Source organism: Myxococcus sp. CA051A (genome assembly GCF_013336705.1).
Lineage (GTDB): Bacteria > Myxococcota > Myxococcia > Myxococcales > Myxococcaceae > Myxococcus > Myxococcus llanfairpwllgwyngyllgogerychwyrndrobwllllantysiliogogogochensis.
The window spans coordinates 809,466-866,608 of the sequence record NZ_JABUMS010000001.1; the positions used below are offsets into that span (position 1 = coordinate 809,466).

The 57,143-nt window shown below is 67.7% G+C and carries 45 protein-coding genes and 1 tRNA gene (2 of these 46 cut by a window edge); 23 read left to right on the forward strand and 23 right to left on the reverse strand.

Annotated elements, in window-relative coordinates; all coding sequences use genetic code 11:
- Positions 1-139, reverse strand: partial view of a M57 family metalloprotease gene (locus HUA74_RS46565; RefSeq protein ID WP_174453374.1) — the start only. 1,220 nt of this gene lie to the left of the window's left edge; the window shows 139 of its 1,359 coding nt (coding positions 1-139); the start codon lies at positions 137-139; the stop codon falls past the left edge of the window.
- Between the two features lie 297 nt (positions 140-436).
- Between HUA74_RS46565 and HUA74_RS03255 the strand changes: the two genes are divergently transcribed.
- The gene (locus HUA74_RS03255) at positions 437-1,075 is read left to right on the forward strand and encodes a glutathione S-transferase family protein (protein WP_174453375.1); all 639 of its coding nucleotides are present in this window, start codon (positions 437-439) and stop codon (positions 1,073-1,075) included.
- A 153-nt stretch (positions 1,076-1,228) separates the two neighbouring features.
- On the opposite strand, the gene HUA74_RS03260 is transcribed toward HUA74_RS03255, so the two are convergent.
- Together HUA74_RS03260 and HUA74_RS03265 are read right to left on the reverse strand one after the other, a co-directional pair.
- Positions 1,229-1,714, reverse strand: coding sequence for a hypothetical protein (locus tag HUA74_RS03260; RefSeq protein WP_371817185.1), 486 nt, complete (start codon positions 1,712-1,714; stop codon positions 1,229-1,231).
- A 106-nt stretch (positions 1,715-1,820) separates the two neighbouring features.
- A complete protein-coding gene (locus tag HUA74_RS03265; RefSeq protein WP_174464784.1) occupies positions 1,821-2,474 on the reverse strand; it encodes a TetR/AcrR family transcriptional regulator C-terminal domain-containing protein in 654 nt (217 codons plus the stop codon).
- A 191-nt stretch (positions 2,475-2,665) separates the two neighbouring features.
- Between HUA74_RS03265 and HUA74_RS03270 the strand changes: the two genes are divergently transcribed.
- On the forward strand, positions 2,666-3,409 hold the full coding sequence (locus HUA74_RS03270; RefSeq protein ID WP_174453377.1) for a M28 family peptidase: 744 nt from the start codon (positions 2,666-2,668) through the stop codon (positions 3,407-3,409).
- Positions 3,410-3,469: 60 nt separating this feature from the next.
- On the opposite strand, the gene HUA74_RS03275 is transcribed toward HUA74_RS03270, so the two are convergent.
- From HUA74_RS03275 to HUA74_RS03285, 3 genes are all read right to left on the reverse strand, one after another.
- Positions 3,470-5,302, reverse strand: coding sequence for a 5'-nucleotidase C-terminal domain-containing protein (locus HUA74_RS03275; RefSeq protein ID WP_174453378.1), 1,833 nt, complete (start codon positions 5,300-5,302; stop codon positions 3,470-3,472).
- Positions 5,303-5,396: 94 nt separating this feature from the next.
- On the reverse strand, positions 5,397-8,198 hold the full coding sequence (locus HUA74_RS03280; RefSeq protein WP_174453379.1) for a TonB-dependent receptor: 2,802 nt from the start codon (positions 8,196-8,198) through the stop codon (positions 5,397-5,399).
- 29 nt (positions 8,199-8,227) lie between these two features.
- Positions 8,228-9,196 (reverse strand): hypothetical protein, encoded by a 969-nt coding sequence (locus HUA74_RS03285; RefSeq protein WP_174453380.1) that lies wholly within the window; start codon positions 9,194-9,196, stop codon positions 8,228-8,230.
- Between the two features lie 178 nt (positions 9,197-9,374).
- Between HUA74_RS03285 and HUA74_RS03290 the strand changes: the two genes are divergently transcribed.
- From HUA74_RS03290 to HUA74_RS03310, 5 genes are all read left to right on the forward strand, one after another.
- Positions 9,375-10,103: a PaxA gene (locus HUA74_RS03290; RefSeq protein WP_174453381.1), complete on the forward strand. Its 729-nt coding sequence runs from the start codon at positions 9,375-9,377 to the stop codon at positions 10,101-10,103.
- A 224-nt stretch (positions 10,104-10,327) separates the two neighbouring features.
- Positions 10,328-12,301, forward strand: a complete 1,974-nt coding sequence (locus HUA74_RS03295) for a TonB family protein (protein WP_174453382.1) — start codon at positions 10,328-10,330, stop codon at positions 12,299-12,301.
- Between the two features lie 194 nt (positions 12,302-12,495).
- The gene (locus HUA74_RS03300; protein ID WP_174453383.1) at positions 12,496-14,853 is read left to right on the forward strand and encodes a hypothetical protein; all 2,358 of its coding nucleotides are present in this window, start codon (positions 12,496-12,498) and stop codon (positions 14,851-14,853) included.
- Between the two features lie 145 nt (positions 14,854-14,998).
- Positions 14,999-16,246, forward strand: a complete 1,248-nt coding sequence (locus HUA74_RS03305) for a hypothetical protein (RefSeq protein ID WP_174453384.1) — start codon at positions 14,999-15,001, stop codon at positions 16,244-16,246.
- Positions 16,247-16,557: 311 nt separating this feature from the next.
- The gene (locus HUA74_RS03310) at positions 16,558-17,061 is read left to right on the forward strand and encodes a hypothetical protein (protein ID WP_174453385.1); all 504 of its coding nucleotides are present in this window, start codon (positions 16,558-16,560) and stop codon (positions 17,059-17,061) included.
- Between the two features lie 140 nt (positions 17,062-17,201).
- Here HUA74_RS03310 and HUA74_RS03315 read toward each other — a convergent pair whose 3' ends face one another.
- Positions 17,202-17,618, reverse strand: coding sequence for a hypothetical protein (locus HUA74_RS03315; protein WP_174453386.1), 417 nt, complete (start codon positions 17,616-17,618; stop codon positions 17,202-17,204).
- 167 nt (positions 17,619-17,785) lie between these two features.
- On the opposite strand from HUA74_RS03315, the gene HUA74_RS03320 reads away from it, so the two are divergent.
- Positions 17,786-18,022, forward strand: coding sequence for a DUF6289 family protein (locus HUA74_RS03320; protein WP_174453387.1), 237 nt, complete (start codon positions 17,786-17,788; stop codon positions 18,020-18,022).
- 120 nt (positions 18,023-18,142) lie between these two features.
- On the opposite strand, the gene HUA74_RS03325 is transcribed toward HUA74_RS03320, so the two are convergent.
- Entirely contained in the window at positions 18,143-19,399 is a 1,257-nt protein-coding gene (locus HUA74_RS03325; RefSeq protein WP_174453388.1) for a hypothetical protein, read from the reverse strand.
- Between the two features lie 207 nt (positions 19,400-19,606).
- Here HUA74_RS03325 and HUA74_RS46335 point away from each other — a divergent pair, with 207 nt between their 5' ends.
- Both HUA74_RS46335 and HUA74_RS03330 read left to right on the forward strand, forming a co-directional pair.
- The gene (locus HUA74_RS46335; protein ID WP_256433092.1) at positions 19,607-19,738 is read left to right on the forward strand and encodes a hypothetical protein; all 132 of its coding nucleotides are present in this window, start codon (positions 19,607-19,609) and stop codon (positions 19,736-19,738) included.
- A 215-nt stretch (positions 19,739-19,953) separates the two neighbouring features.
- A complete protein-coding gene (locus HUA74_RS03330; protein WP_174453389.1) occupies positions 19,954-20,322 on the forward strand; it encodes a hypothetical protein in 369 nt (122 codons plus the stop codon).
- Here the strand turns inward: HUA74_RS03330 and HUA74_RS03335 are convergent.
- From HUA74_RS03335 to HUA74_RS03345, 3 genes are all read right to left on the reverse strand, one after another.
- On the reverse strand, positions 20,309-21,958 hold the full coding sequence (locus HUA74_RS03335) for an LVIVD repeat-containing protein (protein WP_174453390.1): 1,650 nt from the start codon (positions 21,956-21,958) through the stop codon (positions 20,309-20,311). The genes HUA74_RS03330 and HUA74_RS03335 overlap by 14 nt on opposite strands.
- Before the next feature lie 337 nt (positions 21,959-22,295).
- Positions 22,296-24,644, reverse strand: a complete 2,349-nt coding sequence (locus HUA74_RS03340; protein WP_174453391.1) for a DUF3857 domain-containing protein — start codon at positions 24,642-24,644, stop codon at positions 22,296-22,298.
- A 124-nt stretch (positions 24,645-24,768) separates the two neighbouring features.
- Positions 24,769-26,967, reverse strand: a complete 2,199-nt coding sequence (locus tag HUA74_RS03345; protein WP_174453392.1) for an RCC1 domain-containing protein — start codon at positions 26,965-26,967, stop codon at positions 24,769-24,771.
- Positions 26,968-27,500: 533 nt separating this feature from the next.
- Between HUA74_RS03345 and HUA74_RS03350 the strand changes: the two genes are divergently transcribed.
- The 3 genes from HUA74_RS03350 to HUA74_RS03360 all read left to right on the forward strand — a co-directional run bounded on the left by HUA74_RS03350 (position 27,501) and on the right by HUA74_RS03360 (position 29,716).
- Positions 27,501-28,730 carry a hypothetical protein gene (locus tag HUA74_RS03350; protein ID WP_174453393.1) on the forward strand — a complete coding sequence of 410 codons (1,230 nt, stop codon included), beginning with the start codon at positions 27,501-27,503 and terminating at the stop codon, positions 28,728-28,730.
- A 192-nt stretch (positions 28,731-28,922) separates the two neighbouring features.
- Positions 28,923-29,138 carry a DUF2892 domain-containing protein gene (locus HUA74_RS03355; protein WP_174453394.1) on the forward strand — a complete coding sequence of 72 codons (216 nt, stop codon included), beginning with the start codon at positions 28,923-28,925 and terminating at the stop codon, positions 29,136-29,138.
- On the forward strand, positions 29,114-29,716 hold the full coding sequence (locus HUA74_RS03360) for an RNA polymerase sigma factor (protein ID WP_371817186.1): 603 nt from the start codon (positions 29,114-29,116) through the stop codon (positions 29,714-29,716). The genes HUA74_RS03355 and HUA74_RS03360 overlap by 25 nt, the downstream gene beginning before the upstream one ends.
- A gap of 60 nt (positions 29,717-29,776) precedes the next feature.
- On the opposite strand, the gene HUA74_RS03365 is transcribed toward HUA74_RS03360, so the two are convergent.
- Positions 29,777-30,526 carry an SDR family oxidoreductase gene (locus HUA74_RS03365; RefSeq protein ID WP_141645271.1) on the reverse strand — a complete coding sequence of 250 codons (750 nt, stop codon included), beginning with the start codon at positions 30,524-30,526 and terminating at the stop codon, positions 29,777-29,779.
- A gap of 43 nt (positions 30,527-30,569) precedes the next feature.
- Here HUA74_RS03365 and HUA74_RS03370 point away from each other — a divergent pair, with 43 nt between their 5' ends.
- The 5 genes from HUA74_RS03370 (at position 30,570) to HUA74_RS03390 (ending at position 35,527) form a co-directional block, all read left to right on the forward strand.
- Positions 30,570-31,586, forward strand: a complete 1,017-nt coding sequence (locus HUA74_RS03370) for a GlxA family transcriptional regulator (protein ID WP_217443326.1) — start codon at positions 30,570-30,572, stop codon at positions 31,584-31,586.
- A gap of 34 nt (positions 31,587-31,620) precedes the next feature.
- Complete coding sequence (locus HUA74_RS03375) at positions 31,621-32,811, forward strand: hypothetical protein (RefSeq protein ID WP_174453395.1); 1,191 nt, start codon at positions 31,621-31,623, stop codon at positions 32,809-32,811.
- Between the two features lie 74 nt (positions 32,812-32,885).
- Positions 32,886-34,151 (forward strand): hypothetical protein, encoded by a 1,266-nt coding sequence (locus tag HUA74_RS03380; RefSeq protein WP_174453396.1) that lies wholly within the window; start codon positions 32,886-32,888, stop codon positions 34,149-34,151.
- A gap of 190 nt (positions 34,152-34,341) precedes the next feature.
- Entirely contained in the window at positions 34,342-34,887 is a 546-nt protein-coding gene (locus tag HUA74_RS03385; RefSeq protein ID WP_174453397.1) for a DUF3060 domain-containing protein, read from the forward strand.
- A 247-nt stretch (positions 34,888-35,134) separates the two neighbouring features.
- Positions 35,135-35,527, forward strand: a complete 393-nt coding sequence (locus HUA74_RS03390; RefSeq protein ID WP_174453398.1) for a hypothetical protein — start codon at positions 35,135-35,137, stop codon at positions 35,525-35,527.
- Positions 35,528-35,836: 309 nt separating this feature from the next.
- On the opposite strand, the gene HUA74_RS03395 is transcribed toward HUA74_RS03390, so the two are convergent.
- From HUA74_RS03395 to HUA74_RS03405, 3 genes are all read right to left on the reverse strand, one after another.
- Positions 35,837-37,051: a methyltransferase gene (locus tag HUA74_RS03395; RefSeq protein WP_174453399.1), complete on the reverse strand. Its 1,215-nt coding sequence runs from the start codon at positions 37,049-37,051 to the stop codon at positions 35,837-35,839.
- A 144-nt stretch (positions 37,052-37,195) separates the two neighbouring features.
- On the reverse strand, positions 37,196-37,567 hold the full coding sequence (locus tag HUA74_RS03400; protein ID WP_141645263.1) for a hypothetical protein: 372 nt from the start codon (positions 37,565-37,567) through the stop codon (positions 37,196-37,198).
- 217 nt (positions 37,568-37,784) lie between these two features.
- A complete protein-coding gene (locus HUA74_RS03405; RefSeq protein ID WP_174453400.1) occupies positions 37,785-39,257 on the reverse strand; it encodes a triacylglycerol lipase in 1,473 nt (490 codons plus the stop codon).
- 421 nt (positions 39,258-39,678) lie between these two features.
- Between HUA74_RS03405 and HUA74_RS03410 the strand changes: the two genes are divergently transcribed.
- Complete coding sequence (locus tag HUA74_RS03410; protein WP_174453401.1) at positions 39,679-42,903, forward strand: Ig-like domain-containing protein; 3,225 nt, start codon at positions 39,679-39,681, stop codon at positions 42,901-42,903.
- 64 nt (positions 42,904-42,967) lie between these two features.
- On the opposite strand, the gene HUA74_RS03415 is transcribed toward HUA74_RS03410, so the two are convergent.
- The gene (locus HUA74_RS03415; protein ID WP_141644129.1) at positions 42,968-43,222 is read right to left on the reverse strand and encodes a hypothetical protein; all 255 of its coding nucleotides are present in this window, start codon (positions 43,220-43,222) and stop codon (positions 42,968-42,970) included.
- Between the two features lie 301 nt (positions 43,223-43,523).
- On the opposite strand from HUA74_RS03415, the gene HUA74_RS03420 reads away from it, so the two are divergent.
- The 3 genes from HUA74_RS03420 to HUA74_RS46340 all read left to right on the forward strand — a co-directional run bounded on the left by HUA74_RS03420 (position 43,524) and on the right by HUA74_RS46340 (position 48,589).
- Positions 43,524-44,156, forward strand: coding sequence for a hypothetical protein (locus HUA74_RS03420; protein WP_174453402.1), 633 nt, complete (start codon positions 43,524-43,526; stop codon positions 44,154-44,156).
- A gap of 229 nt (positions 44,157-44,385) precedes the next feature.
- Complete coding sequence (locus HUA74_RS03425) at positions 44,386-46,215, forward strand: S1C family serine protease (protein WP_174453403.1); 1,830 nt, start codon at positions 44,386-44,388, stop codon at positions 46,213-46,215.
- 484 nt (positions 46,216-46,699) lie between these two features.
- Complete coding sequence (locus tag HUA74_RS46340) at positions 46,700-48,589, forward strand: Ig-like domain-containing protein (protein ID WP_174453404.1); 1,890 nt, start codon at positions 46,700-46,702, stop codon at positions 48,587-48,589.
- A 115-nt stretch (positions 48,590-48,704) separates the two neighbouring features.
- Here the strand turns inward: HUA74_RS46340 and HUA74_RS03435 are convergent.
- From HUA74_RS03435 to rpsU, 6 genes are all read right to left on the reverse strand, one after another.
- Positions 48,705-48,777: transfer RNA gene (locus HUA74_RS03435), tRNA-Ile, on the reverse strand.
- 125 nt (positions 48,778-48,902) lie between these two features.
- On the reverse strand, positions 48,903-49,337 hold the full coding sequence (locus HUA74_RS03440) for an MGMT family protein (protein ID WP_174453405.1): 435 nt from the start codon (positions 49,335-49,337) through the stop codon (positions 48,903-48,905).
- Positions 49,338-49,435: 98 nt separating this feature from the next.
- Positions 49,436-51,553: an RNA polymerase sigma factor RpoD gene (rpoD, locus tag HUA74_RS03445; protein WP_141644122.1), complete on the reverse strand. Its 2,118-nt coding sequence runs from the start codon at positions 51,551-51,553 to the stop codon at positions 49,436-49,438.
- A gap of 92 nt (positions 51,554-51,645) precedes the next feature.
- Positions 51,646-53,454, reverse strand: coding sequence for a DNA primase (dnaG, locus tag HUA74_RS03450; protein WP_174453406.1), 1,809 nt, complete (start codon positions 53,452-53,454; stop codon positions 51,646-51,648).
- Positions 53,455-53,784: 330 nt separating this feature from the next.
- Positions 53,785-54,243, reverse strand: coding sequence for a GatB/YqeY domain-containing protein (locus HUA74_RS03455; protein WP_141644121.1), 459 nt, complete (start codon positions 54,241-54,243; stop codon positions 53,785-53,787).
- Between the two features lie 101 nt (positions 54,244-54,344).
- Positions 54,345-54,539, reverse strand: coding sequence for a 30S ribosomal protein S21 (rpsU, locus tag HUA74_RS03460; RefSeq protein ID WP_002614080.1), 195 nt, complete (start codon positions 54,537-54,539; stop codon positions 54,345-54,347).
- A 153-nt stretch (positions 54,540-54,692) separates the two neighbouring features.
- On the opposite strand from rpsU, the gene HUA74_RS03465 reads away from it, so the two are divergent.
- Positions 54,693-56,261, forward strand: a complete 1,569-nt coding sequence (locus HUA74_RS03465; RefSeq protein ID WP_141644132.1) for a HEAT repeat domain-containing protein — start codon at positions 54,693-54,695, stop codon at positions 56,259-56,261.
- A 7-nt stretch (positions 56,262-56,268) separates the two neighbouring features.
- On the opposite strand, the gene HUA74_RS03470 is transcribed toward HUA74_RS03465, so the two are convergent.
- Positions 56,269-57,143 carry the 3' portion of a GGDEF domain-containing protein gene (locus HUA74_RS03470; protein ID WP_141644120.1) on the reverse strand. The gene runs 37 nt beyond the window's last position, so 875 of the gene's 912 nt are visible here — the last part of the coding sequence; its start codon lies off the right edge, out of view — the gene reads right to left on this strand; its stop codon occupies positions 56,269-56,271.

Genomic DNA, 57,143 nt, shown 5'->3' on the forward strand with positions numbered 1-57,143 from the left:
CGACCAGGATGTCGTCGGCCGGAAAGCCGGCCTCCAGCAGGTTGGAGATGATCTCCTCGTTCTCTGCCTGCGGGTCCGGGCCGCAGCCGACCAGCAACGCGCCACAGCTCACCACGAGGACTGCCGCTTTCTTGAACATGGGGGCTCGTTTCGCGGACAGCGGGGGATGCGCCGTCCGCCTGACAGGCCAGGCGACACGGCCCACCAAGCATTTCCCTGTTCAAGGCCGGCAATGTCGTAAAAGCCTGACTAACTGTTGATGTCTGGATGGATCGCGAGGCGAATGCCTCTCCGCCCTGACGCGGGTCATCCGGACTCGGAGCGCGGAACGTCGGACTCGGGGCTGTCCCTGTCTATCGCAGCCAGAGGCGCATGGATGCGATGGTGAAGCCCAACGAGGCCTGGACGCTCCATCCGCGCGAAGTAGGATTCGCGCATGCTCAAGGTCTACGGCTTCGCCCGAGTGAACAAGATGGCCCGCGGCAAGACCCGCGACCTGCGCGTGCTGTGGGCGCTGGAGGAGATGGGGCTGCCATACGAGGTCGTGGGGATGGATCATCCGAGGCACGACCTCGATGCGCCCGCGTATCGCGCGCTCAATCCGTTCGGACAGATTCCGGTCATCGACGACGACGGCGTGGTCGTCACCGAGTCGGGCGCAATCCTGCTCTACCTCGCGCGCAAGAGCGGCAAGCTGATGCCGCGCGACCTCGCCGGCGAAGCGCAGGTGCTGCGCTGGTGCGTCGCGGCGTTGAACACGATTGAAGTCCCGCTCCTGACCGCGTGGTTCGTCGACTTGAACGGCGGTAAGGGCACCCAGGGAAGCAATGCGCTTCACCAGTGGGGGGCCATGCGCCTGAAGCAGCTCGACGGCTGGCTCGAGGGCAGGGAGTTCGTCGCGACCGACGAGTTCACCGTCGCGGACCTCTTGATGACGCATGTGCTGGGCGCCGGCATCGACGAGAGTGTCGTCAAGGACCATCCCAATGTGCTCGCCTTCCAGCGGCGCTGCATCGCGCGCCCGGCCTGGAAGAAGGCGTTCGACGCCTACTGCGACCGCGTCGAAGCGGGCTGAGAGCGGGCAAGCCAGGGCCCCACGCGTGCCCCCACGGGCAGGTACGCCGGATTCAGGTCGCCCAACGCCATGTCGGTTCTCGCGAGGAGGCGCGGTTCATCCCGCGTGAAGAGAGCCTGGCTCGACAGCTCGGCTCCCGAGGCCTGGGGGCGTTCACGCCTTCACGCGGGTGAACTCCATCACCCAGTTGGTCTCCCAGCTCTGGCCTTCGTCGGGAGAGAAGGCCTGCTCCCAGCGAGCGGTGTCCTGGCCCAGTCGGGTCCAGGTGAAGCGCACACGGATGGCGCGGCCCTCGAACGTGTCGTTCGTCTCGAACACGCCCACGTCACCCGAGAAGCAGCCCAGCACGGGTGGGTCGATGGTGTGGTTCCGGTTGTCCACCCAGGTGATGGACCACTGCTTCGCAGCGGGGTTGTAGACCCGGAGCGCCAGGCCCACGAAGCCGGGCCAGAACTCGCTGCGATAGGTCTCCTGATTGCCGAGTCCGCCAGGAAGGGGATGCTCCTCGGCGGTGGCCTCGAACGCGAACCACTCCGTGCATCCCTTCAACCGCTCCTTGATCCGACGGTTGTGCACCCGCCAGGTCCCCATGAGGAAGTCGAAGTCTCCCGCCCCGTCGTTCTGTCCCTGTGTCCGCACGCGCGCCGCTCCGTTCAGGATATCGAGGCCCCACCTCGGGGCCACTGAACGCGCACGGTAGAGAGCATATAGGGCGAACCCCGCCCTGATTCGGACAGGCCCTGACTTACTCCTTCCGGGACGTCTTGCGCCGCGTGAGCCGCGCCTCGAGCCCGGCGAGCATGGCCTCGAGCCCGAACTCGAATTCCTTCTCGATGTCGTGTCGGGCGAGGACGGCCACGAGCTCATGGACGCGGGGGAAGTCCTGCTTGCTGAGCTGCTCGTAGGCGGGCCGGGACTCCTCCTCGGGCCGGGTCGGCGAGTAGCCCGCGACAGTGTGGCCGACGACGAAGGCCACCATCACCTGCAAGGTGCAGAGGGCCTCATCGGCACTGAAGCCCGCCTTCCGGAGCAGTTCGAGCGCCGCTTCGACGTGGATGATGGACGCAGGCGTGACGGCGGGGCGCGTCGCGAAGAGCGGCAGCGTGTGCGGATGGGCGCGGAGCACGAGCCTCAAGGCCCGCGCGTTGTCTCGAAGGGCGACTTGCCAGGTCGCCGCCTTCGTCGCCGCGGGCATCTCGGCGAGGACGATTTCGAACAGGCCGTCGAGGATGGCCGCCTTGTTGGCGACGTGGTTGTAGAGGGACATCGCCTCCACGCCCAGCTCCTGCCCGACACGCCGCATGGAGATCGCCTCGAGCCCTTCGCTATCAACGACGCCCAGTGCCGCCCGCAGGATGCGCTCTCTCGAAAGGGGTTCGCGTTTGGTGGACTGTCTCATGGCTTCCTTGACAGACTTACGCCATAAGCTTACGTTGTAAGTCAATCATGTGGATTCGAGAGCGAGCGGTCGAGGAAGCCACTCCGTTACCCCACGGCGCCACGCAGTCGGATGAGGTTCGCCTGCGCCAGTGGGTTGAACATCTCGCGGTTCCCCGGCACCTCTTCGCGAACGCCCGGAACAATGCCTGGGTGCGTGACGAGCTCGGGGCGGCCTTCGAGCGCTACGGCCTGTCGGTGCGAATCCAGGGTCGATATCGGAACGTCGTGGCGCTGCCTCGACACGCGAAGGGCAGGCCGGTGACGTTCGTGGCGGCCCACTACGACAGCGTTCCGGATTGCCCCGGTGCCGATGACAATGCGAGCGGCCTGGCGGTGATGCTGGAGTGTGCGCGGGTCCTCGCGCAATCCGACGCGGGCCCGCACGTGGGCTTCATCGGGTTCAACGCGGAGGAGGATGGACTGTTGGGCAGCCGTGACTTCGTCGCCCATGGACTGCCGGCGCTTCCCTGCCAGCTAGGTATGGCGCACGTGCTCGAGATGGTCGGCTTTCGCAAACGCTCAGGCCCGGTCCAGGCGCTGCCGTTTCCGTGGGTCCCCCAGAGTCTCAGGGCGCCCGACTTCCTCGGGCTCGTGGGGAAGGGCCGCTCCAACGCCATCATGGACCGCGCCATCAACTCGACCGAGTCGCCAGGGCTGCGGTTGATGACGGCGAAGACGTGGGGACCGCTCCACGTCCTGCTGCCCGACCTGATGCGCAGTGACCATTTCCCGTTCTGGACCGCCGGGAAGCCCGCTGTGCTCTGGACCGATACCGGGAACTTTCGCAACCCGCACTACCACTGCTCGACGGATACGCCGGACACCCTCGACTACGGGTTCATGCGAGAGGTGTTCGTGCTGCTCAACGCGGTGGTCTCCAAGGGGGCCGTCTGACCTTCGCGCCGCGCGCAAGCAAACCCTTGCGCGCGGGCGTCTCCCTTGGGACTTGCTCCGTCAGGGCTTCCCGGCGGCCTCGGCGGGGCAGCCGGCCGTCGCGGTGACGCGCTGGATGCGTCCGAGCGCGGGAGCCGCCAGCGGCTTGCCCCGGGTCTTCCAGTGCTCCACGAGCGCGTCGCGCAGCGTCAGCGCCTGACGCTCACCCAGGTCGATGCTCCCGGGCGCCAGCGTCTTGAGCACGTCCTCCAGCCCCCCACCGCCGCGCGCCAGGAAGTCCGGCATGGCCACGCGGAATCGCTTGTTGGCCGGGAGCGCCTTCCCGTTCGGCAGGGTGACGGAGGTGAGCCGCGAGGCCCCGTTGCACAGCTCCACCCGCACCTTCAGCCCCGACACCTGGAGGACGCCCTTGCGCCCAAAGCCGGCCTCCAGCAGCTTGCGCAGCTCCGCCGCCGAGACGGTGATGACGGCGAGGGTGTTGTCGAAGGGAAGCACCTCGTAGAACGCGCCGTAGGTGAGCTCGCCCGCCGGCAGGTCCGCGCGCAGTCCACCGCTGTTGATTACCGCCACGTCCGTCGCGGAGACCTCGCGCAGCGCGTCCGCCAGCACGTTGCCGAGCGTGCTCTCCGCGTCATAGTTGCGCGTGAGCGCGGTGGGAACACGCACGCCCAGCGAGCGCTTCTGCTCCTGCTCCACGCGGGCGAACGCCGCGGTGAGCTGTGACTCCATCGCCGCGTCGGCCACCACCGGGCGCCCCCGGAAGGTGGCGGGGACCAGCTCCAGGCTCTTCGCCGCCTTCAGCTTCCGCTCGTCACACGTGCCCAGCGTCGCGTCCATGCGCGCGCACACGGGGATGGAGCCCTGAAGCACGGTCTGCTCGGGGAGCACCTTGCGCGTCACCGGGTCCACGAAGAGCTCCACGAGCCCGAACGCGCGGCCCCGGCCCGACGTCTCGATGACCGGCGTGCCGCGAATGAAGTGGCCCACGGGCTGGTGCGTGTGCCCGGCCACCACCGCGTCCAACGTCCCCTCGGGCAGGTTCTCCAGCAGCTCCACAATCTCGCTGTCTCCGCGGTCGCACGAGGAGGCGTCGCGAGGGTCGTCCTGGCGCTTGCACACCGCCCCCGCGTGCGCCACCGCCACCACTACTTCGGCCCCCCGCGCGCGCAGGGCCTGGGCCGCGGCGAGCGCTGACTGAGCCAGGGGCGCGAAGCGCAGGCTCGCCACATTCACGGGGTTGGTCACCTGCGGCGTGTGGGGCGTGGCCAGGCCGAGGATGCCGATGCGCACCCCGCGCCGCTCCACCAGCCGCATGCCCTCGTTGCCGAGCCAGGTGGGAATCGCGCCCGTCTGGCTGTCGGTGACGTTGACCCCGAGCACCGGGAAGCGCGCCTGGGCGATTCGCGCCTTGAGCGCGCCGAACGGGTCATCCCCGTCGAGCGCCACCGAGCGGGGCCCCACGGGCCCGTAGTCGAACTCGTGGTTGCCGAGCGCCGAGGCGTCATACGCGAGCGTGTTCATCGCGCTGATGACCACCTCGCCCTCGGTGAGGTTGGAGGCGAGGGTGCCCTGGAAGAGGTCGCCTCCGTCCAGCAGCAGCACGCCGTCCGGATTCTCCGCCCGAAGGATGGACACGTAGCCCGCGAGCGTCGCCAGGCCGCCCTGTTCCACCCCGGTGCCATCCGGCAGCGTGGCGCGGGAGGGCATCACCCAGCCGTGCAAGTCGTTGGTCCCCACCACGGTGATGCGCAGGGGGGCCGGCGCGGCTTTCACCTCGCTCGGGGGCGCGGGCGCCACCGGAGCGGCCTCCGGCACGGGCGGAGTGGACGAGGCGCAGGCGGCGAGGAGGGCGGACAGCAGCCCGAGGCGGAAGGGACGGATGGCGGAAGTCACACGCCCGTCTAGAACGGTGTCCCCGCCGGATTCAAGGGCCCTCGCTTCCGAAGCAGGACTTCCGGAAGCGAGGGCCCCAAGTGCGCGGGTGTGGCTAGTTGCGCACGCGCAGCAGCAGCTCGGCCTGCATCGGGCTGCGGCGGCTGGTCGCCGTGCCGAAGCGGTTGTTCGTGGGGCGGTACTGCTCCTGAACGAAGGTGACGTCGCTGTTGTTCAGGACGTTGAACATGATGAGCGTGAGCTCCATCTTGGTCTCCTGCGTCTTCACGATGCGGTTCAGGTCGTAGCGGGCCTGGACATCGAACATGAACTGGCTCGGCTGGCGCAGCTCGGAGATGGCCGCCGGGTCATTGAAGTCCGGCAGGCCGGTGTTGGTGTTGTAGGAGTGGCCGGTCCCGCGCTCCGAACGAGACACGCGCTGCCGGTCGACCGTGCCCTCGGTGAACATCCACATGGGCGCGCCGGTGCGGTAGTTGAACCGCACGCCGAAATCGAGACCGAACCGCGTGGTGTACCCGATGGCGCCCTTGATGGTGTGGCGGATGTCCTCGGGGGACGGACCCTCGAAGAAGCGCTTGAAGCGCGGGTTCACCCCGTAGCCGTCGAAGTAGTCGCCCACCGTGCCGTTGCTGTAGGCGAGGGTGTAGCTGGCGAGCAGATCCCACGGGCCCGTCTTGCCCTGCGCCCACAGGTCCATGCCCTTGTAGTCGCGCCAGGCGTCATCCGGGTTGTGGATCTTCACGATGGTGTGGTTCACGCCGTCCACGTAGTCCACCACGCGCGTGCCGGACGGATCCCAGACGCGGTTCATCTCCTCGTCCACCCACATGTTGGCGTACTTGCGGTAGGTGAGGTCGACGCCGATGACGGAGCCCTCGGTGATGGCGTGGTGCAGGCCGAGCGCGAGCTCGTCCACGTGCGGCGGCGTGTGGCTCGTCTTGTCGAAGTAGCGGCCAGAAGCGCCACCGGACACGCTGCACTGGGGGTTGCCGACGGTGTCCGGCGCACAGTCCGCGAAGGCGCCACCGGCGAAGGTGGACCGCACCGTGGTCAGCTCCGGGTTGGCGTGCTGCGCGATGAAGACGTCGCCCACTTCGTTGGAGCGGCCGTAGTGCACCTTGACCAGCGTGCTGCGGTTGCCGAACAAGTCGTAGGTGGCCGACAGACGCGGGCCCACGCCCACCAGGTTGGTGATGAACTGGTTGTCGTCGCCATACAGGCGGCCCACGTCCGCGCGGAGGCCCGCGACCAGCGTGAGGTAGCGGTTGACGTTCCAGCGGTCCTGGAGGAAGGCGCTGGAGATGAGGGTGCCCGCCTCGGTGGTCAGCGGGGCCTGCGCGCCGTCGGTGTTGTAGAAGTCCAGGCGCTCGTTGCAGAACTGGAAGGTCGACGGGTCCTCGGGGTTGCACTCGCCGTTGCGGTCATTGAAGCGCTGGTTGCCAATCACCTGCGTGGTCTTGTCGCCGCTCAGGTAGCTGAACTGCAGACCCGCCTTCATCTGGTGGTTCTTGAGCTTGAAGAGCAGCGTCGGGTCGAACTGGTAGCGCATGCGCTTCTCAGTGACCAGGTTGCCCACTTCGTTGCGCAGCGCGCCGGCGTTCCGGTACGTGACGCTGTTGTAGGTGTGGGAAATCTCCTGCGAGTCCTCGTCGATGGGGCCCTGCCAGATGTCCTTGAAGGTGGTGCCCGTCTGGAGCTGGAAGAGGACGTTGTCGGAGATGCTGCGGTCGTAGTTGACGATGGCGAAGAAGCCGCCGCGGTCGATCTGCGTCTCCGCCTCCGGGGCGGCGAACGTCGAGGCGACCTGGTTGGTGATGGTGTTGTTGTCGTAGTTGAACGCCAGGGACAGGCGGTCCTTCGGCGTGGGCTGCCAGGTGAGCTTCAGGCGGGCCAGGCGCGTCTGCGTGTCCGTCGTGCGGCTCTCCTCACCCAGCGGCGTGTCGCGCTGGGAGAAGTTCCACTGGCCGGAGACGTAGAACCACAGCTTGTCCTTGATGATGGGGCCGCCCACGCCCACCAGGGGGCTGTAGAAGGCCGTCTCGGACAGCGGCACCTCGTTCTGCGTGTAGTTGGCCACGTTGGGGTTCTGGTTGGCCGCGCCCCGGTACTTCGCGTTGGCCCACGCCGGCGAGAGAATCATCGTCACGTCGTAGGTGAACTTGTTGGAGCCGCTCTTGCTGACGACGTTCTGGATGAGGCCCAGCGAGTTGTACTGGGCGTCCAGACCGCCGGTCATGACCTCGAAGTTCTCCACCGCGTAGAAGCTCATCGGCGAGCTGATGCTGCCGTCCACCACGTCGGACGTGTCCATGCCGTCGATGAAGAACTTGCCGTAGCGCGACAGGCCGGCGCGCAGGCTGGGCGCGTTGCCGTTGCCCACGCCCGCCACCAGCTGGGGCATGGCCTGCACCTGCGTGAAGACGGGCGAGGTGGCCGCCTTCTCCGCGTTCATCACCGCGCCCATCTGCGCGGAGTCCGGGTTGATGATGGGGTTGACCTTCTCGACGATTTCGTAGGTGGCCACCGCCGTCTGCTCGGTGAACACCTCCAGCTTCACGTCCACCTGCGAGGCCTGGCCGAGCAGGACGGTGATGCCCGTCTTCTTGATGGGGGCGAAGCCCGGGACGTTGACCTCCAGGGTGTAGTTCTCGCCCGGGGGCAGGGTGTCGAACTCGAAGCGGCCGTCCTCGCCGCTGGTGCGCGACTGGGGCTGCAGCAGCGCCGGGCCCGTCACGGTGAGGGGCACCTCGGCGAGCGGGGCGCCCGTCGGGTCATAGACGTAGCCGGCCATGCGGCCGTAGTTCTGGCCCGCGGCGAGGGCGGGCACGGGGAGGGCCGCGACGAGCGCGAGCAGCAGCGCGAGCGCGCCGCCGCCCCGGAAGAAAGGCGTCTTCATGGAAGGGCTCTGGGAAGAAAGGGTGGCGCTCACAGGGTGCTCCCCACGACGAAGAGCACGCCGGCGTACCGGGTGACGGTGGAGAGGTTGAGCTCGGTCTCCGCGCAGGTGTCGACGCACAGACCGGTGTAGCTGGAGGCAGGCTTCGCCGCGGTCGCGGTGAAGGTGCGCAGGCGCACCACCGGCGACCAGCCTTCCTCGCCGGGGAGGGCCGAGAACAGGTACACGGGCGTCTCCGTGGTGGGCGCGCCCGTCGGCGGGCTCACCAGGACGCCGTCCATCACCCGCACGTTGCCGGTCTCATCCACCTGCACGGGACCGCCGTCCAGGTAGGCCAGCTGCAGGCCGCGGTACCAGCCGCCCTGGGCGGTGAACTCGGAGCCCGTGCGCAGGGGGTTGAGCTGCGCGGACACGTCGATGATGGCGCGCAGGGCGAGCGTCGTCTCTTCCTCGGCGGCGCCACCGAAGGCACCCTTGGTGAGCGAGGCCACGTCCTTGATGGAGTTGCACTGCTCGGCGCCCGTGCCCGTCCAGCGCGCCACCTTCATCAGGGGCAGCACGGGGGGCGTGGTGTTGCCGGTGACGGTCAGCGGTAGCGCCGCGAAGAGGGGCCACTGCACCGTCTCCGGGTAGCTGTCGAGGCGGAAGTCAAAGTCCGCCTTGCCCGTCTTGCAGCCGTCCGCGAAGTCGTACGAGGTGGCGACCACCCTGCTCGCGGGCAGGAACGGACGTCCGGTCTCGTCCACGGGGACGCCCGAGTTGGTGAGCACGCCGCGGTCATCCTTGCGCTCGGTCGCGACCTGTCCCAGGTTGTAGAAGGGCACGTTGGTGCCCCTCACCCGGGCCGCCGCCGGCCGGTAGATGCCGCTGGTGGGCCTGAACTTGGAGTCGAGGTTCGTGGCGTCGATGACTCCTTGGTACTTGTCACCGACCTCCTCGTTCGACTCACCACACGCCACCGCACTCAGGGCTGCCGCGAGCCCGAGTACGCACTTCATTTTTGTCTGCACGGAAAAAACCTCTGGGGATGGGACGAGGTGGCGGCCCTCTAGCACGAGTCTCAGGTCCTCAGGTATCAGTTGAGTGGCGTCCTCGTGACAGACCCCCCGTTCTGCTGGCGCAGCACGATTACATCCCGAGGACTCTTCCCCAGCTTGTGGTATGCCCTGCCCCGGCATGTTCGCGCAGCAGACCGACCCTCCCTCGCGCATCCTCGGCTTTGCCGCCTTCTCGATTGCCGTGCACGTCGGCATCGTGGCGGTGCTGATGTTGCTGGTGAAGCCCATCGCCCTCGAGGCGGAGCAGCCCATCGAGGTGGTGCTCAACCTCGTCAAGGCCCCGCCTCCGCCGCCTCCGCCGCCCCCACCCGCGCCGAGCAGGACGACGCCCCGTCAGGTGGAGAAGAAGCCCCGGACGGAGCTCCGCACGCCCGTGGAGGTCAAACCCGTCCCCGTGGAGGCGCCCGTTGAGCCGGAGCCCGCGGAGCCGGAGCCCGAGGCGCCCCCCGAAGAGGGCGGTGTCGAGGGAGGTGTGGCCGGCGGGGTAGCGGGTGGGGTTGTTGGAGGAGTGGTGGGAGGCGTCGTGGGCGGGGTGGTGGGTGGAACGGGCCCCGCCGAGCCGGTGAAGCCCAAGAACGTGCCGCCCTTCGTCATCCAGCGTGACGTGGTGCGCCAGACGTCGCCGCGCCTGTCGGAGGTGTTCAAGCAGTCCCACCGCGGTCAGACGCTGCAGGGCATCTACAAGGTGTGCGTCTCCACCAGCGGCAGCGTGTACGAAGTGACGCCGGTGAAGTCCGTGCCTGGCGCGGACGAGGACATCATCCAGGGACTCAAGGCGGGCTGGGAGTACAAGCCCCAGAAGGTCCCGGTGTGCTTCCTCTACAACATCCCTATCACCATCCAGTAGGCGCGCTCCCGCCTCCAGCCCGCCGCGCGAAGCCTCGCGGCGCTGGAGGTGGTGTTCGGGGCGGCTTCAGCGCTTCAGCGCGTAGGCCGCGTCGTGAGCCGATGGACGTCGGTGCCGGTCCGCTCACCGTCCGGAGGGCCGTGACGGGGTGTTGGCCATGACGTGATGTGCACGGCACGCCGCCGTGACGGGTGCATGCGACGGTTCCTGCTCAGGTGATCGCCATGCAGACCGAATCGCACCCCTCGACTTCGCCTCTTTCGCCGGTGGACCCACTCCTCGGCCAGGTGCTCCACGAGCGCTTCCGGGTGCTGGCGCCGCTGGGGGCCGGGGGAATGGGCCGGGTGTATCGCGCCCTCCAGCTCCCGCTCGAACGGATGGTGGCGCTCAAGGTGCTGAGCCCCACGTTCCCCTCCGCGAACGACCCGGAGTTCCAGCGGCGCTTCTTCCTGGAGGCCAGCGTCACGGCGAAGCTTCGCCACCCGAACACCGTCACCCTCATCGACTACGGGAAGACGGATGACGGGACCTTCTACATCGCCATGGAGTACCTGGAGGGGCGCACGCTGGCGGAGCACCTCACCGCCGGGCCGCTGCCCTGGCCGCGCGCGGTGGACATCGCCCAGCAGGTGTGTCGGTCCCTGCGCGAGGCACACCGTCTGGGAGTGGTGCACCGCGACCTGAAGCCCGCCAATGTGATGCTGTTGGCGGAGGAGGGGAGCGCGGAGCGCGACCACGTGAAGGTGCTCGACTTCGGACTGGTGAAGCCCTTCGTCGTGGAGGGTGCCAGCCACCTGTCGGTGCCGGACATCACCCAGGTGGGAACCTTCCTGGGCTCGCCCACGTACATGGCCCCGGAGCAGGCGCGCAACCTGGCGGACGCGCGCAGCGACGTCTACGCGCTCGGGGTGGTGCTGTACCAGATGCTCATGGGGCGGCCGCCCTTCCTGATGCAGGACCCGCTGGAGCTCATCTTCGCGCACCACAAGGAGGTCCCACCGCGCTTCCAGGCGGTGCGCCCGGACGTGGCCATTCCCGCGCCCGTGGAGACCGTCGTGCGCCGCTGTCTGGAGAAACAGCCCGCGCACCGCTACGAGTCGATGGAGGCGCTCCTGGAGGCATTGCGCGGAGCGGCGGGTCCGGGCACGGCCATCTCGCTGGATACCGGCCCTGGAGAGGCGGTGACCGGGCCTGTCGGCATGTCCCTCGCGCCATCGATGCGGTCCACCACGAGCGGTGTCCAGGGCACCCTGGTCCTGGACATCAGCCTGGACGAGTCCTCCGTGCTCCGTCCGGACTCTCCGCGTCCGGACTTCCGCCGAAGGGCGCTCAGAATGGGAGCGGGCCTGGGCGTGTTGCTCGTCTGCGGAGCTGGCGCCTATCTGCTCGGGGCCCGCCGTCCGCGAGCGCCCGTGCAGTCGCCGCCGTTGGTCGCGGTGGCCTCGCCTTCCGAATCGGTACGGCAGGAGCCTCACTCCGTGGCGGCGCCAGTTGCGCCTCGGCCCGTGCGCTTCCACATCTCCAGTCAGCCGGAGGGGGCGCGTGTCTTCTGGAAGGGAGTGGAGCGGGGCACCACGCCGTTCGTGTTGGAGGTGCCACCCGACGCGGGCGGCATGGCCACCGCGGAGGTGACGTTCGTGCGGGAGGGGTATCGCTCGGACCGCGTGCTCGCGGGGGGCTCGGGTGAGGTGCTCTTGAGTCAGCGGCTGCAGCGTGAGCGCGGCGGACGCTCGTCGTCCCCGGGTACGTCCTCTGCCAGCGCGGAGGGCTCGGGGAGCTCCGAGTGGATGTCGGGAGCGTCCCTGAGCGCGCCCATGCCCCTGGATGTCCCCGGGGCCGCGAAGCCCATGGCGGAGCAGCCAGGCGCGGTGGCCGAAGGCACGCTCCAGGTTTCGGCTCCCACGGGGCCCATCCAACTGCCGGAGAACGCGAAGCCCCCCGTGGAACGTGCGGGCAACCTCCAGCCGGAGTTCCCCCAACATGCGCGTGCCGCGGGGCGCGAGGGACTGGTCGTCCTCAAGCTGGTCGTCACGGAGCGCGGCGAGGTGCGCGACGTCTCCGTGATGCGAGGTGAAGAGCCCTTCGTGTCCGCCGCGATGCGCGCGGTGAGCACCTGGCGCTACCAGCCCGCGTTGATCGAGGGTCGGCCTGTCGCCGTCTACCGCGTGGTGAAGGTGCCTTTCCGTCTGCGGCCCTGACGCCCGCGCGAAGGGGACCCGCGCGGGCCCCTCTCTCCACGGAGATGCTGGGAGGTGCCTTTTCGCCCCGCGTGCGCCCAGGCGAGTTGGCGCTTCATCTGGGCCACCTTGATGCAGCCTGACCGCATCTCCAGGCGGGGGACGCGGACACTATGCCGAGGCTCCTACCGCCTCGCTGTAGTAGGTTTCCCTGAATGGTACGTACTTCAGTGCTGATGCTTATCGGGTTCCTTGTCTTCGCCTCCACCGATGCCCCGGCCGCGCCTCCTGCCGCTGGCGCCGCGAAGTCCATCGAGGACGCCTCGAAGCGTTTGGAGAATGCGCGCTCGGCCCTGACGGCGGCCGTTCAGCGTATCGAGCAGGAGCCGCCGCGTGGCGCCGACCTCGACGCCGCCCTCGCGGCGGTGGAAGCGCTGAAAGAGGCGCTCAATGCGGGAGCGAGCTTCGAGACGGAAGACCTCGAATACGCCAAGAGCGTCCTGGCCGCGCGGAAGCAGCTCCGGACCGACCGCGAGTACGTCGATGAGCGGCGGGCGAAGGTCCACATCCACGATTACCGCCGGCGCATCGACAGCGCGCTCGCGCCCCTGAACGAGCGCATGTCGAAGCTCGGTCAGGGCGACCCGGGCTCCAAGGCGATGGACGAGGCGCGTGCCGCGGTGGACGCGCTCGAGAAGCTGACGGAGGAGGGCCGGCCCCTGAAGAGCCAGGACCCGAAGTTCTCCTCGTACCTCACCGACGTCGAAGCGACCGTCGCCCGTCACAGGAAGACGCTCGATGAGCGGTGGCTGCAACTGTCGGCTCAGAAACAGCGCGGCCTCCTGGATGCGAGCCGCAAGTCACTGGCGAGCGCGCTCGCCGACCTGGGAAAGGCCTGGTCGGACGAGAAGTTCACGGCCGCCGACAAGGCGACGGCCGCGCTGCAGAAGCAGCTCGAGGAGGGCAAGCCGCTCGAGGTGCAAGACAAGGCGTACCGCGCGGACGCGGACAAGGCACGCGCCGAGGTCACCCAGGCCCGGCGCCAGATGGATGAGTCCGTGGTGCAGGCGGGTGTCTCGCGGGTGAAGGTGGAGCTGGAGCCCGCCCATGAAGAGCTCCGCGCGTCCGCCAAGGCGCTCCGGGTGAAGCGGCCCACGCCCGAGCAGCTCGCCGAGGCCAAGACGGCGGCGTTCGTCGGCCGGAAGCTGGTGGACAAGTACGAGCCCCAGGCGGCGAGGAGTCAGGCCATCGGTCAGTACCTCGCCGAGGTGAAGAACACGCTCGTCGAGGTGGAGGTGGTGCTCCAGGTCCGCACCCTCGATGCGGCTCGCGCCGAAGTCATGCAGGCCCTGCGCAACATCGAGAAGCGGGCCGCGACCGCCGAGCAGTTCGAGGAGGCGAAGACGGCGCTGGTCGTCCTGGAGAAGACGCTGGAGACGGTCCACGTGAAGAACCCCGCCATCAGCCCAGCCGCCGCCGACGCGCGCCAGCTGCTCAGGGATGGGCGGGCGACGATGGAGCGGCGCCGGTACGAGGTCGACCTGCAGCAGCAGCGCGTGAAGGTCGACGAGGCGCGGAAGAACGCGGCGGCGCTGGTCATCCAGATTCAGAAGGAGACGCCGTCGCCGGCGCAGCTCCAGGAGGCGGAGAACGCGGTCAAGCAGATTGGCGCGGTGCTGGAGGTCGGTGCCCCGTTCGTCAAGAAGGACCGCGACTACGCGCTGTACGCGAAGGAGACCAAGGAGCGCATGGCGGACCTGGGCGAGCGCATCAACCGGCGGAAGATCGTCCTGGCCGCGGCGGATGCTCGCGTCCAGCTTGCTTCCCGGCTGACCACGACGAAGGAGAAGCTCGAAGCCGCGAAGGGCATCTCATCGACCGACGGCGACGTGGAGACCGCCTCGAAGAGCGTGGATGAGGTCATGCAGATGTTCGAGGCGAATGCGGCGTTGGAGCGGCAGGACGCGGGCTACGCGGCGTCCGCGGAGCGGGCTCGCGCCGAGTGGCTGAAGCTGGTCGAGGCCCTCGAGTTCGCGAAGCAGGCGCGGGCGCTGCGTCGGTTGACGGGTGAGGCCCTGGGCGTCGCCAGCAAGGCGTCGGAAGCGGCCGCGTCCTCCACGGACCTGCGCAAGAAGAAGGAGCTGTACGCGAGCGCGCTGGAGAAGCTCACGGCCTGCCAGGACGAGGGGGCCAGGATGGTGAAGGAGAACGCCAGCCTCGCCACGGTCGACGTGCTCGTGGGCGGCACGCCCACCCAGCCCCAGGAGGTGATGGCTCAGTGCGCCCAGAAGGCGGAGGCGCTGCAGGCGCCCCAGAAGAGGGCGGACGTGGAGCTTCGGTTCCAGGATGGCCAGAGGAAGGCCTACGACTCGGCGAAGTCGCTGCTCTCCAAGGGACGCAAGAGCGAGGCGCTCTCGCAGCTCAATGACTGCATCGCGGAGGGGCGAATCCTGGAGAACCGATACCCCGACTTCAAGGAGCAGAAGTTCGACATCGGCGGCGCCAGCATGAGCATGCTCGAGCTGATTCAGGTCTGCGCGAAGGAACGCAAAGCGCTGCAGCCCGCCCCCTGACGCGCCGGTGCATCAGGTGACAGACGTGTGAGGTCCTGGGGTGGCCGAGCCGCGCGTGCCTATGCTCCGCGCGGCTCACCTGGGAGGGCAGGGCGGCGGCGGCGAACAGGGGTGTGCCATTCCCCGTTCCACGAGGCCATCGCCAATGCTCCGTTCCCTCAAGTCGCTCCGATGGGTGTCTGTCTTTCTGCTGGCCGCCTGTGGTTCCTCCGACCTGCCCGCGGGTGAGGCGCCGCCCGCCATCGACACCGTGGAGCAGGGGGTGCTCTTCCCTCCGCCCACGCCGTCGAGTGGCAACGTCCTGGACAGCACCACGTTCCTGGGCAGCGTGGCGCTCCCCGGCGCGGTGCAGACGTCCTTCACCACGCCCCTCCAGTACTACTCCTTCGCCATCAACGTCGCGGCCGGCTCGAGCGCGAAGCTGGAGGTGACGCACCTGGGCAGCAGCATGTCCCTGGACACGGGGCTCTTCGTTTACGGCCCCAGGGATGCCAGCGGCAGCTACGGCACCACCGTGCGGGCCCAGGACGATGACGCGGGTTATGGCCAGCTCAGCAAGGTGGCCTCCGTCACCTTCGCCCAGGGCGGCGAGTATCTCGTCGTGGTCAGCAGCGGTGAGGGCGCGGGCAAGCGCTTCCGCCTCCAGCTCGACTGTCTCAGCGGCAACTGCGAGCCGGTGGACCCGTCCGTCTACGCCACGTGTGACCAGTCCCGGGTGGGTCCCCGCGTCGAGGACTGCATGGCCCACTGGGACGCGGAGGGCCTGCCCGTCAACGAGGCCTTCGCCCTGTGCTTCGGCGCGGATGACGCGCACGCGCTCTACGAGGGCGCATGTGCTCCGTCGGCCTCCTCCAAACCCGTCTGGTGCGCGGGCGGCGAGGCCACGTGGACGCAGCGGATGTGGCCGGTCTGCGTGTCCGACTACACGGTCGCCTATGGGCTGTATTCCGTGTCGCTGGGCTCACGGCCGGTGAGCACGGGCCTGCAGTCCAAGCTGTCGGCGGCCAACGCGGCCTGTGGCACCTCCTCCGCGTGCTACGGCGAACTGCGTGGCTACTCCTTCCCCTGGAGCCACTCGACTCCCGCGAGCCTGGACAAGGTCGCCGAGGCCGTTTCCCTGACGGAGCAGAGCAATGCGCTGTTCGGCGCGCGCCTGGCGAATACGACCTACGCGCAGTTCGCGCAGTCGCGGCTGCTCTCCAGGCTGTCTTCCCTGCATCCGGCCCTGGGCCAGGAGTACAGCAACGGCTCCGAGGCGGTGCAGGTGACGGGCTGGCACTACAGCCGGGAGATGTGGCCGGACGCCTGCATGATCTGGGAGCTGTATGTCATCTACTTCCCGGAGTCGCGCGGCGTCCTGGTGTTCGAGCAGGACTACGCCCGGGACTGCTGACGTCCGTGGTGACAGCCTTCGTCCGGGGTGGCCCTCGTCGCTGGAGGGTCCCCGGCCGAGGATTCTCTGTCGCCGTGGCCGCCGCGCGCGGGCCCGCGAGCGCCCTCATTTGACAATGTACGATTCGGATCGTACTTTGTCGTCGCCATCCTGATGTGGTGGGTGATTGCCTTTGATTCGCCATGGCGTCCCCGAAGGGGGGGCGGTCGGGGTGGTGTGTCGTATTGATGGAGTATCGCGGGCCTGCCGCCTTGCCTGGACTGTTCCGGGGAGGGATGGCAGCGCATTCCTCTCGATCTGGAGTGTCAGCCATGACGAAGTTGATGAGAATCCTGAGCATTGTCCCGATGGTCCTCGCGCTGGCCCTGTTGCCGGCGTGCGAGACGACTGTCTCGGGCTCGACGACCATGACGTACAATCCGAGCACTGGGAAGTTCGAGGGCACGGCGACAGTCACGGTGACCATCAAGAAGAAGTCCCTCAGGGCGGGCGCCGTTGCTGGAGGCGCCTCGGGCCTGGAGATGGCCCTCGTCGGCATTGACGGGGCGGCTCCGACGCTCACGAGTCCTTTCATGAACGTGGCGGTGCTCGGCTCGCGCGGCGAACAGCTGGGCGCGGACCCGTTCGAAGTGGTTCAGACCGAGGCGGGCACGTACGCGTTCAGGGATCCGGAAGCGGTGGATGCGTGGCTGGCTCAGCTCGGGGAAGCCGCGTCCGTTGTGATGGCTTTCGATATGAGCGGCGCCGGCAATCCCTTCCAGGCCACGGTGTACAGTGACGGCGTGAGCCTGGGCTCGGACATCATCGGCGAGTAGCGCGAGTCTTTCCGTTCTCGTGCCATGCGTGGGCCGTGCCGCTCTCTTGGGGGCACGGTCCACCGTGGGTCATTCGCATTCCACTGGAACGTCAGCGGCCGGGCTTGTTCGTCGGAGGAGGGCGGGGCTTCCGCGCGCAATCACTCGCAAGCATAGAGAGGGCCGGTGGCGACGTTGGAGACTTCCTGTGCGGCCGTCACCACGCGGTAGCGGAACCGGATGGAATAGCCCGGCGGGTTCCCAGACGTCGGCGTGACGCAAGACTCACTATACGTGGCGCTGCCATCTCCCCAGGGGGAGTTGAGGACCTCGCCGTCGAAGTACATCGTCCGCGACCACTGGCTCCGGTAAAGCGGGCTGCCACCCGTTGCGCCGCCAATGCACGTGATGTCAGTGGAGGTGCTCGAGCAGGAGATGGAGGCGGTGGGAGCGACCAGAGCGGCGTGACTGTCTTCGAGTGTGGGCAGTCCAGCCCCTTCCTGTTGGGGGGCGCCCTCACCACAGGCCATCAGCAGGCTCGTGGCCATCAGCGAAATGCTGCGCAAGGTGCTCTTCATGGGAGTGCCCTCGTAGAGTGGTGGGTGCATGCAACTCATAACATGCCGCGCTCCTTTCCGGGACGCGCCCAAGGTCTTCCCTGGCGGCCCCGCATGGGGCCCCCTTGCCATTGCAATCCAAGGCAACCTAGGTTCGAGGTCGCGGTTCTTCCCCTTGGAGGCATTCAATGAAAAGGCTGCTCTTGGGCGTTGTGCTTGCGGTTCCCGCGTTCGTGGGCCTCGGAACGTCCACCTATGCCCCGAAGGCCGAGGCGGCTCCAGCCCAGAGCTGTGAGTGGGATTACTTCTCGGATGACACCTATTCGGAGATGGTGGGCAACGAGACCCAGACATGCAGCGGGCGGCGGTACCTCTCGGGCGTCCGGACCTCGTACTCCCGGCTGGTGTACTGCTTCCCCTGTTGAGGGAGCGGGCCCCGCGGTGTCCCACGCGGCGGTTTCATCCCCCGTGAAGCGCGGCCCTGTTCTGGGAGGAAGAGGAGTGTGCCCTCCTCCTCCCAGGTCGTTTCCCGGGGTGTGCGGCGCTCAGCAGCCCACGCCGCCCTGGCAGTACGGGACGACACCCAGCTCGGCCTGCACGCCGCCCAGGGGCGAGAAGCCGAAGTTCCACGGGCTGGCGCCCGCGCCCCACATCAGGCCCGTCAGCGTCACCCCGTTGCCGTTGAGGAAGAACACGGGGGAGCCGCTGTCACCGCCAGCGCCGTTCTGCGTGGCGCTGGTCGCGATGTAGTTGCAGTAGAACGTGTGTGGCGTACCTCCCGAGTTCACCGTGGCGCACGCCCACTGGATGGTGCCGCTGGTGGTGCCCGTGGTGCGGCCCGTCTTGAACACCGTCTGTCCCTGGGAGGGGTACAGCACCTTCCCCGTCACTTCCGGCCAGGCGGAGATGTTCAGGTCGAACGCGCCCGGCGTCTGCACGACGTAGGTGGCGATGGCCGCTTCCCCGCGGAAGAAGGCGCTGTCGCTCGAGCGGCAGATGCGCCCCGCCGGGCAGCTTCCTCCGCTGGCGTAGCCGGGGTCCGTCGTCTCCGTCCCCACCAGCCACGGCGCCACCGCCTGGTACGCGGGCGTTGACTCCACCCCGCCCTGGACCTGGGTGCAGTGCGAGTTGCTCACGAAGCCCAGCGTTCCGCCCTGGAGCGCGGGGAAGCCGAGCGTGCAGTACTTGCCCGGCGTCTCTATCTGCAGTCCGCCCCCCACCGGTGTCCATCCGCTCTGCACGTTGGTGGGGTTGATGGGCCCCCACTCGACGATGTCCACCGCGTCCCGAGCCACCGCCAGGCGCGCGATGGCCCGCTCGACGATGGCCCGCGCCTCGGCCTTCTCGACGCCAATGGCCACCCGGTTCGACTTCTCGTCCACGTCCGTGAAGACGGTGCCCGGCAGCGCGAGGACGTCCGGTGTGAGTCGCTCCTGCAGGGCCTTGAGCTGGGAGAACGTCCGCGTGGCGGGCTGTGTGACGACGCCCGCCTGGGGAATCCTCTCCGCGCCGAACACGGAGGCGATGGCCCGGCGCGCGGCCGGCGCCGCGGTGGCATTCACCAGGCGCACCACGAGCCGCCCCTTCTCATCGTGATACATGCCGCCGAAGCCCGGCACCTCGCGCTCCACCTCAAGCAGCGCTTCATCCAGCGTCCGGGGACGCGCGGCTCCACTGGCGGGCTCCGCGAGCACTCCCACGGGGCCTTGCGCGGGCCCTCCGGCCCACACTGCTTCACTCCAGCCTCCCAGACACAGCGAGGCACTCCCCACCACGACACGAAGAATCGCTTGCTGGCGCATGACGTTCGCCCCCCATGACATCGAGTGATTCCCGGCCAGTCACGGCGGACACATGCCGGGCCCTGCGGACTGGCACTCCATCACTTCATGCGGAGGACTTGAAGTCGTATTGCGGCTTTTTCTTGAATTTCCTGGCGAAGTCGTCAGGTCGTCATCCCAATCCAGGCGCGTGCATCCGGCAGATGCGTGGAGAGACCGAACGCTCGCGTGAAGGTCATCGTGATGCGAGACAGGTCACCGAAGGTGGACTCCAAGCAGGACATCCTCGGTGAGCGAGTTCGCACCCTGGGATTCCACGAGACGCCGCTCCGGGCGGTCATCGCGGACAACCTGCCCTGAGTCGTGGGCTGACCTCGCGCACCGGGTGTTAGCGTGCCGGCATGCCCACGCGCCTTCACCTCTCGCGGCTCGGCCTTGTGACTGCAATGAGCGTGGGCTGTGGCTCTCAGGAATATGCCCGCCCTCCTGGCGGCGACGCCGTCGGACACATCACGGTTGTCCGTCCCGCTGAGCGCTTGACCCTCGCTCCCGGCGTGCCGGTGTCCATCGAGTGGGTGTCGACCGTCGCGGGGGCGACCACGGTGGACCTGCTCGCCGACGCGGATGGCGATCCGGAGACGACTTCGGATCAGATTCCGCTCGTGCTCGGCACCGCGGCGGCCACGGCGCTGACGGTCTTCGACTGGCGGACCGCCGACGTGCCGTTGGGCCAGTATCGCGTGCTCGCGCGCATGCATGACCGGATGGGTACGCACGTCAGCATGGCGCCCGGCGTCGTGGAGATCGTCGAGCCGCTCCTCAAGGTGGAGAACCTCGAGGAAGGCGAACGGCTAGTGAAGGGGGATGCGTGCATCCCCAGGCGCCGACCTCACCTGGGGATGCCTCATTCCTACGAAGCGCCGAGGAAGCTCACAGCTCGTTGAAGATCATGAGCCCTCGGGAGGATTCGGCGGTGTAGACGTAGCCGTCGCCCGGGACGCGCACGCCGAAGAGGCCCTCGAAGAGGCTGTCACCCCGGAGCGGGTCCGTCTCGCGGAAGACGTGGTGGTGTGCCACCTGGCGAAGCTGGGTGGGGTTGGAGACGTCCAGCACGCGCAAGCCCTCCTGGTACCACGCGACGTAGAGCAGGTTGCCGCGCAGGATGAGGTTGTGCATGGAGGTGACACGTCGCATCTTGAAGGTGCCAATCTTCACGATGTTCGCCGGGTCGGTGACGTCGAGCGCGCGCACGTGAGAGGCATTGAACTCACCGCCCTCGAAGGCGATGGTCTTCCCCCCGAAGGTGCCTACCGCGTTGTGGTGGGAGAAGCCATTGGGAATGATGTAGCGGCCCACCTCGCGGATGTCGTCGAGGTTGGCGAGGTCGAAGAGGGCATAGCCGTCGCTGGAGTCGCTGATGTACAGGCGCCCCTCGTAGACGAAGGAGTCGTGGGGACCCCCTGGGATGACGGTGCGCAGCACCGGGTCAAGTGGGTGGGTGAGGTCGTAGATGAAGGTGCCAGAGATGGGGACCATGGCGTAGAGGAAGTTGCCGTCGACGAGCACCGTGTGCGCGCCTCCGTCTCCGCCCGTGGACAGGCTGCGCACGAAGAGGGGCTCGGCGGGCTGGGAGATGTCATAGACGACGACGCCCGAGTCATTGCTCGCGACGTAGAGCGCGTTGTCCTTGGCCCACACGCCATTCCAGAAGTTGTCCCCAGGCAGGCTGATGGATGCGGTGCGCACGGGGTTGCGCGGGTTGCTCACGTCGAAAACGGTGAGTCCACCCAATTGGTCCTGGTGGGGCATGGAGACGACGTAGGCGTGCCCCTTGGTGACGTAGATGTCCACGGCCAGGCCCGTGGAGACGCGGTGCTCGGACAACAGCGCGAGCCCGCCCGAGGACTCGGGCTCGGCCTCCTGTTTGACGACGCGGTGGGCCTCGAAGGTGCCGCCCTGGGTGAACTGGCCTCGGCGGCAAGATGCGAAGCAGCCGGTGAGGATGTTGGGGGCCTTCGTCTCGCAGCCCGTCAGGTTCATGACGGTGCCGGTTCGCGGCACCTGGCCCTGCAGCACAAAGCGGTCTCCCTCCATGTCGAGCTTGAGAATGGGCTGGTCATACAGAGTGCTGGTGCCGCCGTCGTCGCGAAGCAGGAACCCCGTCGAGGAAGGGACGATGCGGGTGCCGCCATCCGGCAGCGCGCGCTCTCCCCGGAGCTCGACCTGGTAGATACCCTCCTGGGCCAGCGCGCCGAGCGACTGCGTCTCACACTGGGACAGGTCGAAAAGGTCGGCGCGGTCGAGTTCGTTGCAGATGGTGGGAGAGACGTTCCGGGGGTCGAACTTGCAGTCGGCCAGGATGCCCTTGTCCTCGACGTCCCCATGCTCCTCGAGCGGTACGTAGGTGCCATCCCAGACATAGGGACCGGCATCCACGCCCGCATCCGGTCCCGCGTCGGGGTTCTCATTGGGGCCCGCGTCCGGTCCAGCGTCCGGGGTCTCATTGGGGCCTGCATCGCTGCCCGCGTCCCGGCCCGCGTCGGGGGTGGATGGGGAGGGTGGGTCCTCGTCGCAACCCATCAGCGGCGAGAGACACAAGGTCGAAAGAATGAGCCCTAGGGTACGAAGGGAGCGTGTCAAGGAGGGACCTCGGAGGTAGGGGGGACTCCACGTGGTGTGTGGAGTCTGCCTGCCAACGGGAGGCTCGGGTCGTCGTACTTCCGGGGCGTGCGGGTCCTTGCTCCACGAGGGGAACTCAGGACTGGTGGCCGTCCAATCCCGGGTTTCCGGTCACCCTGGTCGCCGATTTGCATCGCAACCGTCCCGCCCTCCGGAGCACGGACTCACGGCGCATGGCGGGCACGGCCCCCTGTCCCCGGAAGAACACCCGCGCAGGTGCGCGTCGGCCTGTATGGACTCAGGCCGCGCGCTCCTCGCGCACCGTGAAGTAGGCATGGCGTCCGCGGCCACAGCCGGAGCATGTCCACTTCGCCAGGACGAGGTGCTGCTCTCCGAGGACGACTTCCTCCAGCTTCGGTGCCCCGGCACCGGCCACGCCGCACGCGCAGCGCACTCCGGACAGCCGCGCGTGCAGCTCGCCCACGGTGGCGAGCGAAATGGCCTGAGCGGGGCTGTCCCCTTCGACGGAGGCGAACTTGCGCGAGAACGCCCGCTTGCGCCGCCGCGCCTGCACGTCCCGGAGGAACGCACGCGGCCCATCACCCATGAACATGAGGAGCCCGCCCAGCGCGAGGCCCCCCAGCCCCATGGCCACGCCGACCCAGGTGAACCCTGAATTGCCTCGGCCTCCGTTGCCGTGAGTCGTGCCGAGCGTCACCTGGTAGCCGGTGTGGACGTCCATCCGCTTCAGGGCCTCCAGGTGCGCCATGAGCTGGGCGGGCTCCACCGCGTCCGCGAGGCTGTGGTAGCGGTATTCGAGGAAGAGCACCTTGTCGCCGTCCTCCGTCCAGAACCTGTAGTCGAGCGCGCTGGCGGGTCCTTGGACGGTGTCCCGTTGGTGCCTGATGCGCATGGAGTGGAGCGACTCGAAGCGGATGCGCTGCCGCACGTTCACCGGGTGGATGATGGCCAGGGGCATGGTGCGCTGACCGATGCGCGGCCGGGTGAGGTAGCGGGTGATGGTGGATGCGGTGAATTCGCGCTGCTGCTCCAACCAGAAGGACTCGATGACGTAGCGCTCCACCAGCGTGATGACGTTGTGCTCCGGGTCGTCCTGCACGGAGAGCGGCGCGGTCGAGCGAATCGTCGGGTCATTGCGCGCATAGAAGTTGAGGTACTCACGCTCCACGTCCTTCAGTGACGCGGTGGAGAGGTTTCGGCGCATTTGATTGGCACTCGGGCCCTTCCAGTGCGTCGTCACGGTGAGGGCCACGGGTTGGCCGGCGGCGCTCTCCACGTAGGACTCCTCCAGTTCCATCACGGGCTCCTGACTCCGAGGCTCCGGAATCTCCACCAGTCCCGTGGTGGCTTCGTCAATCGGCAGGGCGCGGCGGAACGGCGGCGGCTCGAAGGACTCCAACGGACCTCGCTCGTGTGAGGCCGTGGGGTCCAGCCAATAGTCACGCCCCTCCAGGCGCGCCTGGACGATGACGTGGTCGAACACGACGGGAGACGGATACATCGACTCCACCGTCTGCTTCCAGGCGGAGTGGACGAGCGCCGACCGGGCCTCGATGCCGAGCGCCCGCAGCAGCGTGACGAGCAGCAGCGTCTTGTCCTTGCAGTCACCAAAGCGCCGCGCGAGCACTTCCTCCGGTGCATGGGGGCGGTGCGAGTTGGGACCCAGCTCCATCCCCAGGTAGCGCACCTCGTCCTGCACGAAGCGCAGCGCCCCGAGCAGGCGCGCGGAGGGGGATGCGTGCGCCGCGCGCAGTCGCTTCACCTCTTCCTGGAGCGTCGGGGGCAACCGCGCGGGCGCCTGGTAGAGGGGCACGGCCCAGCGCGCCACCGCGGCCCAGCTATCGAACTCGCTGAGCTGCAGCCAGGGCCAGGGCTGGTACCAGGAGGGAAGCGAGTCATCGATGCTGAGCGCCGGCACGTCGTGCTGCTCCCAGACGTACTCGCGCACACCGCCCACCTCCTTCACGGAGGGGGACACGTCCGTGCCGTGTTGCTTCACATGCAGCCCGCGCGCGGAGGGCCATAGCAACCGGTAGCGCCAGTGGCCCAGCGGCGTGCCGTAGCGCGTTTCCACGGAGGCGAGGAAGCGGCCGTCGAAGACAGGGTTGTCGCCCTCGACGGTGAAGTCGTACTCGATGACGTCACCCACGCGCACGTCGCGCACGAAGATGAGCGCGGAGAGGGTGCCGTTGTAGAGCCGCTGCTCCAGCTCGCGCTCCTGCTGGATGACCTTCACGGCCTGGGGCTCCAGCACATCCTTGCGTTGCCCGCCGCGGTGCAACCAGACGCCGTGCAGGGTGAGACGCTCGAAGGATGGGTCGAACGTCACGTTGATTTCGGCGGCTTCCTCGATGCCGCCCTCGGTGAGGACGCGTCGCGCGTAGTGGGCATAACGCTCCACCCTCGGGCGCTCCGCGCGCACCTGGATATCGGCGAGCGCGTAGTGAACGCCCCCGGTTTCGCCCAGGGGCCGCGAGTCCCTCGTCTCCAGTGCGACCGGGCGCACCCAGCCTGCGGGAGGTTGGACCCGGAAGGAGCGCTCTGCGTCCTTGGGGGCCGCGCTGGAGGGGAGGGTGAGGCCGAGCAACAGGGCGGTGAGGGGCGCGAGGAAATGAACGGAGCGCATGCGAGGAGGGCGAGAATGGAGGCATGCCCCACGGGCTCGCAAGGGCTCCGAGCTGGAGTCGAGCCACGCGCCAACGGGCGGGCCCGGAGCCATGCTTGCTCCGGGCCCGCGGTGGTCCCAGGGGTTACAGCAGGGAGATGCTGGGAGTGATGCCGTCGGAGGGGGAGCCATGGCCCAACTGGCCATCGGCGTTGTGGCCCCAGGCCCACACGGTGCCGTCATCACGTACGGCCAGCATGTGGTCGCCTCCCGCGGCGGCCGTGACGACCGCGCCGCCCAGCCCCTGCACCTGCCCCGGCGCGAGCGGATTGGACGTGGTGCCATTGCCCAATTGCCCCGATTCGTTGGTGCCGCCGGCCCACAAGGCGCCGGTGGCGCTCAAGGCCAGCGAGGTGTCCCCGCCACCGGCCAGCTCCACCAGGCCCGTCATCCCCACCTGTGCAGGTCGGGTGCGGCTGTACCAGCCAGCGGCGAGCAGCAGCGTGCCCCGCCCGCCGTCGCCCCAGGCCCACCCGGTGCCATCGAAGCGCACCGCCAGCGAGTGCGCACTGCCTCCCGCCACACTCACGACCCCGGTCAGTCCCTGCACCTGCACGGGCGTCAAGCGACGGTTCTTGGAGCCATCCCCCAACTGGCCTTCGTTGTTTTCGCCCCAGGCCCACAGGGTTCCGTCGGAGCGCACCGCCAGCGAGTGTGCGCCACCCGCCGCCACCTTCACGACGTCACCGAGTCCCGCCACCTGCACCGGCGTGGCGCTCTCGTAGCCGGCAGCGGGATTCCCCAACTGCCCGTTGGAGTTGTTGCCCCAGGCCCACACGGTGCCGTCGGAGCGCACCGCCAGGGCGTGGACCCAGCCCGCGGCGATGGACACGACTCCGCTCAGCCCCTGCACCTGCACCGGCACGGCGCCGCCGTTGCCCCACTCCCACACGGTGCCGTCGAAGAGCAACGCCAGCGAGCGGTCGCCACCCGCGGCGACAGCCATGACGCCAACAAGCCCCGGCACCTGCACGGGCGCGGGCCGGCGCGTCGTCGTCCCATCCCCGAGCTGGCCGGCGTAGTTGGCGCCCCAGGCCCACACGGTGCCGTCGTACCGCAGCACCAGGGAGTGGGACAGGGCCGCCGCCACGGAGGACGCCTCGCTCATCCCCTGCACCGCCACCGGCAGGAACCTCCCCGCGGGTGTCCCATCTCCACGCTGCCCCACGTCGTTGTTGCCCCAGGTCCACACGGAACCATCGGAGCGCAGGGCCATGGCGTGGTCCCGCCCCGTGGCGATGGCGGTGACCCCGGTCAGCCCTTGCACCACCGCGGGCGTGGTGCGGCCAGTCTTGGTGGCGTCGCCCAGTTGACCGCTATCGGCGTTGTAGCCCCAGGCCCAGACGGTGCCATCGGAGCGCGCCACCAGGGAGAACAGATTGCCCGCGGCCACGTCCACGGCTCCGGTCAGCCCCTGCACCTGCACGGGCGTGGAGAGCGGCCACGGAGTCATGGGCAGGTACGCGTTGCCCCAGGCCCACACGGTGCCGTCGGACTTCACCGCCAGCGCGTAATCCTCGCTCGCGGCGACAGCCGTGATGCCGGTCAGCCCCTGCACCTGGACGGGCGTGGAAGAGGAGGTGGTGGTGCCATTGCCCAGTTGGCCAGAGCCGTTGTAGCCCCAGGCCCACGCCGTGCCGTCGAAGCGCAGGGCCAGGGACATATTCCTGCCCGCGACCACGGCCACGGCCCCGGTCAGCCCCTGCACCTGGACGGGCGTGGAAGAGGAGGTGGTGGTGCCATTGCCCAGTTGGCCAGAGCCGTTGTAACCCCAGGCCCGCACGGTGCCATCCGCCATCACCGCCAGGGAGTGATCCGTGCCCGCGGCCACCGCCGTCGCCCCCGTCACCCCTTGCACCTGCACGGGCACAGGGCTGGATGTCGTGGAGCCATTTCCCAACTGACCGCTGCCATTGTATCCCCAGGCCCACACGGTGCCGCCAGAGCGGAGCGCCAGCGAGTGAATCGAGCCCGCGGCGACCGCCGTCGCCCCTGTCAGGCCCTGCACCTGGAGGGGCACGGCGCTGTTCGTGGTGGAGCCATTGCCCAATTGCCCGTATTCGTTCGAGCCCGCCGCCCACACGGTGCCGTTCGGACGCACTGACAGGGAATGGTCCCTTCCCGCGGCGATGCGGGCGCGCGGCTTCGTGCGCGTGATGGGCGAGCCCACCGATGCTTCCTCGACAGACTCCCCCGTCGGGGGTTGGCCACAGCCCACCGCGAACCACAGTCCGAGGCAGACTCCCAGCCATCGGCTCATCCGCTGACCTTCGCTCCGTTGCATGTATCGCTCCTGATGTAATTGCCTGGCCGGCTGCACTGGCATGGCTCTGTTTGTCATGATGAGACATCGGGTCTGCCGCGATGACGGCACCCGCCGCACCCGCATCGGGCGCGCCGGACCCTCCGCGGTCATCCACCGCGCGCTCCCAGGGGGACACGAGCGCGCGGCCCCTGACGTGCCCGGGCTTCGGTTTATTCTCGACCTCGTACAAAAAGCGGAACAGGGCGGCCGGTGACTCGCGGTGCTCGGAACGGGGCGGGATGTGCGGGGTGAACCGGTTCCAGGGCCGGCCCCGGGGTCGTCGTCCTCGAGGTTGGGGGGGCTTCGTAGCCCTCCGGCTCGCGGCCATCGAGTCGCCGCTGACGCGTCAAGCACCCTCCTGACGCGTCAGGACCCCTGCTGACGCGTCAACCGCCTGGTGTGAGTCCTGAGATGCGTGTGATTGCCTTGGGGAATCGCGGCAGGGCGTGCTGGCATGCCTTCTGCTTGGGTTTCCGAGCGAATCATCACCACACAAGGGGAGGCTCATTCGTATGAGCATCGTACAGCCAATCTATACCGGCGGAAGCTACAATATCATCCAGACGGTATACCAGCTTTCGAGGTTCTCTGGTCTGGGCGACAGCCTGGAAGACACGGCCTCCAACATCGCTCAGCAGCTTGGGCCTATCATCGATGCTGCGTTGACGAGCAATAGTCAACAATTGGGTGTGTGGACGCGAGTGTGGGGACCTTGCGTCTATCAAACCGACACAGACTGCAGCGGCAAGGGCAGGGTGTCCAAGGTGGCCGACAATGTCATGTACGCGGTCCACAATGCGCAAGCGGACTGCTATGTCGTGGCGATTGCTGGTACCAACGGGAACAGCGACACCGCGCACAATTGGTACGACACGGACTGTCTGGACAATAGCGTCACGAACACGGTGGCCTTCCCGGTGGGAATCACCCCGACGAACAGCACCAGTCCCAGTCAATTCAACGTGGGGAACGTTTCGCAGGGGGCGGCACGGGGGACCACGAATCTGCTGAACATGCTGGATTCGCAGACGAATCAATCGCTTCAGACCTTCCTGGGGGAGAAAGCGTCCTATCAGGCGACGCTGATCTTCGCTGGGCACAGCCTGGGTGGCTCGCTCTGCCCGACCTTGGCCCGCTGGCTCTATCAGAACGTCTTCGATGTGAAGCGGTGGGCCGCGCTCTATGTGCTGCCGACGGCCGCCCCCTCGACCGGAGATCAAGGATTCGTCAACGCCTTTACTGCGCTCTTTCCGCCGACGGCGATCTCCGGCATCGCGAATTATGGCTACTGGAACCAGGTCATCTGGAACCAGTACGATGTGGTGCCGCACGGCTGGACCAACTTGATGAACGTCCAGCCGTACAATGTGCAGAACGACGTGGTGTGGGATTACGTCGAGAACAAGTCGTGCCAGACGCTCTACGGCCCGCTCAGCGGCTTCCTGGGGCTCGATGCCAACCTTGTTTATGGCGCGATCAACCAGATGTACCAATTGCTGCCGAGCCCGAATCCCTACGTCAGACTGCCTTCGCAGAAGTTCACGCCGTCGCCGCTGCCTCCCCATCCGGGTAGCTTCAATGATTTCATGACGACGGTGGGGCAGCAGCACCTCAACGCCTATGATTCCTTCTTCGGGGTGACACCCAACGTGGCGAAATTGAAGGTCAGCCTGATGCCCTCGGTGCCCGGCGACGCATCCGCGACGGAGGAGCGTTCCGCGCCAGTGCGAAGCACCGCCTGATTCACGGCTTCCCGTGGGGCGGAAGTGTCCGGGAGCCACCCAGCACGGAGGATCAGCGCCACCGGTGTCCGCGGGGGCGCGTGTTGGCTCCCGTGGACTCCCCGCGAATCTGGCACGCGGGGCGGCGAAAAAATCCGGGGCCCTGAATCCTTTCTGGCGCGACGTGACTTCTCCTGGTGAATGGAGGGCGTCATGAAGCGAAATGTCGGGAAGGTGGAGCGGCTGTTCAGGGCCCTGGGCGGGTTGGTGCTGGTCACGTGTGCGGCCCTGGCGCCGCTGTCGCTGGCCATCCGGGTCGCGACCTTCGGAGTGCTGGGGGCGTATCTGCTCTTCTCGGCCCTGGCGGGGAGCTGCCTCGGCTATGCCCTGATGGGCCGCTCGACGTGCCCCCTGGGGCCGGGGCGCTGATGGGCGCGGGGCACGGAGGGTTGCTTGCCGCGGCGGCCCGGGGAGATGACGAGGCCCTCGCCGCGCTGGTGCGCACCTACCACGACCGGGTGTACCGGTTCGGCCTGCGCGTGTGCCGGGACGGCTACGACGCGGACGATGCGGTGCAGGAGGCCTTCACGAAGCTCGCGAAGCGCCCCGAGGTGCAGCGGGACGCCAGCGTCCTCTCGTGGTTGATGAGCGTGGTGCGCAACACGTGCCTGCGCATGCTCCGTCCCTTCGTCCGCGAGCGGCAGTCCCTGGGCGAGCAACTGAGGGAGGACGCCGCCCTTGTGTCCGACGCGCTCGACCCGCAGAAGGCGCTGGAGCGATGGGAGCTTATCCAGTCCGTCCATGCGGCCATCGCGGCCTTGGAGCCCATCTATCGCGAGGTGCTCATCATGCGAGACCTCGAGGGGCTCTCCGGCGAGGAGGTTTGTAGAGCCCTGGGGCTTGAGCTGGCCGCCATGAAGACGCGGCTGCACCGTGCGCGGACCCAACTGCGCGAGGAGCTGCTGCGCCGAGGTGAATGGCGTGAGCACGGCAAGCGCATGAACTGACGTTCGCGAGCAGGTGCCTTTCGCGGGCACCTGGTCATCGCCGATGCTCATGCGCGCGGACTATGTCGCGGAACGGCGGAGCCACTCCTCGAACCGCGTCGGCCCGACACGAACTCCGTCGCCCGGCGTGAGCGATTGGTCGTCCAGCTCCACGCCAAAGTAGGGCGCGTGAGCATCGGCGATGACCTTGCGCCCGTCCTGCTTCGCGGTCATGAAGCGTTGGACCACGTCGACGAGTCGCACTCGCTCCGGCCCGGCCACTTCGACGATGCCATTGACCGGCGCGCCCAGCGCCGCTTCGGCCACCGCATCCGCCACGTCGTCCGACGAGATGGGCTGTATGAGCGCCGTGGAAACGCGCACCGTCTCGCCTTCCGTTCCCGCCTTGGCGATGCCGCCCATGAACTCGAAGAACTGCGTCGAGCGCACGAGGGTGTACGGAATCCTGCCGGCAGTGATGAGCTTTTCCTGCGCCATCTTGCCGCGAAAGTAGCCGCTGCCCAGAAGCCGCTCGGTGCCGACCACCGACAGCGCGACGTGGTGCTTCACGCCGGCCTTCTCTTCCGCCGCGAGGAGATTGCGCCCCGAGGTCTCGAAGAACTCCAGCACGGCCTTGTCCTCGAACGACGGCGAGTTCGCCACATCGACGACCACCCGCGCGCCCGCGAGCGCCTCCTCCAGGCCTTCACCCGTGAGGGCGTTGATGCCCGAACTGGGCGCGGCCGCCACCACCTCGTGGCCCTGCCCGCGAAGCCTCGTCACCACCTTCGTTCCGATGAGGCCGGTGCCACCGATGACCACGATCTTCATGTTTGCCTCTCCGTTGACGACGAGAATGTAGGCATGAAAGGGTATGGCAGCCATGACAGATACCCCGGAATTTCTGCCAGTTTCGGGCGGGCAGCGCACCGTGCTCTTCGTCGCCTTTCCCGACATGGGGTTGCTGGACCTGACGGGGCCCCAGACAGTGTTCTGGGCCGCCTCAAAGGCCCTGGCGGAGTGCGGATTGCCGGGGTACCTCCGCCACACGGCGAGCCTTGATGGTGGGCTGGTGCAGTCGGCGGAAGGCGTTGCGTTGCAGACGGTGCCGCTCGCCGCGTTCGCGAGAGTCCCTGTCGACACTGTTGTCGTTCCTGGCTCGCCGAACATCGAGCAGGTGCTGGCCCGCTCCGAGCCGCTGATTGAATGGCTTCGGCTGAAGGCGGCAGCGACCCGCCGCACCGCATCGGTCTGCAGCGGCACCTTCCTGCTGGCCCAGGCCGGGCTCCTTCAGGACAAGCGCGCGGCGACACACTGGGCCATGTGCGACCTGCTGCGCGAGCGCTTCCCTTCAATCAAGATCGACCACGACGCGCTCTTCGTCCGTGAAGGCCCTGTGTGGACCTCGGCCGGCGTCAGTGCGGGAATCGATCTGGCCCTCGCGCTGGTGGAGGCGGACCATGGACATGACCTGGCCATGAAGGTGGCAAGGGAGTTGGTCGTCTTCCTGAAGCGGCCGGGTGGGCAGTCGCAGTTCAGTGAGCTGCTGAAGTCGCAGACGAAGGACGGCGCCGCCTTCGATGAACTGCACCTGTGGATCTCCGACAACCTGGGCAGCGACAACCTCACCGTCGAAGCGCTGGCCGAAAGAGCCCGCATGAGCCCGCGCAACTTCGCGCGTGTCTACAAGCAGAAGACCGGCCGTACTCCGGCGAAGGCCATCGAGGTCCTGCGGCTGGAGGCCGCCCGGCGGATGCTGGAGGATTCGAAGCGCAACGTCGACCAGATCGCCCGCGTGTGCGGCTTCGGGAACGAGGAAAGGATGCGGGTGACCTTCCAGCGCAATCTTTCCATCTCGCCAAGCGACTACCGGAAGCGGTTTGCGACGTGAAGTCTTCATGCTGTAACGGCGACGGGAGGGTCTGGTGAAACGACTGGGGACCGTGGTGTTGGGGCTCGTGCTCGCGGGAGTGACGCTGGCGGCGTCTCCTCGCTCAGAGAATCCGGAAGGCTTCGTCCTCGAGCCCTTCCAACCCTGCGCGCCTTCCGGAGCCAACTACCTGGCCTTCACCCCGGGTGGGCGACACATGCTGCTCGAAGAACCGGAGGATGCTGGAACGAGGCGTATCTGGGCCGTCGAGCCGGGCACCCGGACTCTCCCGGTACTCCTGACGGGCGCCGCGGTCTCCAACGAGCATCTCGCCTGCGGCGGTGATGCGTTGAGCACCTGTGTCGGCTGCCGGGGTCTGACTCCGGATGGCGGGAGCGCTCGGACCCTCGGCGTCGCGTGCCGATGGTACCGGGGTGACGGAGGCTCGGACGAGGTCCGGTTCCAGGGTGACTGGGCCCAGGGACTGGAGGGACCGTACTCCTTCGAGGTCCATCCGGAGTGGCACTCGGTCGCGTTGCGGAGCTCCGACAATGCAATCCGTGTCATCGAGCGTGATGGAGGAGTGTCCCCATCCCTTCGGATACCCGAGCTGCGGTGGGTGACGCCCATGGGCTGGGAGAAACAAGGAGCGCGCTACCTGCTTCGATTCGGGGTCTCCACGCTCCCTGGCGTGCAGTATTTCGCCGGTGACTACAATCCACCCGCCGAGAGGGAGCTCCTCAGCGCGCTGTGGGATCCGAGCACCGGCGTGGTGGGCGCGACGCAGGTGTGGCCGGACGATGGCGAGAGTCGCTCCTTTTCACCCAGCCGTCGGTATGCCCTGGACCTCGACCCGAGGGATGGGCGGGCGCCGGTGCTCGAGGAGGTGTCCTCCGGGGCCATCCGTCGGCCGAAGTTGCCCGAGCGCGTGCGGGATGCGGTCCTGGGGGCATCTGGAGGCATTCCGGCCTCCTGGTCGGGTGGTTCGCGGTGGCTCGGCGAGAGCTGGGTGGCCCTGAGCCTCGACCCGCTTGTCATCCTCGATACCCGGACGCTGAAGCTCTTCTATCCGATGGCCCTGCGGACGCTCGTGACGCTCGAATCCTTCAGTCCGGACCTGCGCTGGGCGGTGGGTCGCGCGCCGGACGGAAGCTGCCAGCTCGCGAGCCTCCGACCGACGAACGGAGCGCAGGTCCCCAGGCGTCCCTACCCGGCATCGTGGTGGCCCGAGGCGGCCACCGAGTAGCGGAGGAATGGCTCAATCCCACGCAGGTGCCGTGCCCCGTGTCACCGTGATGGCGCCGGGGCTATCCTCCCGGCATGTCCCACGTCGACTACGTGAAGATTCGTGGCTGCGAGGCCTCGGAAGAGGTGCGGCCAACGCTCCAGAGGCACGGCATCACCGCGGGCCCGGACCTTCACGAGAAGGAGAAGGTGGAGCAGGTGTTGCTGGCCGCCCTGGATGACTTTCCGGAGGCGCTCATCTGCGTGGTGCTCCAGGACACGTTCTGGGAGTTCGAGCACGGCGTGCTCCTGGCATCTGATGATGAACTCGACGAGGCGGAGGTCTGCTGGTCCTTGAAGGAGGATGAGCGGGTCGGGTTCTCGGTGCCTGAAGGGGAGGAGGCCCAGGTTCCGCTCTCCGTCGGCGCGGACAGCCTGCTCGACCTCTTCGACGGCACGACGAAGGATGCTTCCGCCGAGGAGCACCTGCTGCGCCTGCCCGAGCGCTTTTTCGAACTCCCGAAGGCACTGCGGATGCTGGCGCATATCGCCGCGGTGCTCGAACCCGACCGGTTCCAGGTCCTCGTGGACATCGCCGGGCACTACTACGTGGCCACGCTGGAGCGGAAGAAAGGGGTCGTCCTGGCGCCGCTCTACCCCTGGGTGGAGGACGGCGAGGTGCGGAAGCTCATGCGCTCGGCGGTGGGCACTCCGGCGTCGGAGACCTTCGAGCCCTGTCCGAAGAAGGTGCGGACCCGGGGCGGCTCGAAGCGGGACCCCCAGCAGCCCTTCACCACGGGCTCGCTGAAGGCGCGCATGGACAGCGTCCAGGACGCCCCCGTCATGGTCCGCGCCGCGTATGGCAGCGAGACCTTCGTGGATACTCCCGAGGCCTTCGAGCAGCTCGTGGCCGCGCTGCGGGCCCCGGAGAATGGGGGACCCCGGTTCGCCCCGGTGCGGAGCGCGCTGTACCAGGTGCTCTTCAATCACTGGCCGGAGAAGACTCGGCCGCTGCTCTTCTCCGGGCTGGAAGCGGAGCAGGACGACGCGGTGCGCGGGCGGCTCTACGCCTGCCTGTCGAGGGTGGAGGACCCGGCCGCGTACCACGCCCTGGCGCGAGGCATGAAGGTGGAGCCGCCCGGGGTGCTCGAGCGGCTGTCCCAGGTCATCTGGCGGCAGACGGCCACGGTGGAGCTGCTGGTCCGTGAGTACCTCGTCCCCGCATGGCCGGAGGACCGCGCGCTGGCGGACCGCCTCGTGAAGGTGCTGCGTGACGAATACGTGGAGATTCCGCCCGCTTGGGTGTCCGAGGCGCCCGAGGAGCTGCTGAAGGTGCTCGGCCCCGTCCTCGCGAAGGCCTAGGGACACGGGGCATCACGCCCGCCACTCCGGGTCGAGGTCCGCCAGGTTCGCCATGCCCCTCCGCTGCATGTGCCGAGATGAAGGACCACTGCAATCCACTGGACTGTCGCGCGATATGTCGCGGGGATTTTGAATCTCCGCGACGCCGTTGCGTACATTGCGCATCCAGCCACTCAAGGGGTCCACCGCAATGCACAACCCATTCAAATCGAAGGCCTTCATCGTCATCGCATGTGTCCTGGGGTCCATGACGGCCAGTGCCCAGGATGAGGACGAGGCCGCGTCGGTCAAGGTCGGCAAGGACGGAAGCGTGAAGGTGAAGGCGCAGGGGAATACCGTCGAGACGCGCGGCGGAACGACACGGGTCCGCTCGGGCGGAGGCGTCGACGTCCAGGTCGATGGCGCCATGGCGCATGACGATGACGACGAAGCTGACACGTCGTCGCGGCGCAGCGGCTCGCTCGAACTGGTGGACTCCGAGCGCACTGTGACGCACGACTGTGCCGACGGGGGCAAGGTGGAGATTGTCGGCTCCGACAACAAGGTCACCCTGACGGGGACCTGCGAGCTCGTCGAGGTGACGGGCAGCGACAATCAGGTCGTGGTCCACACCGCGCACCGCATCGAGACGACGGGCAGCGGCAACAAGGTCTCCTGGAAGCAGGGCGCGGAGAAGGGCAAGAAGCCGCGCGTCAGCAACACCGGAACCAACAACCGCATCGCCCAGGCGCGCTGAGCCGGGACGTCGCGAGGAGGTGGGGCCGGCAGACCTTCGCCCCACCTCCCGTTCCCACGGGGATGGCCCGAGGCCGCGCCTGCCTTCATTCAGGCGCGAGGGTGGCGCGGTCTTCGCCCGCCGGACCGGCCTGGCAATCGTCACATTTAATTGTGATTAATCCCGGTTAATCAGCACGACAAGCAGAGTGGCCTCTACCTGCCGCCGAAAGGGTCACGGCAGGGCTGACAATCCAAGAGGTCAATCCATGTTGAAGCAAGTCATGCGGCCGTTGTTCCTGGGGGCGATGTGGTTGGGCGCCTCTGCCTGTGGTGGAGCGCCGATGGACGAGGCGTCCGCCGAGACGGTGGAAGTGGGCGAGGTGGAGCAGAACGTGTGTCAGCCCGGGACGTACCAGGGTGCTTGTCGCGACTACGGCAGCGGTGGGTGGCTGGACTCGAGCTGTCCGAGCGGGACGCCGTACAAGTGGAGCTTCTGGAACTGCTCCCAGTATATGTATGGCTCCGGAGCGTCAGCCCAGTACTACCGCCAGTACTGCTTTGACCTGCAGCTCTACACCTGCCACAGCAGCATCAACACGCCTCCTGCCGGGAGCCCTCCGCCTGTCGGCCCCCCGCCGCCCTGCAGGCAGAACTGCTAGTCCGTGTCTGGCTAAAGCGGGGTCGCGCGAGGGATTCGCGCGGCCCACGCCGCGCGTGACGCCAATCATACGTGCAGTCATGTCATGCGGGGAAAATAGGACAAAGTTGACAGATTGGTAAATACGCTCGCGACAAGTCCGCGCGTCTGCCGTTGAGTCCCGTGCATGGGTGGACCGACCGACCGCACCTACGGCTTCTGCTACCACGACGGACTGTGAGCGGCTCGAGGTGAGCTTGTCCAGGCCCCCGCGGTGCCCCTCGTGGGAGGGCGGCCTGGACAGGCGTTTCCCACGGGGCCCGGCCCGTGCTCAAGCGCTCCGCGACGCGATGAGCGCGAGGTTGCGCGGAGACAGGCGCCGATCGAAGAGCTGGAGGAGTTCGACCTGGAAGCCCAGCTCCTCCAGGAGGATTGCGCGATCAAGCAGGAGCACGACTTCCAACGCCCTCGCGAAGCGGTCCCTCAGCAGATGGCAGAGCAAAAGCTCCCGCGTCTCGGCGCGAACGGACACCTCGAAGGCATTCAGCTCGGCGTCCGTCATGCGGGGGTCGAGGCCCAGGCGCTCCAGACGGTCGAGTGCGTAGACGGCGAAGGGGCCGTCATAGAGCGCTCGGGGCGCGTCCCCGGCCCTCACGAAGCCGCGCTCGGGGAAGTGCCGCTTCGCTAGGAGATCGAACGCGAAGCGCCACGCGTAGACCCGCTTCATCCGCGCGAACTCCACCTCGGTCTTGTGATGCCGTCCCCGCGTCGTCAGCGCCAGGGCGTGCGAGGTGAAGGGCAGTGGGTGCGCGCCCCCGAAGCCGGACACGGGGTAGTCCCGAGGGACCTCCAGCTTGTCGTAGCAGCAGCCGATGTTCAGGACGAAGCCCGCCCCCTGGCTCTTGCGGAGCTGCGTGAGGGCGAGCGGCCCGCAGGTGTGCAGGCCGATAGAAGCCCGGTCCAGGCCGGAGAAGAGCGGGTCGATTCGCGGTTGGAGTCCGTCCTCGACGGAGGCCTGGATGAAAGACAGGGTGTCCCGGACCGGGGTATTGGTTCTCGTCAACCACCGCCGGCCCTTGTCCTGCAGCGCGGCGTCCCGGTCGATGCTGTGGAAGGTCCACCCGAACGTCCGCGCACAGAGGCGGGCGAGATGTCCCATGCCGCCGCCGATATCGACCGCATGGTGGATGAAGCGCGTTCTCGGCGCGAGCAGGGCGAGCACCCGCTCGAGTTCGTGGGTCTTCTTGGCGCTGAGTCCCTGCGTCTGCGCGACTGTCAGCGGATGAATGCCCTCGTGCCAGGGCAGCGCCGTCAGTTCCTGGAGTGCGCCGAGGAGCGCGCCCAGGGACGGAGGAGGGACGCCCACGAGCACCCCCTGGTCCAGCCGCCGCTCGCCCGCTTCATCGAGCGACCGGGCATAGGCAAGCCAGTCCTCGGGATAGGCGGCGCCGGACTCGGGCCAGCCCTGGAGGATGGAGCGGGACCAGAGTGGGGACCAGGGCCTGAGCAGGTGCGTGAGCGCCTCGAGTCGCGCCTGGAAGTCCATGGCGGCGCATCCTATGCGCCGCTGCTCCGCCCGTGGGTGATGACGAGGGCCCTCCCTCGGCAGCCGTGCTCGGCAACGCATGGGCGCACGCTCGCCCCCAGGCGTTGTTCCTCGTCGGAGGCGAGCGCGAAAGCCCGGCCGCCGTCAGTCGCCGCGGTAGGTGGTGTCGAGGATGCCGATGCCCGCGCCTTCCACGTACAGGGTGACCTGCGTGCCCTGGGTGGCGGCCTGGGTGGCGCGCTCGAACAGGCCCAGGCGCTCGGCCTCGCTGTACTGGTAGCCGGCGGACGAGGCACCCGAGCCCAGATAGTAATAGCTGCCGACGAAGCTCCCCGTGCAGTTCGCCCCGGTGTTCACCTGCACGACCACGTAGCCCTGGCCGTAGACGACATTGGGTTGCCGGGTGTACTTCGCCGCGCAGACGTAGCCATTCACGGTGATGGGGGCCGCCAGGGCCGTGCTGGAAAACCCGACCGACATCATCACCGCCGAAACAACGATGGACGCTCGCTTCATGGTGTTGTCCCCTTGTGCTGTGGATTGAGGCCTCCGCACCCAGGCTGGGTGTGGGGCTCCGGAAAGCGTCTCTGCCTTTCCTCGCGAGATAACGTGCGAAGGGGGATTTCTTCCTCACCGCCTGTTCGCGTTCGAGCGTGGGATGAGGTGGGAACTGGCGCGCGCACGCAGGGCGAGGTGGATGGCGCGGCGCGCTCTTGATGTGTCCCAGGTGGGGTCAGAAGGTGACTTCTTCGATGACTTTTGTGTGGTCGCCTGGCAACCGGGGTGCCACCTGCCCGGCGAGCTCCTTGATGCGCGCCGCGGAGCAGCCGCCGCAGCCCAGGGCGTCCTTGAGCTTCTTCCCTCCTGGACCGGCCCGCAGGTTCTTGACGGCGTTCCACGCGTTGATGAGGCCGAACTTCCGGGTGCGCACGGTCTCCCCTCGGATCGCCTTGCAGATCAGCTCGAGGTCCGCGTCATCGAACTCGGTGAGGTCACGGGCTTTGTCATCATTCGGGTGGTTGGCATAGAACACCCTGCGTTGCCTGGAGAACGTGGGCCGGGTGTTCAGCGTCTGCATGAGCGCGCTGCCCGCGGTGAGGTCTCCCGGCCCGGGCACGCAGTCGGAGACAATCAGCGGAGCATCCGTGAACCCCTGGAAGACGGGGTCGATCAGCGTCATCCGGAGGTCGAGCTGACTCGGGCTGGGCGCCGGTTCGAGCACGAAGCCCTTGCGATGCCGGCCGCGCACCTTCTTCATGAACCCGCAGGTGGTGGGGACCTCCGTCGGCATCCATTCTTCGTCCGCGAGCGAGTGGTCCGCGCCCGTCGCGATGATTGCGCCGAGTGAATGCGCCACCACCTGCACGGTCGTCCCCGAGTGCGCTCCCCGCGCCTGAACGATGGCGTTGCGCAGACAGTCCGCCGTCTCCATGGGGTGCCGGTTGTCCGGGTAGAAGAAGTCGTAGACCTGCGCATTGGACGGGAAGTTGTTGATGGCCGGGTCCATCACCTCGGGCCCGGCACCGATGCCATGCACGGAGATGTAGGGCACCTTGTTCGGATCGATGGGCCCTCTGGGTCGCAGCTCGCACATGCCACAGCGCGCGCGCATCCGTGACCGCTCCGCGCCATTCGTCCGGTCACCCGCCGTGGTCGGCGTGGGATTCAAGACGGGGGTTGGAGCAGGCGCGGCCTGGGGCGCGAAGGAGGCTTGCACTGGCGGCCCCTCGGCCAGGGTGGCGCCCGCGTCGGTCCCTGCGTCGGCGCCCGCGTCCACGACAGGCCCCGTCCCCGCATCCCGCCCTGCGTCCGAGCCCGCGTCGGCGCCTCCGTCCGAACCCGCGTCTGAACCACCACCGCCACCGCCGTCCGAACCTGTGTTGGAACCCGCATCGGTGCCTGCGTCGTCGTCACAGGTGGCTGTCTCAGTGAACTCCTGCTCAGGAGGAGGACAGCCGGCGTCTCCGGCGTCACCCGCATCTCCAGCGTCCCCGGCGTCAGCGCCTCCGTCACACTCGTCGCAGACCTCGGGCTCCTCCTCGTCTTCGGTCGACATCCCTTCGCGCCACTGCTCCGTGCTCCCTGTGCCCTTGTCCTCCGAGAGGCAGGCCGACATGCCGACGGCAAGCACGAGCATCGCCAGGAAGAGCGCGCGGGCAGCGAGGGGACTGGTGGTCGGGGGTGGCGGTGGCTGGGAAACCAGCATGGGATGTCCTGGATTGAGAAGGAGTTGCGAGCCCTCCCCGCGAGCATAGGACAAACAGCGGGGCCTGAACAGGTTTACCTGGAAATCCACGAGAATCGGAATGGGCCGCCAGACGCTGATGCTGGGGCTGACGGCGCGCGGTATCGGAACCTGTGTCCAGGCTGACGATGTATCCCGAAGTCATCCGACGTGAGCTTTCAATCCCAGATGAGTTCATCCATCCGCTCGGGCGGGAGTGGAGTTGACGGGACGAGGAGGGCGGCTAACGAGAACACATGTTCACGATTTGCGGGGGCACTGTTTTCATGTAAGCAAACCAAGACAGAGGGGGATGTCCATGCAGCGGTTCTTGAGAGTGCTGGCTGGCGCGGTGTTACTTGTTTCGTGCGGAGAGTCCGCGAGCGAATCAGTGAAGACTCCGGTGCGTCTCGAGGTCGAGCGCGAGTTGACGGCACGCGGCTTTGATTTGCGCGAGATGTCCGTGGTGCCCCGGAAGGAAGGGGACGACACGTACCACCAGCTTCGTGTCGACGAGCTGCCCGTGTGGGGCGTGGGCGCGAAGACCGCGAACGGGAAGACCCGCGTCACCCCGGTTCGCGTCGAGCCCACGGCGAAGGTCGAAACCCAGGCGCGCGTCACCCGGGGCGAGGCCGAGGCGGCGGCCCTCTCGGCGCTGGGCGACCCCACTGGGACGGTGTTGCGCGGCGGAGAGCTGATGCTGCGTCCGCACGAGGAGCGGCGGCTCAAGCCGGGTGTGCCGGTGGTGGGCTCTCACGATGCGACGCAGTATGAGCGTGTCATCACCGAGCTGACGCCCATCTACCGACTGACGCTCTCCACCGGTGGCCCGGGCTCTCTCTGGGCCTTTCCGCGTGAGTGGGTGGGCGAGGTAGACGCGCTTTCGGGCAAGGTCCTGCGGGTGGCTCCGGCGGAGGTACACGTCACCTACGCCAACGCGTCCTTGAAGGGGCGCTACTCCGGCACCAACACCTTCTCGGTCGTCGTCAACACGGCGAAGGCGCTGTACAAGCTCGAGGACAAGCGGGGCAACACATTCCTCGCCACGCGCCCGAACGGCGACGGCACCATTTCCTATCTCGACTACTCGAGCCCCGATGCGTCCTTCGGAGATGGCGCGCTGTTCAACGTCACCTCCGAGGCTCGGAGCACGAACGGAGAGACCGCCGCGGTCGACGCCTTCTTCGCCTCGAACATGACGTCGACGATGTTCGAGTACTTCCTCGGCCGGACGGGGTCCAAGGCGCTCCCCCCGATGGAATTCAAGATGCACTATCCATGGGACAACGCGGGCTACATCGCGAGCAGCAATGACCCAAGGGTCTTGATTGGCTATGAGACCTATCCGGCGCCGACGGGGGTGACGACGCTCGTCCACCTCGCGACCACCGACATCGTCGCCCACGAAATCACCCACGATTTCTTCATGCGTGAGGTGTGGGGGGATCCGAGCCTGGGCTCCGGGGCGTCCGGGGAGATTGCTGCCCTCAATGAGGGCACCGGCGACATCATGGGCTTCTTCACCGAGTTGGGGCGCGACACCCTCAAACGGCGCCCCCTGAATGAGATTGACCAGGTGCTCCTGCGCCCCGCCAATCTGACGATAGGCGAGGACACCGGAGTTGCAGGACGCAGCCTCCTGACGCCCTCCAATCCGGAGTGGACCCCGGACCTCGTCAACTGGGATGAGCACGAGAGCTGTGGGCCCATCGACCGGATGTTCCTGCTCCTGGCCTATGGCTGTCAGCCGCTGGCGCAGGGCCAGTCTCCGGGGCCCTGGAACTGCCCGAGGGTCTCCGAGGGCTTCACGGGCATCGGGCCGTCCACCGCGGCGGTCATCTGGACCCGCACGGTGGAGGCGCTCCCGGTCGGGGCGGACTACGCCCAGGCCCGAGACGCCGCGCTCATGGCGGCCGGGGTGATTGACGGCGCCTCCTCCTCGACGAAGATGCGCGCGGTCGCCTCTGCCTTCGCGGCGATCAACGTCGGCGCGGTGCCGGACAACCAGCCGCCGCAGGCGACGCTGTCCTGCCGGCAGCGCGGCTCGGACATCGAGTGCACTGGGACGATCACCGACGCGGAGGCTCCCAATCAGGCCCGCCAGGCTCCGCGCCTCGTGGTCGACGGCGGCGTGCAAACGGTCGTGCTCCCAAGCTTTCAGTTCACCCAGCTCATCCCCGCGGGCGCGCTCTCCACGGGGCCCCATACGATTGTTCTCGAAGCATGGGACCTCTGGAACAATCAGGTGACCAAAAGCGTGACAGTGACGCTGGACCGGACGCCGCCCACCGCGTCGCTCACCGTCACGGGCTCGCTGAAGCAGCCGTGGTTCTTGATCACCGCGAACGATGCTTCGGGAATTGACTCGGTCGACTTCATCCGGAACGGACAGTTGATTGTCTCGCTCATGGCGCCGCCGTTCGAGCACCAGTTCGACACCACCACCTGGGCCGATGGTACCTACCCGCTGAGCATCAAGGTCTCCGACCCGGCCGGTAACGTGACGACGCTCACGCACACGCTGAGGGTCGACAACACACCGCCGTCGGTGTCGATGGCCGTGAGCTCCTCCGGGCCGCCGTTCACCGTCAACGCTTCCGTGAGTGATGCATCCGTGATTACCCGGGTGGACTTCAAGGTGGACGGAGTGGTGTTCGCCACGAGGACGAACTCCGCGACGACCTACTCCGCCAGCTACTCACCGACCGACGGGCTGGCGCACAACCTGATTGTCGAGGTCACTGACGCGTTCGGGAACAAGGGTGTCGCGACCCGGGCCGCGCCGCTCGACAGCACTCCGCCCGCCGTGACGTTCAGCGCGTCCCAGTTGGGCACCACGATGACGCTCAGCGCGAACGTCACTGATACGTGTGGCATCCAGTACCCATACTCGCTCTTCGTGGACGGCACCCTGGTCGCCCAGCCCACCACGCCGGGCTACGTGCTGACGTTCGGCTCGGAGATGGCGTCTGGAACGCACGTGTTCCAGGCGCTGGCGCAGGACCGTTGCAGCAACACGGCCAACTTCGTGGCCTCGTTCGTCAAGTCGAACTCCGTGCCGGTGATTGTCTCCATCACGCGCAACGACACCCAACCCAAGAAGCCGAAGTTCACCGTGGCGTGCAACGACCCGGAGGGAGTCCACCACGTGGAGATGCGCGAGAATGGCGTCATCCTCCAGTCCGACACCACCGCGCCGTACGAGTTCGTCGTCGACACCACCTCGCGCACGGACGGCGATTACATCGTGCTGTTTCAGTGCTCGGACAACGCGGGCTTCGCCAGCAGCCCGGAGACCCGGACGGTGATCGCGGACAACACGGGCCCGACGTTCAACTTCAGCGTCCAGGGCTCACGTCGCGCGTATCTGGTGTCGGCGGGTGCGGTGAGCGACTCGCACGGTGTGCAGTCGGTGACCCTGAGCGGAGGCCTGATTGGAGGCTTCACCGTGACGCTGCCTGTAGCCCCCTACGCATACGTGTGGAACATCGCTGGCACAGCCCCGGTCCAGAGTGACCTCCCATTCTCTATCTCGGCGCGAGACACCTGGGGCAACGAGTCTTCGCTCAGCCGCATCTGCTATGTGGACACCGCCTCGACGCAGGACGTCGTCCTGAATTGTCATTAGGTGTCCTGAACCCCAGGCAGGCGGCCGGGCCCGGAGAGTTTTTTCCAGGCCCGGCCGTAAATTCTCAGTCGGTCAGACAGACCCACCTGTTGTGCGGAATGGCCTGGCAGAGACAATAACCCGGGGTGCCGTTGGCGAAGGTACAGCCAATCTCCCGGTCCGGGCTGCAGACCTTGCCCTGGAGGGACTCGCAGGTGGCGGCCTGCGCGGACACTTCCTGCTCGGGAAGGGCGCCAGTCTCAGTGCCCTCCGGGACTTCTGCTCCGCCACAGCCAACGATGGAAACGAGCGCTGCGAGTGCCAGTACACGAAGAATCATGTTGGAAACCCCGTTGCAGTTGTAGCCCTCGAATCCAACTGCGGGCCCTGGGCTTGGGTCAAGCGCCACCCTTCTGACGCGTTGCGCCCATTGTCCACCCCACGTCAGTGGATGTGTGGGAACTGGCGGCGCCGGAGGTCCCTCGGCCCGAGTGGCTTCCAAGAAGTGCCTGGCTTCAAGTGAGGGATGGCTCAGCTGTCCATGGGGATGCGGCTCCTGCCTTTCCCGCGAACCCTCTCCAGGGAGCGAAACACCTCGTGGAGACGAATGTGTCGGTGCTCGGCCATGCTATGGAAGAGACATGAGTGATTCGACCACGCTTCTGGGGGCCCGCAACGTGCGCATCAGCGCGGACTTCTGGAAGAAGTGCGCGCCCCTGCTGGGCAATAACGTGTTCCTCGACCTCGCCCTGGTGAGGCGCACGGCCTGGGGAGACCTCGACTTGTCGCTGCCGGAGGGGACGCGGCTGATTGGCTATGTGAAGCAGGAGAAAGACTATCTGGTCTTCTTGAAGACGCTGGAGTCGTTCCTGCCGAAGTCACCCACCACTGGCCTCAAGTCCTGGGGCGAGGCTGTCTTTGAATCCACAGGAGGGGGCCGCTGGCGCGTGCTGTTCCGGTATGGCCCGAAGCCGGAGATTCGCGTTCGCTACCAGGTGTGGGCCGTCAAGCCTGTCTCGTCCATCCGGCCACTGTCGCGCGCGAAGGCGACGCGGGCCGCGCGCCCCGACAAGGAGCGGCTCTTCGTGGACACGGAGACGGACTTTCGAGGCGTGGCGCTGGTGGGCAGCGAGCTCTGGGTGCGTGCGGGCAGCCTGGGCGAGCCGGGGCGCGGCAAGCGCACTGCGTTCAAGGACGCGAAGCAGGCCCGCGCCGCGGCGGACGCGCTCATCGCGAAGCTGCGTAAAAAGGGCTTCGTCGAGAGCAACGTCTGACAGGAGGCCGCCGGACCCGTTCCTCGGATTTCGATGCCCGGGCTTGAAGGCTTGCTCGGGCGAGGTTGTCGGGTTGGGGTTCGGGCCCTGGCGCGGGGGCTGATGTGGGTGGGCTGGGACTCCACGCGCGTTCGGAGGCATGATGATGGGAGCAGCCGAGGGGTGACCCGGTCCTCGCGGGTGACGCACGGGTGCCAGGAACCAGGGTCGTTGCAGGGGGAGCGCGGGAATGTCGGAGTCGGTCGAGCAGAGGTGCCTCCGGTGTGGTGCTCCGGATGCGGGGAGCGTGGCGCGCTGTGTGTGCGGCGCCAGCCTCCGGGTGGACGTCGTGTTGCGGGACGCGGTGGCTGACGAGCGGACGCGCTTCGCGTTGGCCCGGGCCATCTCGCTGCTGGGCCCTCCCGCGCCCTCGTTCTCCGAGGCGCGAACCCTGCTCGCGACGGCGGGGGCTCCCCTGGCGCGTGGCGTCTTTCGCGCCTTCGCGGAGAAGCTCCTGGAGGTGCTGCGCGCCCAGGGCGCCCGCGCGGATTTGCGGCCGTTCGTGGAGTCGGTGGTGCCCGTCCAGGAGTCCTCGCGTGGACTCCTGAGGGCGCTCGTGGGTGCCTGCGTCCTGGTCGGGTTGGTGGGCGGCATCTGGATGGCTCGCTCTCCGCGTTTCGAGCGCACGCGCTCGAATGTCCTGGCCCTCGCCACGGGTGAAGACACTCCGGGCGAGGCGGCCCCCGTGCCCTCGGCTCTCTCCACCGCGGAGATTTCACGCCGCGCCGGCCCGAGCACGTTGACGCTGCGGTGTGGGAGCAAGACGGGCTCTGGCTTCTTCGTGGACTCCGAGCTGGTGCTGACCAACCAGCACGTGGTGTGTCCGCCGGGCAAGATGATGACGGCGGTGCTCGCGGACGGGCGGGAGCTGCTCGGTGAGACGGTCGCCAGTGACGTGGACCTGGACCTCGCCACCGTCCGCGTCGTGGGCGCGAAGGCAGTCCCGTTGCCACTGGGGGACGTCACGCGCCTGGAGCCCGGGGACCCGCTGGTCTTCATCGGCAGCCCCAAGGGCCTGGACTTCACCGTGCACGAAGGGAAGGTGGGCTTCGTGGGCCGGCAGTACCTGGGCACTGGCTATGTGCAGTTCAATGCCTCGGTGAATCCGGGCAACAGTGGCGGACCGCTGTTGAACGGACGCGGCGAGGTGGTCGGCGTCGTCTCGATGAAAATCGAGAACGCGGATGGGCTGGGGCTGGCGCTGCCCATCGCCTATGCGAGCAAGCTCGTCTCCGTGCCCACCACGCCCGAGTCCACGGAGCGCTGGAGTCAGTTGCTCAAGCGCGTGGCGCGCGACGAGGAGCGCGAGGTGCGGCGCTTCCAGGTGGACACCGAGCAGCAGGTGGTCCTCTCGGTGCAGCGGGTCGACGGGCTGGGGCTCATCGTGCTGGTCGTCGAGCGGTTCGACTCGCCACCCACGGCCGTGAAGCGCCGCATGGAGCTGGAGGCGGAGGGGAAGACGTGCACGCTGGATTTGGAGTTCGAGGACTGGCGGCCGCTGAGCCAGTCGCTGGCGGCGCAGGAGGACTCGCGGCGGCTGCGCTGGTTCCTCTCGCGAGGCCTCACCCTGGGCATCCACATCGGTGGGGCGCGGCTGCCCGTCGAGACCTGCTCGCTCCCAGAGGTCGGCACGGCCTGGCTGAAGTCAGGGCAGGGAAGTGGTGAGAACGAGGAGCGCATCGAGGTGTCGCTCAAGGACGTCAGGGAAGCCCGTGAGACGTGGACCCGGAACCCCGCGGGCATCCAGCGCTGGGAGCGGGAGCGCTTCAAGCAGAGGCTGGCGGGGAATCGCACACGGGAGGAGGAGGAGCGGTGGCGCACGTCCTTCGGCAAGGCCCGCGCGCGTGTCGCCCGCTTCGAGGAGGAGCGCGCGCGTCTGCGCAAGGACGAGTCCTCCGGCAAGCCGGTGGCAAAGCGCCAGTTGGAAGTGGAGGCGGAGCTGAAGCTGGCGAGCCAGCAGCTCGCCGAACTCGAGCGCTACGCCGTGGAGAAGAACGTTCCCCCGGAGTGGCGGCGGTAGGCCCTGGGGCCTGGGGCTCCGCTTTCGCACCTGTCGCCATGTCCGTGGCAGGTGCCGGAACGAGGTCGGAGGGGTCTGCTGGCGCTTTCGCGGTGGGCTCAGGACCTTCAAGGCAGCTCACGTCCATCCCCGCTCCTCAGCGCGCCCAGCTTTCCTTGGTGCTTACCTCCGGCGACGGTGCTCCTCGACCCCATTGTCTTCCTGCGTGGCAATGCCCGCGACCGTATGCCGCCAACCATTGCGAAGACCGTTCCGCCGACCTTCATCCAAGGACCAAGTGACTCAATCTGAGCACAGGCAACGAGGGTGAGTCCTGGGATGAGCGTCACTATTCCACCAGCAAGCCGCCACGGGTTGTTTGTACTGTGAAGCGCCAGTCAAAGTGACCTCGAATTCGCGCTCCACGCCAGTGCAGATGTTGCTGGATGCGTAAGGATTGCCCGCTCTGCCTGTCCACCTCGAGTGGCAAGCGAAAGAGGCTTCCATGCACAGAAGAAGTGTCCTCGCGGCCCTGGCCCTCATGTTGGGGTTCGCGGCCGGGTGTAGTGCTACGCAGCCGGAGCCAGCCGGCTCGGTGCGGTTGCTCGTCTCCGAAGGTCAGCGCCTGACGCCCGAGGGAATCACCCGGGTGACGGTGACCGTCTCGGCGTCGGACATGGAGCCCATCGAGGCCGAGCTCACCCTGACGGACGGTGTCTGGAAGGGAGTGTTGGAAGGCATCCCCGCGGGCACCGGGCGCAGCTTTGAGGCCCTGGCCTATGACAACACTCACTGGTGGCGCTACCAGGGTGTCGTGACGGATGTCACCATCGAGTCCGGAAAGCAGGCCCTGGTCGCCATCGTCTTGCAGGAGTTTGTCTTTCCCTCCAACCCATTCGAAAACGCGGTGCCTGTCATTGATGGGCTCGCGGTCTCCTCCACTGAGGTGGCGCAGGGGAGCGAGGTCACCTTGACTGCCGTGGCCCGTGACCCCAATCCCGAGGACAGCCTCACGTACACGTGGACGGCCAGCGTGGGCGGGCTGTCGAGCTCCACCGGCCGGGTGGTCCGCTGGACGGCCCCCTCGCAAGCCGGGTCCGCGGAGCTCACGCTCACCGTCAGCGACGGGCGAGGCGGGGCTTCCGGCACGAAGCTGTCCTTGAGCGTCCTCTCCGGTGCGACTGGCGCCATCGTCGAGACGAGCTTCAACCACGTGCCTGTCCTCCAGCGGATCTCCGCTTCGAGCGGCCGGGTGGATGTGGCGGAGACCACCGTGCTGACGGTGGCCGTGACGGACACGGATGGAGACTCGATTCGGTACGAGTGGAGCGCGAGCTGTGAGGGCACCTGGACGGACGCCGAACGCGCCACGGCGCAATTCACTCCCTCCGTGCGTCCAAGCAGGGGCTGCAACAACTGCCGCATCACGGTGGGCATTCGTGACTCGCGGGGGGCGTGGACCTCGGGTCGGCTCTCCATCTGCGTGGGGCCCGCCCCTTCACCCGTGGTTGTCGCGGATGCCCAGATCTGGGGAGCCGCTGGGGAACCGGTGATGGTGGTGGTGCCGCCGGGCAAGCACGTCGCGGAGCTGATGCTCTGGGGGGCGGGGGGCGGAGGCGGTGCCCCGGGGCCTGGAGGCGGAGGCGCATGGCTCCACGCGCGCGTCCCGGTCACCCCAGGGGAGTCTCTCGAGCTGCGCATCGCGAGCGGTGGCGACTCGCAAGGGGGCGGTGGTGGTGCCTCGCAGGTCCTCCGTGCCGGGCAGGTCATGCTGGTGGCGGCGGGAGGCGGCGGCGGAGGACATGACGGATGCAGTGGTTGCTCCAGGGATGAAGACCCCCTGGGCGGAGCAGGGGGCGGTGGAGGCCCCGTGGGCGGGAATGGACAGGACGGCCGGCTCAATGACTACTACCTGTCCGGAGCGGGAGGCGGCGGCGGAGGAATGCAGAACGCGGGAGGTGTGGCGGGGCCGAGCAACAACCGGCAGCCGCCGGAGCCGGTGACCTGTGCGGCGCCGGGGCTTCCGGGAGACGCTTTGCAAGGAGGGGCGTCTCGTGCCTGCCAGTCCAGTGCCCAGCCCGTCGCCACCGGCCACCTGGGAGGACGCGGGATGGGGAATGGCTCTGGAGGGGGAGGTGGCTCGGGTTGGTATGGCGGAGGAAGTGGCGGCAGCCGGTACACCTACTCAGGCGGAGGCGGTGGCGGCGGCTCGTCATATGCGCATCCCAGCGTCACGCTCCTGGCGACTGAAGGCGGCAACGGTCAGCAGCCGGGTGGACGGATTGTGACGGGATACCTGGGCATCGCCGGCCGTGGGGGAGAGCCCCTGACGAATTGGCAGACGGAGCAATCGACTCCGGGAGCGTCGGGCCTGGCCCTCCTGTGGTGGAGGTAGCCGCGGCGAGTCCGTGGGGCCTTGCGCAAGCAAGGCCTCTTCTTCCCGATGACTGCCATTGTCAGAAGACGAAGCCTCGGTGGCTTGACCGAGGCGTCTGACGGGGGAAGGGGAGTGGGCCCTCCTGGATTCGAACCAGGGACCAATCGGTTATGAGCCGACAGCTCTAACCGCTGAGCTAAGGGCCCCCATGCGTGAACAACCCGCGTGTCCGGTGGCATATCCCCGCGCATGCGTTGCTGGCAAGCGCCACTCGGCCCCCTGATTTGACGCTGCCTCTCGCGTCGGCGTGAGGCTTTGTGCGCGCCTTGCGTCAGCGCTTCCGCTTCGACGTGGGAGCGCCCGTCTTGCGTGAGGCCTGCTGCTTCGCGGGCGTCGCGGGCTCCTGGGCCACCTTCACCCGGAACACCTGCCCACGCTGCTCCACCGTGACGCCCTCGGCGCGCAGGCGCTTCGCCTGCTCATTCGCCACCGTGGACGCCAGCGTCCCTCCCGCCTTCGTCACACGCCACCACGGCAGCTCCTGTCCCGGAGGCAGCTTCGTCATCTCGCGCCCCACGCCGCGCGCCGCCCCGGGACGTCCCGCGTACAACGCCACCTGCGAATACGAGCGCACCTGGCCTCGCGGAATCGAGCGCACCGCGCGCCATACCGCCTCGGAGAAGGGCGGACGCTTCGGCGGAGCCGACGCCTCGGGTTCCGCTCGGGACTTCGTCTTCGTCGTCGTCCTGGACTTGGAGAGCGCCACGGCGCCCGACTCTAGAAACACGAAGGCCCCCGGTCCATGAAGGAGCGGGGGCCTCGGGACTTCCCGTGACGGCTCACGATGGAGCCGTCAGGAAGGCGTCAGCTCTCCACGAAGGAGCGCAGGCGCTTGGAGCGGCTGGGGTGACGCAGCTTGCGCAGCGCCTTGGCCTCGATCTGACGGATGCGCTCGCGCGTCACCTCGAAGTCCTGGCCCACCTCTTCCAGCGTGTGGTCGCTCTTCTCGCCAATGCCGAAGCGCATGCGGAGCACCTTCTCCTCGCGCGGCGTCAGCGTGGCCAGCACCTTGCGGGTCTGCTCCGCCAGGTTCATGTTGATGACCGCGTCCGCCGGCGACACGAGGCTCTTGTCCTCGATGAAGTCACCCAGGTGGCTGTCCTCTTCCTCGCCAATGGGCGTCTCCAGGGAGATGGGCTCCTTGGCGATCTTCAGGACCTTGCGCACCTTGTCGAGCGGCAGCTCCATCTTCTCCGCGATTTCCTCCGGCGTCGGCTCGCGGCCAATCTCCTGCACCAGGTAGCGGCTGGTGCGGATGAGCTTGTTGATGGTCTCGATCATGTGCACCGGGATGCGGATGGTGCGGGCCTGGTCGGCGATCGCGCGCGTAATGGCCTGACGAATCCACCAGGTGGCGTAGGTCGAGAACTTGTAGCCGCGCTTGTACTCGAACTTGTCCACGGCCTTCATCAGGCCAATGTTGCCCTCCTGGATGAGGTCCAGGAACTGGAGGCCGCGGTTCGTGTACTTCTTCGCGATGGACACCACGAGGCGCAGGTTCGCCTCCACCAGCTCGCTCTTGGCGCGCTCGGCCCGCTTCTCGCCCAGGCGGATGGCGTCGTAGTTGCGGCGCAGCGCATCCACGGGGAGGTTGGCCTCCTCCTCCACCTTCTTGATCTTCCGAACCGCCGTGCGCACGTCGCGGTCCAGGACCTCGAGCTGCTCGGGCGTGAGGTTGAGCTGCTTCTGCAGCTTCTTGCCGATGTTCGGATTCTCCCGCGACTCCTTCAGCTGCGGGCGCAGCTCCTTCATGGAGATGCCGTAGCGGCGCTCCAAATCACGAAGCTCGTCCTCGGCCTTCTCAACGCGCTCGATGAGCCCCTTGAGATTCACGACGATGCGGTCGACCTGCTTCTTGTTCAGCCGCATCTCCTCCAAGACCTCCATCATCTTGGTCCGGAGGTCCTTCATCTCCTGCTTGAGCTCCTTCTTGCGCACCTCGGTCAGCTTCTTCTTGGAGATGAGCTCCTCTTCCAAGACGTCGCAGTCCTTGGCGAACTTGCGGAAGCGCTCGATCTGCTTGCAGATCTGCTCAATCTTGTTGAGCTCGCTCTGCGCAAGCTGCGCCGGGGCGTCACCCTCGCCGACCTCCTCGGGAGCCTCCTCGGCGCCCTCGGCCTGGGCCTCCTCGGGCGCGTCCTTGATGACGTCGCGCACGCGCAGCTTGGCCGTCTTCAGCTTGTTGCCGATGTCGAGGATCTCCTCGACGGCGACCTTGCAGGCGAGCAGGGCGCGCAGCACTTCCTTCTCGCCCTCTTCGATGCGCTTGGCGATTTCGACCTCGCCCTCGCGCGTGAGCAGGCTGACGCTGCCCATCTTGCGCAGGTACAGGCGCACCGGGTCGTTCGACTTGCCACCCGGCTCGTCGTCTTCGTCCTTCTCGTCCTCGTCGACGTCTTCCTTCTCCTCCTCGACGGTGACGGTGGGCTTGATCTCGTTGTTCTGAGCAGCCTTCTGCGCATCGACAATCTCGATGTCGTTGTCGCCGAACATGCTCATCACGTCGTCGATTTGATCGGACGACACGATGTCGGCGGGCAGCGCGTCATTCACCTCGTCGTAGGTGAGGAAGCCCTTCTCTCGCCCCTGGGCGAGCAGGTCCTTCACTTCCTTGCGCTCGGCGACGGGGTCCTCCTCGACGTCGTCCTCGACGGCGTCCGGGTCCACCTCGACGGCGGCGGCGGCTTCTTCAGCGGCCTCCTCGGGGTCCACGTCCGCGGAGACGACGCCCTTCTTCTTCTTCTTCGTCTCGACCTCGGCGGGCGCCTCCTTGGCCTCCAGGGGCTCCTGCTCCTCGGTCCCAGCCTTCACCCCAGCACCCTTCGCCGCGGGACTGTCCGGTGCCTTCTTCTTGCGGATCACCGGATCCACCTTCTTCTTGGTGGGCTTCACGGACGCCTTCGAGGGCTTCTGCGTCGGCATTCGGGTACTTCTCCTTAAGAAATTCAGGGGCTTGAGGCCTGGGGCGAGCCGGCCGATCTACCGCAAAGTCAGGGTTTCTTACAAACGCGAAGTCAAACCGGTTGCATGGGCGCCTTTGTTCCCGGGGAAGCGGGCTTGAGCTCCTCCAGGACACGCTTCTTGAGGGCCAGCAGTTCCACGCGCTCCGACAACAGTTGCCGCGTCTCTTCCGTGAGGTCGAACGCTCCCGGCGTCTGCTCTGTCGCGCGCTTTATATAAGTGAGCCGCTCGTCGATGCGCCGCACCATGATTTCCCGGCAGATGGCGAAGAACGCATGCTCGAGCTCCTGGCCTTCCGAGGGGAGCTGGCGCCAGGACGTTTCGATGGCGCGCTTCACGGACTCGCCTGCTTCGAAGAGCGCATCCTGGGTGCCCTGGCCCGACGTGGCATGCGCGAGCGCCATGCGCAGTCCCATGTGGGACAGCTCGTCACAGACACGAAAGACATCCCTGCCGAGCAGGCGAGGCTCCCTCAGCACGGAGGCCACGTAGAGTGCCTCCATGGGCGGGGGCGGCTTCTCGGGCAGCGGGCGAGCGGGCGCGGCAGAACCGCCATCATGCGAGGCCGAAGCGGCGGGCTTGGGGGGCACCTTGCTGCGCAGCGCGGCCTCCACGTCCGCGGAGCGCCAACCGAAGTGCTCCGCGAGGGCGGAGAAGAGCGACGAGCGCACCAGTCCCACGGGCACCTGCGCCGCCACGGGCTTGAGCCGCTCGAGTGCCGCCATCTTCTCCTCGAAAGACGCCCCCTTGCCCTGGGGCAGCAAGGAGGCGAACAGGTAGGCGGTGAGCGGTTGAGCGCTTTCCAGCAGCCGCTCCACACCCTCCGCTCCCTCTCGACGCGCGAAGACGTCTGGATCATCCCCCTGGGGCAGCAGCGCCACCCGGGCGGTCGCCCCGGCGGCGAGCAGCGGACCGGCGAGTCGCTCCACCGCCGCGATTCCCGCCGAGTCCCCGTCCAGGAGCAGCACCAGCTCCCGAGCCTCGCCGCGCTTGAGCACCTGCATGTGGCCGGGGGTGAGGTTGGTGGAGCACAGCGCGACGGCATGGCGCACGCCCACCTGATGCAGGCCGATGCAGTCGAAGTAGCCCTCCACGAGGACGGCGGCCTTGCGCTTGCGGACCTCGTCGCGCGCCTGGTCCATGCCGAAGAGCGTGTCGCTCTTGTTGAAGAGCCGGGACTCGCGCGAGTTGAGGTACTTGGGCCCTTCCTCGGCGCCGACGAGGCGGCCACCGAAGGCGATGGGGCGGCCCTCCGGCGCGCGGATGGGCACCATCAGCCGGCTGCGGAAGAAGTCGTAGCAGCCGTCTCCCGTGTTTCGCTTGAGCACCAGCCCGGCCTTCATGGCCCAGTCCAGCATGCCTGTCTTTTGAAAGCGCTCCGCGAGCGTGCTCCAGGCGTTGGGCGCCCAGCCCAGGCCGAAGGACTGCGCCGTCTCTTCCGACACGCCACGACTGGCGATGTAGGCCCGCGCGGAGCGGCCCTCGTCCTGCCAGAGGGTGGAGCGGAAGTGCTCGGCGGCCAGGTCCGTGGCCTCCTTGAGCTGCTGGCGCTCGCGCATGCCCGGGTCCTGCTGCGCCTCCAGGTCGATGCCCAGCTCGCGCGCCAGGTCCCTCACCGCGTCGAGGAACGTCTTGCCCAGGTAGCGCTGGACGAAGGACACCGCGTCCCCGCTGGCCCGGCAGCCGTGGCAGAAATAGAAGTGCTTCTCCGGCACCACGTAGAAGGAGGGGGTCTTCTCCTGATGGAAGGGACAGCGCCCCTTCCACTCGCGGCCCGCCTTCTTCAGCTCCACATGTCGGGAGATGAGGCCCACGAGGTCTACACGCTCGAGGACTTCCTGGATCTTGTGTTCCGGGATCACGTCGGCCACCCCTCGTCCCGCACCTGGGCGGGCGCACTCCCGACATCCTGGCAGCCGGGCCTGACGTCGCCCGTCTGGTCGCCAACCCGCTGGATCACCCCGCCCACGAGGGCGAAGGACCGGCGACAGGGGGCGGGAAGGATGGCTGGGGACACGTTGGGGCTCCTACGGCCCGGACGGCGCCTCCCTGGAAGGGGTGGGGCGCGCGACGGACTGGCCCTGGCACTTAATGACGGGGAGACGGGGGAGCAAGTTTCCGCTCACCCCAATCCCATCCACCCGAGGGGCCGCGGGAGCAAGCGAGCGACCCCGAACGGGTGGGAGACGGCTTCAGGAAAGCTTCGCCAGCTGGGCCTTCACGGCCTCGGAGATGGCTCGGCCCTCGGCCTTGCCCTGAATCTTGGGGGTGAGGTTCTTCATCACCAGGCCCATGTCCTTGGAGCTCGTGGCACCCACCTCGGCGATGGAGGCCTGGACGGCGGCGGCCAGCTCGTCGGGGGTGAGCTGCTGGGGGAGGTAGCTCTGGAGGATGGCGATTTCGGCCTCTTCCTTCTCCGCCATCTCCGGCCGGTTGCCGGCCTTGAACTGCTCCACGGAGTCGCGACCCTTCTTGATGAGGCCGGCGACGACTGTCAGCACACCCGCGTCATCGAGGGCGGAGGCACCGGGCTCCACTTCCTTGTATTTGATGGCGCTCTTGATGGCCCGAATGACGGTGGTGCGCGTCTCGGTCTTGGCCCGCATCGAGTCCTTCAGGTCCGCGTCGAGCCGTTCCTTGAGGGTTGCCATATATGCGACTCCGCTGGGGTGGTGGTTCGGGGGGACTGGACGACGGGAGCCAGGGCACCTGACTGCTCGAGGGCGCCCCGGCTCTCACGCCGGCCTCGCAACTAGAACGACTTGCGGGCCTTCTTCACCGCGCGCTTCTTGGCGGCGAGGGCCTTCTTCTTCCGCTTCACGGAAGGCTTCTCGTAGTGCTCGCGCTTGCGGATCTCGGAAAGGATTCCGGCCTTTTCAGTGGCCTTCTTGAAGCGCTTGAGAGCGCTTTCAATGGATTCTCCCTCTTTCACTCGGATACCGGGCATGAGTTCACCTCCTTCCGCCATGCGTCAATGTGTGTGTACTTCAAAAGGGGAGCGGGTATGTCCCAGCGAGAGGCAAAACGCAAGGACGCAGGAGGGAAAAGCCCGGGGCGGATGCACTAGAATGTCCGCTGCGTGAGCCCTGCCCTCCTCCTGATGTTACTGCTGGCGACCGGTCAGCGTGGCGGCACCGGGACGACCGACTGCTGGAACTCCTGCCAACGGCACGTGGCGGACCGGGCCCTCCGGGGCCGCGTGTGTGGCTCCTGCCTGTCCGGGGGACGGGTCGACTCCTGGGTGGCGTCCCTGGGCACGGTCCGGCCGACTCCCCGCGACGCGCTCGCGTCTTCCCGCAAGGACGAGGACTGGCGGGTGCGGTGGGCCTCGGTGCGGGCCGAGGCGAAGGGGAAGGGGATTGCCGAGCGCCGCGTGCTCGCGGAGTGGGTGGCCAGCACGCCCACGTCGGCGGATCTGCAGGCGTGTCTCACGGCGGCACGCGCGGCCGCGGAGGCGGATCAATCCTCGGCGACCTTCCTTCGAGAGGCCGGAGCGCGGGGGCCCGAGGCGGCGGCTCGGGTATGGGCTCGCCGTGAGGCCATCCGGCAGGCGCTGGAGGTGGAGTTGTACTCGGAGGACCCGCGCGCGCGAGGGTCGGCGCTCGCCCACCTGGGGACGTTCATGGGGCGCAAGCCGGCGCGGCTGTTGCTCGATGCCACGGCGTCCAGGCCGGAGAGCACGGATGTCATTGGCGCCAGCGCGTTGAAGTCCGTGGCGCTGCGACAGCGCACCTCGGTGGGGCGCCTGTTGCTGGAGGAGGCGAAGCCCGCGGACGCGGTGCTCGTGAACCGACTCTTCGCCGTGTACTCGCGGGAATTGGAGGAGCTTCAGCCGGAGCTGACGGCGCCCGAGCCCCGTCGCCGGGATTCGGCGGTGCTGTCGTTGGGCGTCTATGGACCGCTGGCCCGCAGGGAGATGGAGCGCGCGCTGGAGGATGCGGACCCCAAGGTGCGTGGCTCCGCGGCGCGGAGGATGGCGGAAGCGGAGGGCACGTCGCTGCGCGTGGCCGCCGAGCGCCGGGTGGAGGGGCGCGACGCCGCCGTGTCCCGGCCGTGGCTGGAGGCCATGGTGCGGGAGAAGGGCTGCGCGGGCTTCTTCCTGGATGTGGCGGGCAACCCGAGGATGCCCGCGGAGCTGAGAGGCCAGGCGCTGGCGTCACTGGCGGACTGTCGCGAGAGCGAGAACGAGCGGGTGGAGACGCTTTCGCCCTATCTGCGCGACTCGCAGCCCGTGATTCGGGCCGGGGCGGTGCGCGTGCTGGGCTCGATGTCCGTCCGGAGACCCGAGGTGATGGATGCCACCACGCGTGCGCTGGAGGACGACGCGCCGGAGGTGGTGGCCGCCGCGCTGGCGGTGGTCGCGGGGCAGCGCCAGTCGACCCGGGGGGACGCGGCCGCGGAGCTGCTGGGCTCGGAGCACCCGGTGGTGCGCGCCGCCGCCGCCCGGGCGCTGGAGGCCATTGGCCGCGCCGTCCACGTGAAGGTGCTGGCGTCCTGCCTGCGCGAGGACCCGGTGCCGGATGTCCGGGTGGCCGCCGCGCTCGCGCTGGGCCGACTGGGCGGGCCGCATGCCGCCGCCGCGCTGTCCGACGCCGTGGCCCGGGACGGGGACACCCACGTCCAGCACGTGTCGCGCGAGGGATTGCGGCGGCTGGGCTTCGGGCCCTGAGCCGAACTCAGGGGCCGCTGATGGCCTTGGCGTCCGAGCGGTTCCGACCCGCGCGCTTGGCCCGGTAGAGGTACTTGTCCGCCGCGGCGATGAGGTCCTCGGGCTGGGAGAAGTCCGAGTCCAGCAACGTCGCCACGCCCAGGCTGATGGTCACCTTGATGGGCGTGCCGCCGAAGACGAAGTCCGCCTTGTCCACCGCGTACCGGCAACGCTCGGCGCAGGCGAGGGCCTGGTCCTCGGCGGACTCGCGCAGCATCAGCGCGAACTCCTCGCCTCCGTAGCGCGCCAGCAGGTCCTCGGTGCGCACGGTGTCGCTGACCCGCTGGGCGATGCGCGTCAGCACGTAGTCACCCGCCGGGTGCCCGTACGCGTCGTTGATCTTCTTGAAGTGGTCCACGTCGAACAGCACCAGCGACAGGTTCACCCGGTGGCGCAGGCAGTAGCTGAACTCCTTGCGCACCGTCTCCAGGAAGTACTTCTTGTTGTAGACGCGGGTGAGGCCGTCGCGCGTCGCCGACTCGTAGATGCTGCGCTGGTACTGCTCCTCCAGCTCGTCCTGGATGGAGAACTTGAGGACGGTGTTGGAGCCAATCTGGATCTTGTCGCCGTCGTAGAGCGGCGCGGCGTTGACCTTCAGGCCGTTGAGGTACGTGCCGTTGGTGCTCGCCAGGTCCACCACCTGGAAGCGCCCGTCGCCCAGCGCCACCACCTTGGCGTGCTTGCGCGAGATTCCGTCGTCCTCCACCTGGAACTGCGCCTCGGAGCTGCGCCCCAGCACGACCTCGGAGCGGTCCAGCTTGAACATCCGGCCGATGCCCGCCGCGGACTTGGCGCTGATGACGATCAGATAAGCGCTCTGCCGCTGGCCGTTGCCCAGCAGGT

Excerpts from the sequence above, each read along its gene's own strand:
- HUA74_RS03255 (WP_174453375.1), top strand. The coding sequence starts at position 437 with ATGCTCAAGGTCTACGGCTTCGCCCGAGTGAACAAGATGGCCCGCGGC.
- HUA74_RS03265 (WP_174464784.1), bottom strand. The coding sequence starts at position 2,474 with ATGAGACAGTCCACCAAACGCGAACCCCTTTCGAGAGAGCGCATCCTG.
- HUA74_RS03280 (WP_174453379.1), bottom strand. The coding sequence starts at position 8,198 with ATGAAGACGCCTTTCTTCCGGGGCGGCGGCGCGCTCGCGCTGCTGCTC.
- HUA74_RS03285 (WP_174453380.1), bottom strand. The coding sequence starts at position 9,196 with ATGAAGTGCGTACTCGGGCTCGCGGCAGCCCTGAGTGCGGTGGCGTGT.
- HUA74_RS03290 (WP_174453381.1), top strand. The coding sequence starts at position 9,375 with ATGTTCGCGCAGCAGACCGACCCTCCCTCGCGCATCCTCGGCTTTGCC.
- HUA74_RS03295 (WP_174453382.1), top strand. The coding sequence starts at position 10,328 with ATGCAGACCGAATCGCACCCCTCGACTTCGCCTCTTTCGCCGGTGGAC.
- HUA74_RS03300 (WP_174453383.1), top strand. The coding sequence starts at position 12,496 with ATGGTACGTACTTCAGTGCTGATGCTTATCGGGTTCCTTGTCTTCGCC.
- HUA74_RS03305 (WP_174453384.1), top strand. The coding sequence starts at position 14,999 with ATGCTCCGTTCCCTCAAGTCGCTCCGATGGGTGTCTGTCTTTCTGCTG.
- HUA74_RS03310 (WP_174453385.1), top strand. The coding sequence starts at position 16,558 with ATGACGAAGTTGATGAGAATCCTGAGCATTGTCCCGATGGTCCTCGCG.
- HUA74_RS03315 (WP_174453386.1), bottom strand. The coding sequence starts at position 17,618 with ATGAAGAGCACCTTGCGCAGCATTTCGCTGATGGCCACGAGCCTGCTG.
- HUA74_RS03320 (WP_174453387.1), top strand. The coding sequence starts at position 17,786 with ATGAAAAGGCTGCTCTTGGGCGTTGTGCTTGCGGTTCCCGCGTTCGTG.
- HUA74_RS03325 (WP_174453388.1), bottom strand. The coding sequence starts at position 19,399 with ATGCGCCAGCAAGCGATTCTTCGTGTCGTGGTGGGGAGTGCCTCGCTG.
- HUA74_RS03335 (WP_174453390.1), bottom strand. The coding sequence starts at position 21,958 with ATGGGTTGCGACGAGGACCCACCCTCCCCATCCACCCCCGACGCGGGC.
- HUA74_RS03340 (WP_174453391.1), bottom strand. The coding sequence starts at position 24,644 with ATGCGCTCCGTTCATTTCCTCGCGCCCCTCACCGCCCTGTTGCTCGGC.
- HUA74_RS03345 (WP_174453392.1), bottom strand. The coding sequence starts at position 26,967 with ATGCAACGGAGCGAAGGTCAGCGGATGAGCCGATGGCTGGGAGTCTGC.
- HUA74_RS03350 (WP_174453393.1), top strand. The coding sequence starts at position 27,501 with ATGAGCATCGTACAGCCAATCTATACCGGCGGAAGCTACAATATCATC.
- HUA74_RS03355 (WP_174453394.1), top strand. The coding sequence starts at position 28,923 with ATGAAGCGAAATGTCGGGAAGGTGGAGCGGCTGTTCAGGGCCCTGGGC.
- HUA74_RS03365 (WP_141645271.1), bottom strand. The coding sequence starts at position 30,526 with ATGAAGATCGTGGTCATCGGTGGCACCGGCCTCATCGGAACGAAGGTG.
- HUA74_RS03370 (WP_217443326.1), top strand. The coding sequence starts at position 30,570 with ATGGCAGCCATGACAGATACCCCGGAATTTCTGCCAGTTTCGGGCGGG.
- HUA74_RS03380 (WP_174453396.1), top strand. The coding sequence starts at position 32,886 with ATGTCCCACGTCGACTACGTGAAGATTCGTGGCTGCGAGGCCTCGGAA.
- HUA74_RS03385 (WP_174453397.1), top strand. The coding sequence starts at position 34,342 with ATGCACAACCCATTCAAATCGAAGGCCTTCATCGTCATCGCATGTGTC.
- HUA74_RS03390 (WP_174453398.1), top strand. The coding sequence starts at position 35,135 with ATGTTGAAGCAAGTCATGCGGCCGTTGTTCCTGGGGGCGATGTGGTTG.
- HUA74_RS03395 (WP_174453399.1), bottom strand. The coding sequence starts at position 37,051 with ATGGACTTCCAGGCGCGACTCGAGGCGCTCACGCACCTGCTCAGGCCC.
- HUA74_RS03400 (WP_141645263.1), bottom strand. The coding sequence starts at position 37,567 with ATGAAGCGAGCGTCCATCGTTGTTTCGGCGGTGATGATGTCGGTCGGG.
- HUA74_RS03405 (WP_174453400.1), bottom strand. The coding sequence starts at position 39,257 with ATGCTGGTTTCCCAGCCACCGCCACCCCCGACCACCAGTCCCCTCGCT.
- HUA74_RS03415 (WP_141644129.1), bottom strand. The coding sequence starts at position 43,222 with ATGATTCTTCGTGTACTGGCACTCGCAGCGCTCGTTTCCATCGTTGGC.
- HUA74_RS03420 (WP_174453402.1), top strand. The coding sequence starts at position 43,524 with ATGAGTGATTCGACCACGCTTCTGGGGGCCCGCAACGTGCGCATCAGC.
- HUA74_RS03425 (WP_174453403.1), top strand. The coding sequence starts at position 44,386 with ATGTCGGAGTCGGTCGAGCAGAGGTGCCTCCGGTGTGGTGCTCCGGAT.
- HUA74_RS46340 (WP_174453404.1), top strand. The coding sequence starts at position 46,700 with ATGCACAGAAGAAGTGTCCTCGCGGCCCTGGCCCTCATGTTGGGGTTC.
- rpoD (WP_141644122.1), bottom strand. The coding sequence starts at position 51,553 with ATGCCGACGCAGAAGCCCTCGAAGGCGTCCGTGAAGCCCACCAAGAAG.
- HUA74_RS03455 (WP_141644121.1), bottom strand. The coding sequence starts at position 54,243 with ATGGCAACCCTCAAGGAACGGCTCGACGCGGACCTGAAGGACTCGATG.
- rpsU (WP_002614080.1), bottom strand. The coding sequence starts at position 54,539 with ATGCCCGGTATCCGAGTGAAAGAGGGAGAATCCATTGAAAGCGCTCTC.
- HUA74_RS03465 (WP_141644132.1), top strand. The coding sequence starts at position 54,693 with ATGTTACTGCTGGCGACCGGTCAGCGTGGCGGCACCGGGACGACCGAC.